General features: G+C 30.5%; 74 protein-coding genes and 1 pseudogene (1 of these 75 cut by a window edge). 64 read left to right on the top strand and 11 right to left on the bottom strand.

Going from position 1 to position 57,023, the window contains the following annotated elements; all coding sequences use genetic code 11:
• Positions 1 to 8: 8 nt before the first annotated feature.
• From B8978_RS01480 to scpB, 4 genes are all read left to right on the top strand, one after another.
• Positions 9 to 1,310, top strand: a complete 1,302-nt coding sequence (locus B8978_RS01480) for a pyrimidine-nucleoside phosphorylase (RefSeq protein ID WP_084113507.1) — start codon at positions 9 to 11, stop codon at positions 1,308 to 1,310.
• Between the two features lie 175 nt (positions 1,311 to 1,485).
• Entirely contained in the window at positions 1,486 to 2,682 is a 1,197-nt protein-coding gene (locus B8978_RS01475; RefSeq protein ID WP_084113506.1) for a D-alanyl-D-alanine carboxypeptidase family protein, read from the top strand.
• A 99-nt stretch (positions 2,683 to 2,781) separates the two neighbouring features.
• Positions 2,782 to 3,537 carry a segregation/condensation protein A gene (locus B8978_RS01470; protein WP_084113505.1) on the top strand — a complete coding sequence of 252 codons (756 nt, stop codon included), beginning with the start codon at positions 2,782 to 2,784 and terminating at the stop codon, positions 3,535 to 3,537.
• Positions 3,524 to 4,117 (top strand): SMC-Scp complex subunit ScpB, encoded by a 594-nt coding sequence (gene scpB / locus B8978_RS01465; protein ID WP_084114399.1) that lies wholly within the window; start codon positions 3,524 to 3,526, stop codon positions 4,115 to 4,117. The genes B8978_RS01470 and scpB overlap by 14 nt, the downstream gene beginning before the upstream one ends.
• A gap of 46 nt (positions 4,118 to 4,163) precedes the next feature.
• On the opposite strand, the gene ytfJ is transcribed toward scpB, so the two are convergent.
• Positions 4,164 to 4,586 carry a GerW family sporulation protein gene (gene ytfJ, locus B8978_RS01460; protein ID WP_176212578.1) on the bottom strand — a complete coding sequence of 141 codons (423 nt, stop codon included), beginning with the start codon at positions 4,584 to 4,586 and terminating at the stop codon, positions 4,164 to 4,166.
• Positions 4,567 to 5,145 carry a DUF2953 domain-containing protein gene (locus B8978_RS01455; protein WP_084113503.1) on the bottom strand — a complete coding sequence of 193 codons (579 nt, stop codon included), beginning with the start codon at positions 5,143 to 5,145 and terminating at the stop codon, positions 4,567 to 4,569. Before B8978_RS01455 ends, ytfJ begins: the two co-directional genes overlap by 20 nt.
• A gap of 164 nt (positions 5,146 to 5,309) precedes the next feature.
• On the opposite strand from B8978_RS01455, the gene B8978_RS01450 reads away from it, so the two are divergent.
• Entirely contained in the window at positions 5,310 to 6,398 is a 1,089-nt protein-coding gene (locus tag B8978_RS01450) for a D-alanyl-D-alanine carboxypeptidase family protein (protein WP_176212614.1), read from the top strand.
• An 82-nt stretch (positions 6,399 to 6,480) separates the two neighbouring features.
• On the opposite strand, the gene B8978_RS01445 is transcribed toward B8978_RS01450, so the two are convergent.
• A complete protein-coding gene (locus B8978_RS01445) occupies positions 6,481 to 7,653 on the bottom strand; it encodes an MFS transporter (protein WP_084113501.1) in 1,173 nt (390 codons plus the stop codon).
• 163 nt (positions 7,654 to 7,816) lie between these two features.
• Positions 7,817 to 8,071 (bottom strand): YkuS family protein, encoded by a 255-nt coding sequence (locus tag B8978_RS01440; RefSeq protein ID WP_084113500.1) that lies wholly within the window; start codon positions 8,069 to 8,071, stop codon positions 7,817 to 7,819.
• Between the two features lie 143 nt (positions 8,072 to 8,214).
• Between B8978_RS01440 and B8978_RS01435 the strand changes: the two genes are divergently transcribed.
• From B8978_RS01435 to gad, 3 genes are all read left to right on the top strand, one after another.
• On the top strand, positions 8,215 to 8,400 hold the full coding sequence (locus tag B8978_RS01435) for a hypothetical protein (RefSeq protein WP_084113499.1): 186 nt from the start codon (positions 8,215 to 8,217) through the stop codon (positions 8,398 to 8,400).
• Entirely contained in the window at positions 8,378 to 8,545 is a 168-nt protein-coding gene (locus B8978_RS19650) for a hypothetical protein (RefSeq protein ID WP_176212577.1), read from the top strand. Before B8978_RS01435 ends, B8978_RS19650 begins: the two co-directional genes overlap by 23 nt.
• Positions 8,546 to 8,673: 128 nt before the next feature.
• Entirely contained in the window at positions 8,674 to 10,059 is a 1,386-nt protein-coding gene (gene gad, locus B8978_RS01430; protein ID WP_084113498.1) for a glutamate decarboxylase, read from the top strand.
• Positions 10,060 to 10,129: 70 nt separating this feature from the next.
• On the opposite strand, the gene B8978_RS01425 is transcribed toward gad, so the two are convergent.
• Complete coding sequence (locus B8978_RS01425) at positions 10,130 to 10,462, bottom strand: winged helix-turn-helix transcriptional regulator (RefSeq protein ID WP_084113497.1); 333 nt, start codon at positions 10,460 to 10,462, stop codon at positions 10,130 to 10,132.
• Between the two features lie 145 nt (positions 10,463 to 10,607).
• Between B8978_RS01425 and namA the strand changes: the two genes are divergently transcribed.
• The 3 genes from namA to B8978_RS19645 all read left to right on the top strand — a co-directional run bounded on the left by namA (position 10,608) and on the right by B8978_RS19645 (position 12,979).
• The gene (gene namA / locus B8978_RS01420; protein ID WP_084113496.1) at positions 10,608 to 11,624 is read left to right on the top strand and encodes an NADPH dehydrogenase NamA; all 1,017 of its coding nucleotides are present in this window, start codon (positions 10,608 to 10,610) and stop codon (positions 11,622 to 11,624) included.
• 169 nt (positions 11,625 to 11,793) lie between these two features.
• Positions 11,794 to 12,603 carry an alpha/beta fold hydrolase gene (locus B8978_RS01415; protein ID WP_084113495.1) on the top strand — a complete coding sequence of 270 codons (810 nt, stop codon included), beginning with the start codon at positions 11,794 to 11,796 and terminating at the stop codon, positions 12,601 to 12,603.
• A gap of 217 nt (positions 12,604 to 12,820) precedes the next feature.
• Entirely contained in the window at positions 12,821 to 12,979 is a 159-nt protein-coding gene (locus tag B8978_RS19645; RefSeq protein ID WP_176212576.1) for a hypothetical protein, read from the top strand.
• Between the two features lie 28 nt (positions 12,980 to 13,007).
• On the opposite strand, the gene B8978_RS01410 is transcribed toward B8978_RS19645, so the two are convergent.
• Positions 13,008 to 13,172, bottom strand: coding sequence for an aspartyl-phosphate phosphatase Spo0E family protein (locus tag B8978_RS01410; RefSeq protein WP_084113494.1), 165 nt, complete (start codon positions 13,170 to 13,172; stop codon positions 13,008 to 13,010).
• 209 nt (positions 13,173 to 13,381) lie between these two features.
• Between B8978_RS01410 and B8978_RS01405 the strand changes: the two genes are divergently transcribed.
• Positions 13,382 to 13,561 (top strand): hypothetical protein, encoded by a 180-nt coding sequence (locus tag B8978_RS01405; protein ID WP_084113493.1) that lies wholly within the window; start codon positions 13,382 to 13,384, stop codon positions 13,559 to 13,561.
• Positions 13,562 to 13,660: 99 nt separating this feature from the next.
• Here B8978_RS01405 and B8978_RS01400 read toward each other — a convergent pair.
• From B8978_RS01400 to B8978_RS01385, 4 genes and pseudogenes are all read right to left on the bottom strand, one after another.
• Positions 13,661 to 13,957, bottom strand: a pseudogene (locus B8978_RS01400) (FAD-dependent oxidoreductase); the annotation flags it as partial.
• Positions 13,911 to 15,599, bottom strand: coding sequence for a recombinase family protein (locus B8978_RS01395; RefSeq protein ID WP_084113491.1), 1,689 nt, complete (start codon positions 15,597 to 15,599; stop codon positions 13,911 to 13,913). The gene B8978_RS01395 and the pseudogene B8978_RS01400, both read right to left, overlap by 47 nt.
• Positions 15,600 to 15,669: 70 nt before the next feature.
• Positions 15,670 to 16,116 (bottom strand): XRE family transcriptional regulator, encoded by a 447-nt coding sequence (locus tag B8978_RS01390; RefSeq protein ID WP_242950453.1) that lies wholly within the window; start codon positions 16,114 to 16,116, stop codon positions 15,670 to 15,672.
• Positions 16,117 to 16,140: 24 nt separating this feature from the next.
• Positions 16,141 to 16,563, bottom strand: a complete 423-nt coding sequence (locus B8978_RS01385) for a helix-turn-helix domain-containing protein (protein WP_084113490.1) — start codon at positions 16,561 to 16,563, stop codon at positions 16,141 to 16,143.
• A gap of 236 nt (positions 16,564 to 16,799) precedes the next feature.
• Between B8978_RS01385 and B8978_RS01380 the strand changes: the two genes are divergently transcribed.
• The 27 genes from B8978_RS01380 to B8978_RS01270 all read left to right on the top strand — a co-directional run bounded on the left by B8978_RS01380 (position 16,800) and on the right by B8978_RS01270 (position 36,549).
• A complete protein-coding gene (locus B8978_RS01380; protein WP_176212575.1) occupies positions 16,800 to 17,012 on the top strand; it encodes a helix-turn-helix transcriptional regulator in 213 nt (70 codons plus the stop codon).
• Positions 17,013 to 17,106: 94 nt separating this feature from the next.
• Entirely contained in the window at positions 17,107 to 17,271 is a 165-nt protein-coding gene (locus B8978_RS19640; protein ID WP_176212574.1) for a hypothetical protein, read from the top strand.
• Positions 17,272 to 17,293: 22 nt separating this feature from the next.
• Positions 17,294 to 17,470, top strand: a complete 177-nt coding sequence (locus tag B8978_RS19635; RefSeq protein WP_176212573.1) for a hypothetical protein — start codon at positions 17,294 to 17,296, stop codon at positions 17,468 to 17,470.
• Positions 17,433 to 17,588 (top strand): aspartyl-phosphate phosphatase Spo0E family protein, encoded by a 156-nt coding sequence (locus tag B8978_RS01375; RefSeq protein WP_084113488.1) that lies wholly within the window; start codon positions 17,433 to 17,435, stop codon positions 17,586 to 17,588. The genes B8978_RS19635 and B8978_RS01375 overlap by 38 nt, the downstream gene beginning before the upstream one ends.
• Positions 17,576 to 17,845, top strand: a complete 270-nt coding sequence (locus tag B8978_RS01370; RefSeq protein WP_084113487.1) for a hypothetical protein — start codon at positions 17,576 to 17,578, stop codon at positions 17,843 to 17,845. The genes B8978_RS01375 and B8978_RS01370 overlap by 13 nt, the downstream gene beginning before the upstream one ends.
• A gap of 91 nt (positions 17,846 to 17,936) precedes the next feature.
• Positions 17,937 to 19,910, top strand: a complete 1,974-nt coding sequence (locus tag B8978_RS01365; protein WP_084113486.1) for an AAA family ATPase — start codon at positions 17,937 to 17,939, stop codon at positions 19,908 to 19,910.
• Complete coding sequence (locus tag B8978_RS01360) at positions 19,900 to 20,835, top strand: recombinase RecT (protein ID WP_084113485.1); 936 nt, start codon at positions 19,900 to 19,902, stop codon at positions 20,833 to 20,835. Before B8978_RS01365 ends, B8978_RS01360 begins: the two co-directional genes overlap by 11 nt.
• Entirely contained in the window at positions 20,835 to 21,575 is a 741-nt protein-coding gene (locus B8978_RS01355; RefSeq protein WP_084113484.1) for an MBL fold metallo-hydrolase, read from the top strand. The genes B8978_RS01360 and B8978_RS01355 overlap by 1 nt, the downstream gene beginning before the upstream one ends.
• A gap of 14 nt (positions 21,576 to 21,589) precedes the next feature.
• Positions 21,590 to 22,429: a hypothetical protein gene (locus tag B8978_RS01350; RefSeq protein WP_084113483.1), complete on the top strand. Its 840-nt coding sequence runs from the start codon at positions 21,590 to 21,592 to the stop codon at positions 22,427 to 22,429.
• Between the two features lie 4 nt (positions 22,430 to 22,433).
• On the top strand, positions 22,434 to 22,577 hold the full coding sequence (locus tag B8978_RS19630) for a hypothetical protein (RefSeq protein ID WP_176212554.1): 144 nt from the start codon (positions 22,434 to 22,436) through the stop codon (positions 22,575 to 22,577).
• A 200-nt stretch (positions 22,578 to 22,777) separates the two neighbouring features.
• Positions 22,778 to 23,200, top strand: a complete 423-nt coding sequence (locus tag B8978_RS01345) for a DUF1064 domain-containing protein (protein ID WP_084113482.1) — start codon at positions 22,778 to 22,780, stop codon at positions 23,198 to 23,200.
• Positions 23,184 to 23,597 carry a hypothetical protein gene (locus B8978_RS01340; RefSeq protein ID WP_084113481.1) on the top strand — a complete coding sequence of 138 codons (414 nt, stop codon included), beginning with the start codon at positions 23,184 to 23,186 and terminating at the stop codon, positions 23,595 to 23,597. Before B8978_RS01345 ends, B8978_RS01340 begins: the two co-directional genes overlap by 17 nt.
• A gap of 105 nt (positions 23,598 to 23,702) precedes the next feature.
• Positions 23,703 to 24,914: a DNA cytosine methyltransferase gene (locus B8978_RS01335; RefSeq protein ID WP_423236702.1), complete on the top strand. Its 1,212-nt coding sequence runs from the start codon at positions 23,703 to 23,705 to the stop codon at positions 24,912 to 24,914.
• A 183-nt stretch (positions 24,915 to 25,097) separates the two neighbouring features.
• The gene (locus tag B8978_RS01330) at positions 25,098 to 26,903 is read left to right on the top strand and encodes an NACHT domain-containing protein (RefSeq protein ID WP_084113479.1); all 1,806 of its coding nucleotides are present in this window, start codon (positions 25,098 to 25,100) and stop codon (positions 26,901 to 26,903) included.
• Positions 26,904 to 27,043: 140 nt separating this feature from the next.
• Positions 27,044 to 27,388 (top strand): hypothetical protein, encoded by a 345-nt coding sequence (locus B8978_RS01325; protein ID WP_084113478.1) that lies wholly within the window; start codon positions 27,044 to 27,046, stop codon positions 27,386 to 27,388.
• Between the two features lie 19 nt (positions 27,389 to 27,407).
• Complete coding sequence (locus tag B8978_RS01320) at positions 27,408 to 27,944, top strand: hypothetical protein (protein WP_242950452.1); 537 nt, start codon at positions 27,408 to 27,410, stop codon at positions 27,942 to 27,944.
• Between the two features lie 182 nt (positions 27,945 to 28,126).
• Positions 28,127 to 29,305, top strand: a complete 1,179-nt coding sequence (locus B8978_RS01315) for a protein NO VEIN domain-containing protein (RefSeq protein ID WP_084113477.1) — start codon at positions 28,127 to 28,129, stop codon at positions 29,303 to 29,305.
• A gap of 11 nt (positions 29,306 to 29,316) precedes the next feature.
• Positions 29,317 to 29,670, top strand: coding sequence for a nucleotide pyrophosphohydrolase (locus B8978_RS01310; RefSeq protein WP_084113476.1), 354 nt, complete (start codon positions 29,317 to 29,319; stop codon positions 29,668 to 29,670).
• Between the two features lie 223 nt (positions 29,671 to 29,893).
• A complete protein-coding gene (locus B8978_RS01305; RefSeq protein WP_084113475.1) occupies positions 29,894 to 30,112 on the top strand; it encodes a hypothetical protein in 219 nt (72 codons plus the stop codon).
• 5 nt (positions 30,113 to 30,117) lie between these two features.
• Positions 30,118 to 30,261: a hypothetical protein gene (locus B8978_RS19625; protein WP_176212572.1), complete on the top strand. Its 144-nt coding sequence runs from the start codon at positions 30,118 to 30,120 to the stop codon at positions 30,259 to 30,261.
• A 589-nt stretch (positions 30,262 to 30,850) separates the two neighbouring features.
• Entirely contained in the window at positions 30,851 to 31,081 is a 231-nt protein-coding gene (locus B8978_RS01300; RefSeq protein WP_084113474.1) for a hypothetical protein, read from the top strand.
• Positions 31,082 to 31,150: 69 nt separating this feature from the next.
• On the top strand, positions 31,151 to 31,948 hold the full coding sequence (gene terS / locus B8978_RS01295; protein WP_084113473.1) for a phage terminase small subunit: 798 nt from the start codon (positions 31,151 to 31,153) through the stop codon (positions 31,946 to 31,948).
• Positions 31,929 to 33,206, top strand: coding sequence for a PBSX family phage terminase large subunit (locus B8978_RS01290; RefSeq protein WP_084113472.1), 1,278 nt, complete (start codon positions 31,929 to 31,931; stop codon positions 33,204 to 33,206). Before terS ends, B8978_RS01290 begins: the two co-directional genes overlap by 20 nt.
• A 163-nt stretch (positions 33,207 to 33,369) precedes the next feature.
• A complete protein-coding gene (locus tag B8978_RS01285) occupies positions 33,370 to 34,821 on the top strand; it encodes a phage portal protein (protein ID WP_084113471.1) in 1,452 nt (483 codons plus the stop codon).
• On the top strand, positions 34,721 to 35,980 hold the full coding sequence (locus B8978_RS01280) for a minor capsid protein (RefSeq protein WP_176212571.1): 1,260 nt from the start codon (positions 34,721 to 34,723) through the stop codon (positions 35,978 to 35,980). The genes B8978_RS01285 and B8978_RS01280 overlap by 101 nt, the downstream gene beginning before the upstream one ends.
• A complete protein-coding gene (locus B8978_RS01275; RefSeq protein WP_084113469.1) occupies positions 35,961 to 36,215 on the top strand; it encodes a hypothetical protein in 255 nt (84 codons plus the stop codon). The genes B8978_RS01280 and B8978_RS01275 overlap by 20 nt, the downstream gene beginning before the upstream one ends.
• 85 nt (positions 36,216 to 36,300) lie before the next feature.
• Positions 36,301 to 36,549: a hypothetical protein gene (locus B8978_RS01270; protein ID WP_084113468.1), complete on the top strand. Its 249-nt coding sequence runs from the start codon at positions 36,301 to 36,303 to the stop codon at positions 36,547 to 36,549.
• Between the two features lie 70 nt (positions 36,550 to 36,619).
• On the opposite strand, the gene B8978_RS19620 is transcribed toward B8978_RS01270, so the two are convergent.
• Positions 36,620 to 36,787, bottom strand: a complete 168-nt coding sequence (locus B8978_RS19620; RefSeq protein ID WP_176212570.1) for a hypothetical protein — start codon at positions 36,785 to 36,787, stop codon at positions 36,620 to 36,622.
• Between the two features lie 60 nt (positions 36,788 to 36,847).
• On the opposite strand from B8978_RS19620, the gene B8978_RS01265 reads away from it, so the two are divergent.
• The 25 genes from B8978_RS01265 to B8978_RS01155 form a co-directional block, all read left to right on the top strand.
• Complete coding sequence (locus tag B8978_RS01265) at positions 36,848 to 37,171, top strand: hypothetical protein (RefSeq protein WP_084113467.1); 324 nt, start codon at positions 36,848 to 36,850, stop codon at positions 37,169 to 37,171.
• 82 nt (positions 37,172 to 37,253) lie between these two features.
• The gene (locus B8978_RS01260; protein WP_084113466.1) at positions 37,254 to 37,991 is read left to right on the top strand and encodes a DUF4355 domain-containing protein; all 738 of its coding nucleotides are present in this window, start codon (positions 37,254 to 37,256) and stop codon (positions 37,989 to 37,991) included.
• 12 nt (positions 37,992 to 38,003) lie between these two features.
• Complete coding sequence (locus B8978_RS01255; protein WP_084113465.1) at positions 38,004 to 39,110, top strand: SU10 major capsid protein; 1,107 nt, start codon at positions 38,004 to 38,006, stop codon at positions 39,108 to 39,110.
• A 49-nt stretch (positions 39,111 to 39,159) separates the two neighbouring features.
• Positions 39,160 to 39,339, top strand: coding sequence for a hypothetical protein (locus B8978_RS01250; RefSeq protein WP_084113464.1), 180 nt, complete (start codon positions 39,160 to 39,162; stop codon positions 39,337 to 39,339).
• Between the two features lie 11 nt (positions 39,340 to 39,350).
• Entirely contained in the window at positions 39,351 to 39,515 is a 165-nt protein-coding gene (locus B8978_RS19615) for a hypothetical protein (RefSeq protein ID WP_176212569.1), read from the top strand.
• Entirely contained in the window at positions 39,508 to 39,795 is a 288-nt protein-coding gene (locus B8978_RS01245) for a phage head-tail connector protein (protein ID WP_176212568.1), read from the top strand. The genes B8978_RS19615 and B8978_RS01245 overlap by 8 nt, the downstream gene beginning before the upstream one ends.
• Positions 39,792 to 40,112, top strand: a complete 321-nt coding sequence (locus B8978_RS01240) for a phage head completion protein (protein ID WP_084113462.1) — start codon at positions 39,792 to 39,794, stop codon at positions 40,110 to 40,112. The genes B8978_RS01245 and B8978_RS01240 overlap by 4 nt, the downstream gene beginning before the upstream one ends.
• Positions 40,113 to 40,562: an HK97-gp10 family putative phage morphogenesis protein gene (locus B8978_RS01235; RefSeq protein ID WP_084113461.1), complete on the top strand. Its 450-nt coding sequence runs from the start codon at positions 40,113 to 40,115 to the stop codon at positions 40,560 to 40,562. It begins immediately after the preceding gene.
• Between the two features lie 14 nt (positions 40,563 to 40,576).
• A complete protein-coding gene (locus B8978_RS19610) occupies positions 40,577 to 40,738 on the top strand; it encodes a hypothetical protein (RefSeq protein WP_207651863.1) in 162 nt (53 codons plus the stop codon).
• Complete coding sequence (locus B8978_RS01230) at positions 40,716 to 41,132, top strand: hypothetical protein (protein WP_084113460.1); 417 nt, start codon at positions 40,716 to 40,718, stop codon at positions 41,130 to 41,132. Before B8978_RS19610 ends, B8978_RS01230 begins: the two co-directional genes overlap by 23 nt.
• Positions 41,122 to 41,667, top strand: coding sequence for a hypothetical protein (locus B8978_RS01225; protein ID WP_084113459.1), 546 nt, complete (start codon positions 41,122 to 41,124; stop codon positions 41,665 to 41,667). Before B8978_RS01230 ends, B8978_RS01225 begins: the two co-directional genes overlap by 11 nt.
• Before the next feature lie 11 nt (positions 41,668 to 41,678).
• Positions 41,679 to 42,077, top strand: coding sequence for a hypothetical protein (locus B8978_RS01220; RefSeq protein ID WP_084113458.1), 399 nt, complete (start codon positions 41,679 to 41,681; stop codon positions 42,075 to 42,077).
• A gap of 5 nt (positions 42,078 to 42,082) precedes the next feature.
• A complete protein-coding gene (locus tag B8978_RS01215; RefSeq protein ID WP_084113457.1) occupies positions 42,083 to 42,304 on the top strand; it encodes a hypothetical protein in 222 nt (73 codons plus the stop codon).
• A 37-nt stretch (positions 42,305 to 42,341) separates the two neighbouring features.
• Positions 42,342 to 42,902 carry a DUF4236 domain-containing protein gene (locus B8978_RS01210; protein WP_084113456.1) on the top strand — a complete coding sequence of 187 codons (561 nt, stop codon included), beginning with the start codon at positions 42,342 to 42,344 and terminating at the stop codon, positions 42,900 to 42,902.
• A gap of 57 nt (positions 42,903 to 42,959) precedes the next feature.
• Entirely contained in the window at positions 42,960 to 46,070 is a 3,111-nt protein-coding gene (locus B8978_RS01205) for a phage tail protein (RefSeq protein WP_084113455.1), read from the top strand.
• Positions 46,070 to 46,792 carry a hypothetical protein gene (locus B8978_RS01200; protein ID WP_084113454.1) on the top strand — a complete coding sequence of 241 codons (723 nt, stop codon included), beginning with the start codon at positions 46,070 to 46,072 and terminating at the stop codon, positions 46,790 to 46,792. The genes B8978_RS01205 and B8978_RS01200 overlap by 1 nt, the downstream gene beginning before the upstream one ends.
• Positions 46,793 to 46,933: 141 nt before the next feature.
• Entirely contained in the window at positions 46,934 to 47,473 is a 540-nt protein-coding gene (locus B8978_RS01195) for a flavodoxin family protein (RefSeq protein ID WP_176212566.1), read from the top strand.
• Between the two features lie 158 nt (positions 47,474 to 47,631).
• Positions 47,632 to 48,102 (top strand): hypothetical protein, encoded by a 471-nt coding sequence (locus tag B8978_RS01190; RefSeq protein WP_084113453.1) that lies wholly within the window; start codon positions 47,632 to 47,634, stop codon positions 48,100 to 48,102.
• 13 nt (positions 48,103 to 48,115) lie between these two features.
• Positions 48,116 to 49,054: a phage baseplate protein gene (locus B8978_RS01185; protein WP_084113452.1), complete on the top strand. Its 939-nt coding sequence runs from the start codon at positions 48,116 to 48,118 to the stop codon at positions 49,052 to 49,054.
• 11 nt (positions 49,055 to 49,065) lie between these two features.
• On the top strand, positions 49,066 to 54,594 hold the full coding sequence (locus B8978_RS01180) for a phage tail spike protein (RefSeq protein ID WP_084113451.1): 5,529 nt from the start codon (positions 49,066 to 49,068) through the stop codon (positions 54,592 to 54,594).
• Positions 54,595 to 54,678: 84 nt separating this feature from the next.
• Positions 54,679 to 54,945: a hypothetical protein gene (locus B8978_RS01175; protein ID WP_084113450.1), complete on the top strand. Its 267-nt coding sequence runs from the start codon at positions 54,679 to 54,681 to the stop codon at positions 54,943 to 54,945.
• Between the two features lie 24 nt (positions 54,946 to 54,969).
• Positions 54,970 to 55,419: a putative ABC transporter permease gene (locus tag B8978_RS01170; protein ID WP_084113449.1), complete on the top strand. Its 450-nt coding sequence runs from the start codon at positions 54,970 to 54,972 to the stop codon at positions 55,417 to 55,419.
• Between the two features lie 151 nt (positions 55,420 to 55,570).
• Positions 55,571 to 56,629, top strand: a complete 1,059-nt coding sequence (locus tag B8978_RS01165; RefSeq protein WP_084113448.1) for an Ig-like domain-containing protein — start codon at positions 55,571 to 55,573, stop codon at positions 56,627 to 56,629.
• Positions 56,630 to 56,717: 88 nt separating this feature from the next.
• Complete coding sequence (locus B8978_RS01160) at positions 56,718 to 56,942, top strand: BhlA/UviB family holin-like peptide (RefSeq protein ID WP_084113447.1); 225 nt, start codon at positions 56,718 to 56,720, stop codon at positions 56,940 to 56,942.
• An 11-nt stretch (positions 56,943 to 56,953) separates the two neighbouring features.
• On the top strand, positions 56,954 to 57,023 hold the 5' portion of the coding sequence (locus tag B8978_RS01155; RefSeq protein WP_084113446.1) for a peptidoglycan-binding protein. The gene runs 887 nt beyond the window's last position; 70 of the gene's 957 nt are visible here — the first part of the coding sequence; the start codon lies at positions 56,954 to 56,956; the stop codon falls past the right edge of the window.

The following is a 57,023-nucleotide window of genomic DNA, read 5'->3' as shown; positions in this document are numbered from 1 at the left end:
AAGAAAAATTGAGAATAGTAGACTTAATTGAAAAAAAGAAATTAGGCAATGTGTTAACAAAAGAAGAGATAGATTTTATAGTTAACGGATACACAAATGGTACTATACCTGATTATCAAATATCTGCATTTTTTATGGCAGTATATTTTAAAGGTATGAATAAACAGGAAATTGCAGATTTGACACTTGCATATGTTAATTCAGGTGATAAAGTTGATCTATCTAAGATTGATGGAATAAAGGTAGACAAACATTCCTCAGGTGGTGTTGGAGATAAAATTTCTTTAATTGTAATACCACTTGTTGCATCCCTTGGAATCCCTGTAGCTAAGATGTCAGGTAGAGGTCTTGGGCATACTGGTGGAACAATAGATAAGTTAGAATCTATTCCTGGCTTTAGAACAGAGCTTGATGAAGATACATTTATTAATAATGTAAATAAATATAAAATGGCTATAGTAGGTCAGAGTGCAAATCTTACTCCAGCAGATAAAAAGACCTATGCATTAAGAGATGTTACGGCAACAGTTGACAGTATACCTCTAATAGCCAGTTCTATTATGAGTAAAAAAATTGCATCCGGAGCAGATGCAATAGTTTTAGATGTAAAAGTAGGTTCAGGTGCATTCATGAAATCTTTAGATATGGCAAAAGAACTTGCAAAGACAATGGTTGACATAGGAAAATCTCTTAATAGAAACACCATTGCGGTTATAACAAACATGGATCAACCTTTAGGCCATGAAGTTGGAAATGCTAGTGAAGTAAAAGAAGCAATAAAAGTTTTAAAAGGACAAGGTGCAGAAGATGAAACTACAGTAGCACTTACAATAGCTGCAAATATGGCAGTGCTTGGTGGTGCTTACAAAGATTTTACAGAGGCTTATAATAAATTAGAAAATATAATCTATAATGGTAAAGCAATAGATAAACTAAAAGAATTTATTAAAATCCAAGGTGGAGACGAAAGAATAGTGGACAATTTGGATTTGCTGCCAACAGCTAAGTTTAATATAGAAATAAAAGCAGATAAAACTGGTTTTATTAGCAGTGTTAAAGCTGATGATATAGGAATTGTTGCAATGCAGCTCGGTGCAGGTAGAAAAACTAAAACAGATAAAATTGACTTTGCTGCTGGAGTAACTATAGTTAAAAAAATAGGGGATAAGGTTAATAAAAACGACACTATCTGTATATTGCATACTAATATAGAAGATACTCAAAACACTGAAATTTTAGCTAAAGCTGCTTTTGATATAAGTGAAAATAAGCCAGAAAAAATAAAATATGTATATGAGACTATAGAATAGAATATAAAGTATAATATAAAAAAAGTGCTAATATTAGCACTTTTTTAGTTTAAATTTATATAATTACTAAATATTAATAGTGGATAATAGCAATATTTTTATGTATTTAAGTGATAATCTTTTATAAGCTGGGTAAAAATAAACTTATAAAATATATGAAAAGGGTGATTCACATATGATTCATAAAAGTAAATTGTTAATTAGTATGATTTGTTTAGTTTTAATATTTAGTATTGGCGCCAGTGATTTAACAAAAGCTGCTGAGTTAGCAGAAGATAATATAAAAAACCAAAATACAGGGATTAATGTAGATGCCAAATCTGCACTTTTAATTGAGCCAACTACCGGGAATGTCATTTATGAAAAAAATTCACATGAAAAATTTGCACCAGCTTCAGTTACCAAAATAATGACAATGCTTCTTGCTATGGAAAATATAGATAGTGGGAAAATAAAATTGAGTGATAAGGTTACTATAAGTGAAAATGCAAAAAAAATGGGTGGAAGTTCTATGATACTAGAAGTTGGAGAAATAAGAACCGTTGAAGAACTTTTAAAGGGAATAGCAATAGCATCTGGTAACGATGCAGCAGTAGCAATGAGCGAATATGTAGGTGGGAGTCAAGAAAATTTTGTAAATAAAATGAATGAGAAAGCAAAACAACTTGGCATGAAGGATACTCATTTTGTAAATTGCACTGGTTTAAGTGAAAAAGATCATTATACTACAGCTTATGACATATCAATAATGTCACGAGAATTGTTAAAACATCCACAAATATTAAAGTATTCAAGCACCTATATGGAAACTATAAGTGAGGGAAGAAAAACACCTATAGGATTAGTCAATCATAACAAACTTGTAAGGTTTTATAAAGGCTGCGATGGTCTAAAAACAGGTTTTACAGATGAAGCTAAATATTGTATTTCGGCAACAGCAGTTAAAGATGGGGTAAGAATGCTTGCCGTAATAATGGGTGCACCTACCTTTAAGGTAAGGAATAGAGATGCATCTATGCTTATGACTTATGGCTTTTCAAAGTTTGAAAATAAAAAGATAGTTAGTAAGGATGCTCCTATAGAAAAAATAAATTTAAATAGAAAAGGTGATAAGTTTTTCTTAGCAAAGGCCTCCGAGGATTTAAATTTAGTTATTCCTAAGGGAAATAACATTAAGGTTGACAATAAATGTGTTTATTATAAAAACAAAAAAGGTTTTAAAAAAGGAGATATCATAGGTTTTTGTGAATTTTATATGGATGGAAAAGTTTGTGGTAAAATCAATTTATATTGTGATAGAGACCTAAAAAAAGATGGTATTTTTGAATTCTTTAAATATAATTTAGGTCGCGCATTTGACAACTCAATTTAAGCTATTACTAAATAATAAAAGATATATTAATTAAGTCTATGTATATGTTAAAATGTATATAGACTTATATTAATTATTAAATATTTTAGGAGAAATTTTATGTCAATAAATATTAAAATAGATAATTTTGAAGGACCCTTTGATTTGTTATTACATTTGATAAAAAAGAATAAAATGGACATATACGATATAAAAATATATGATATTACATCACAGTATTTAAAACATATAAATGCTATGAAGGAATTTGATTTAGAGGTTGCTTCAGAATTTATTGTAACTGCAGCAAACTTATTAGAAATCAAGTCTAGACTACTACTTCCTAAAAATAAAAGTGAAAACGAAGAGGAAGAAAAAGATCCAAGACTAGAACTTGTGTCAAAATTACTTGAATATAAAAAATATAAGAAAGTAGCGGATATTTTAAAATCAAAAGAAAGAGAGGCAGGAATTGTATATACAAAGAAACCTGAAATAATAGATGACTCTAATGAAAATAAAGAATCTACAATGGATTTAATAAAAGGCGTAACTATGTTACAACTATATAATTTATATGATAAGCTTATGAATGATTATTTAAATAAAATCAACACAGAAAATGTTATATCTAAAGAAATACCTATAGATAAATTTAAAGTTGAGGATAAAATGGACGACCTATTAAGCTATCTTAAAGTTAGGAATAGAATGTATTTTTCTAACATTAAAGATAAATGTAAAAGCAAAATAGAAGTGGTTGTAACATTTTTAGCACTTTTGGAATTAATAAAATTAAAGGATGTTAAAGTAATTCAACAATCAAATTTTAGAGAAATTTTTATTGAAAGGAATTTTAAAGATGAAGAAAATTAACATAAATCAACTGGAGATAGGAGAACTCTCAAATAAATCAAAATATTTTTCTATTATCGAATCTTTACTTTTTGTAAGCGGTGAGCCCCTAAAACTTAAAAATATAGCAGCAATACTTGAGTGTGAAATTCAATATACAGCTGAAATTTTAAATGAGATGCAATTAAAATATGTGGATGAGGAAAGAGGAATTAAACTCATTGCTATAAATGACGAATATCAACTAGTTACAAAGTCTCAAAATGGAGATTATGTGCAAAAATTATTGAAAACAAATACAAGACAATCATTATCACAAGCAGCTCTTGAATCTTTAGCTATAGTTGCATATAAGCAACCAATAACAAGAGCCCAAATAGATGAAATAAGGGGAGTAAAATCAGATAGAGCAATTCTAACACTTCAAGAAAAAAATTTGATAAAGGAAAGTGGAAGGCTAGAGGCTCCAGGAAGACCAATATTGTACGGCACAACAGAAGAATTTTTGAGATGTTTTGATTTAAGTAATTTAGAACAGCTGCCGGAATTAGAAAGTCTTCTAAATGAAGCCGAGGAAGAAGCATCTATAGATTCAAATTAGTTTTTTGAATACATATAAAGAAAAATCAGATGAGGAATTAACGGCGCTACACCGTCAACTCTTCATCTGATTTTTCTTTTTTAGTTTCGTTATGTTTTCCTAAAGAATCCTTAATCATTTCAACTATCTGAGGTATTGTGTCTAGTATCTTGTCATAACCACCATTAGAATCTACAGATAGTAATCTTACAGAATCATGTTTTAGCACCAAAAATGCTACAGGTTTAACTGAAACTCCAGCCCCAGAACCTCCTCCAAAGGGAAATTTATCTATATTTTTTTCTGTTTCACTTTCTTTAGAAAATTCACTTCCTCCAGAAGCAAAACCAAAGGAAACCTTTGAAATTGGAAGTATAAGTGTGCCATCTTTTGATTCTATAGGCTCTCCAATAATAGTATTTACATCAATCATATCTCTAAGATTTTCCATTGTACTTGTCATAAGAGTTTCAATTGGATGATTTTCCATAATTATTCCTCCTAATTAGATGAAATTTTGAATTTTTTGTTTGTGTGTCTTTAAGCAAATGAAAGAGTATTATTATAACTATATATATAGTATTTGCTATAGATATCTTTAATATACTATTCACATCTAAATCTATAGTGACATCATTAAAATCAGGTGTTAAAGAGAATTCATAGTTTTTAACAACAAATAGTTTATGTAGATATGAATAAAGCATAGGAGGAAATTCATTTAAAACACCAAAAACAATAGCAGTTTCCAGGGCGTCTTCAAAACCTATATTTAATTTATAATTTAAATATAACTTAGGTTTTAAGTGACTGTGAGTAAGATTATCTAATGTGTGCCTGAAAAATACAAAATAGTGTTTGAATTTACCTATGTAATCTGTGCTTTTTACACTATGCTGTACCTTTTTTGTAACCCTCCTCTTAAGAGCTACTTTTTTTCCATATAAGAAAAAATGGAGTTTATTTTCCGAATAATTAACCTTTAAATGTAATGGTATAGGTATAAAAACGATTAAAAAGACAATTCCTAAAATAACATAGAAATTCATATAAAAGTCCTCCAGTAATATGAACTATTTCTTATTATAACCATAAATGAAAATTTAAATCTTTTAGTTAACATAATTAAAATTATGTTAACTAAAGCTAATGTAAACTGGTGGATATAAAATTTTTTATTGGAAATAATAATTTAGAAGTATTTAAAGAGAAGGTGAATCCATTGAACTTAAACAAATGCATAATTAGATTAATAACTGTGCTTTTAATAATTAATATCACAACCTTTAATGTATATGGAGAAAATTTAAATGTTAATGCTGTAACAGCTATAGCCATGGACAGTGAAAGTAAAACAATATTATTTGAAAAAAATTCGCAAATGATAGTCCCAATGGCAAGCACAACAAAGATTATGACAGCACTAGTAGCATTAAAATATGGCAAGCTAGACAAAAAGGTTACAATATCTAAAAATGCAGCATCTATAAGGGGATCTAAAGTTGGATATAAAACTGGAGAAGTAATAGCTATGAAAGAATTATTATATGGATTAATGTTTAGATCAGGAAATGATGCGGCTATTGCCATTGCAGAAGATTTAGGTAAGGATATAAAAGGATTTTCAAAGCTTATGAATGAATATGCTTTAGAAATAGGAGCAGTTAATTCACATTTTGAAACACCACATGGTCTAGATAGTGAAAATCATTATTCTACGGCTTATGATTTAGCATTAATTACATCAAAGGCAAAGGAAAATAAATTGTTTAATGAAATAGTCAGTTCAAAAGATATTAAAGCAGAAACACTAGGCTTTACAAGAGATTATCATAACATTAATAAAATATTATATCAAATTCCGGGAGCAAATGGTGTAAAAACAGGCTCCACAGGAAAGGCGGGTAAATGTCTAGTTACTTCTGTAAACATGAATGGTCACGATGTTATATTTGTAGTATTAAATTGTACTCCAAGATGGAAAGAGACAACAAAAATGTATAAGTACGTTTCAGATAAATTTTCATATAAAAAATTATATTCAAAGAATCAAGTTATTAATGAAGTAAAATTACCTATGGGAAAATTACAATTAACCGTAAGTAAAGATATAGTTTTGCCACTAGAGAATAATAAAAATTATGAAGTAAAAATGAGAATACCTAAAAATGGCGAAGTAAACATTAAAAAGGGTGATATAATGGGTGAAATTCAAGTATTTAATGAGAACAAAGAAGTATATGTTGCACCACTTGAAGCAAAAAATAGTATTGGTATTAAAAGGTGGTTTAACAAAGAATAAATAAAAAAATTGCCTTAAAATATGAGCATTTTAAGGCAATTTTTATTGTTCTAATTTTAGTAACAGCTTAACTCAAAATAAGCTAGCATACTGACTTATTATTTTTTGAAATCATCTTAGGTCTAAAAAATATATAATGAGCAGAAACAATTACTATATATAGATAGAATATTATTTGTATAATAAAAACATAAGTAACTTGAATTTCACCTGCAAAACCTATTACATAGGTTAAGAAAGTTGCACCGAGGTTATTAAAAATTGTTATTACAGCAGATGTTGGTGGAACGTATTTTTTTTCAACATTCTGTATAAGGTAACCTTGAAGTGCAGGGTATATTAAAGAAATTGTTATTCCAATAATTCCAATACCAATCAAAGCTTGAAGTTTATTTCTACCTGATAATATTATGAATATACCGATGATAGATATTATAGGGGAAATAGCAAGAAATTTTAATTGACCTACTTTTTCCAAGAATTTATCACCTACAGCTCGTCCAATAGTAAATAAAATCCAAAAACCTAAAAGAATATTTGGCACTTCTGTTTTATTTAATCCATAAAATTTCTCAAGAAAAGTGCCTGTCCAGTTTGTTGTTGAAATTTCAGCTCCTACATAGAAGAATATAGCAATTGATAATAATAAAACCATAGGATTTTTTAATACTGCAAAGGAACTTGTATCTTTAGATTCACTTTGAACAGCATTAATTCCATTGATTCTCGTAGCAAGAATTATAAATAAAATTATAAGTATAATATGAATTACATAAGTATAATTAAAATTTATATTTTGCTTTAGAATAAATCTATCTATTGGTAGAATTAAAATTCCACCTAATCCAAAACATGCGTTAGCAAGGCTGAATTTTTGATATTGAGTTGGAAGCATTGACAATAAAGTACTTAACATTAATGATCCCATACCAACTGCTAACCCAGATATAAAATATCCAACTAAAAGAATATAAAAGGATTTTGACAAAACAATTATTATACTAGCTAAAAGTGCGAATGAAAATCCAAGATATAACCCCTTTTTTAATCCTAATGGAGCCATAAGTTTAGCACCTACTATGCTCATAATAAATGAAGCTAAATAAATTATTGATGGAAGCATAGCTATAATGCTGTTTGATACATGATAAGTATTTTTTATGGTTGTAATAAAAGGTGATAGCGTATTTGAAAATAAAGACAAAAAAAAGAAACCAATAAAAATGATTATCATGTTTTTAAAATTCTTATTCATGTTGTCCTCCTTGTTAAAAAATTGTCATATGTATTAATAAGTAATACACATCAAGTATAAATTATAACACATAATCTATATTATACAATAGTGAAAATAAATATATATGAGAGTGAGTATATAGTATACAAACAATTAAAATAAGATGTACTTTTAGTACACCCTATTTGCTCCTTATTATTTGCTCTTCAACATCTTCGGGGGTTAACCCATCTGCAGATATAAACGGTATTTTAGTATTTGTGTTATTAATGCCTAAAAAATCCTTTTCTTCACCAGTTGAAACAATAAAATCAACACTGTTTATAAAAACTTTATCATTAGATTGGCTAGAGTCAAATTCTTTAACATTATACCCTCTGTCACGTAAAAAGCTTTCAACATTTTGTAGTCCTTTTTCAACTCCAATACATCTCATAAAAATCACCTCAAAATTATTATGCTCAAAATAATTTTTTGTATGTAGAGTTTACACATAATATATATTTGATACATAAGTATAAAAAAAGACAATGTGGCAATAATTATAATAAAGATTTTTACATTTAATGGAGTGATTATATGAAATACATTATTATTTTTATTTGTCTATGTTTTGCTGTAATTATTTTTTCGCTATGTGTATCAGCAGGAAATGCAGACGAAAAAATAGATATAATGATAAGGCAAAATAAATTAAATAAAATAAAAGAAATAAATTCGAAAGATGGAAAGAGTTGTGAAGATGAAAATAGGAAGTATAGTTAAATTACAAGATAATAATGATTGGAATGGATTTTATGGTGTTGTAAAATATATGCAGGATGATGTAGCTTATATTTTTTGTATCCAAAATCCATGTTATTTATATAGGGCAGGAAAAGAAAATAACATTGTAGTAATAGATAATTAATAAAGGTTACTATATTTAACATCAGACATACTGATGTTTTTTTGTTATAAAAAATTATAAATAGAAGTGTAGAAATATATGTATTATAATCAATATATAGCTAATGCAAAGAGAGGTGGTTTTTTATTATGACATTACATCATTATAAAAAAAAGAAAGCTGAAGAAGGATTTAAAGATGTTTACACTAATTCAATATCAAAAACTCAACTTCCTAAAAGTGATTTACCAGAAAAAGTTTCAAATCCTCAAGTGATTAAACAACTTATATGTGATGAACTTTTCATGGACGGAAATGCGCGTCAAAACCTAGCAACATTTTGCACTACATATATTGAAGATGAAGTTCGAGAACTTATGGATTTATCAATTGATAAAAATATGATAGATAAAGATGAGTATCCTCAAACAGCTGAAATTGAACAACGTTGTGTTAGTATTCTTGCAAGTTTATGGCATTCACCTGAAAAAGAAGATACTATTGGATGCTCAACAACTGGCTCAAGCGAGGCAGCCATGCTTGGAGGATTAGCTCTTAAATGGCAATGGAGGAAAAGACGATTAGCTGAAGGTAAAGAATGTAGTAAACCTAACATAGTATGTGGTCCAGTACAAATATGTTGGCATAAATTTGCACGTTATTTTGACGTTGAAATTAGAGAAATACCTTTAATTGGAGACAATCTATGTATGCAACCGGAACAACTCAAAGATTATTGTGATGAGAACACAATTGGAGTAGTTGCAACTTTAGGAAGTACATTTACAGGTATATATGAACCAGTACAAGATATAGCTAAAGCCCTAGATGACATTGAAAAAGAAAAAGGGTGGGATATACCTATTCATGTAGATGGTGCTAGTGGAGCTTTTATCGCACCATTTATACAGCTGGATATAAAATGGGATTTTTCTATTACCAGGGTAAAATCAATTAATGCTTCAGGACATAAATTTGGAATGGCTCCACTAGGCGTTGGCTGGGTAATTTGGAGAACTATAGAAGACTTACCTAAGGAATTAATATTTAATGTTGATTATTTAGGTGGTGAATTGCCAACCTTTGCTTTGAATTTTTCACGACCAGCTGGACAAATTATTTCTCAATATTATAAATTTTTGAGCTTAGGACGTGAAGGTTATACTGCAATACAGAAGGATTGCGCAAGTACTGCTCAATATCTAGGAGAACAACTTCGAAAAATAGATTGTTTTGAAATATTATATGATGGGCATGGAGGTATTCCGGCAGTTTGTTATTCACTAAAGAACGAAAATACAGCTGGATTTTCACTGTATGATCTTTCTGATCGTCTAAGAATGCATGGATGGCAAATTGCATCGTATCCTCTTCCAAGTAATCGTGAAAATATAACAGTACAACGTATTTTAATTCGTCATGGTGTTAGCCGTGACATGGTATTTTTACTTCTCAGAGATTTAAATAAAGAACTAGAACATCTAAAAAACAATCCAGTGATAAATTCTTCAGAGAAAATTAGCTTTCATCATTGATTCAAATGAACAAGCACTTGCTAATTAAAAACAGCAGGTGCTTGTTATTTACATAAATAGACAGTAGTGTTTAAAGAATTGTAAGGCCCCATTTTTTTAACTCTATAAATATCGATTCCAAACTTTTGCCTTTTTCCGTCAATGTATATTCAACCCGTGGTGGTATCTCTGGGTAAACTTTCCTATTAACTATACCATATTTCTCTAACTCTTTAAGTCTAACTGATAGAGTTTTAGGGCTTATATTCTCTAAGGAACGTAAAAAATCTCCGAATCTTAATGTTTCATCCATCAATAAATCTCTTATTATTAAAAATGTCCATTTACTGCCTATAATATTTATTGCAGCTTCTATAGGACATTTATCAGAAGGATTTCCACGTTCAAGTTTAATTTCTGACATAAATATAACTCCTCTCACCTGTTTATTAATCACATTACTTACTTTTTTGAAATTATATGATAAAAACATCACTACTTTTCAAAGTATAGTATATAAAATATAATAAAAATATGCAAGAGAATTTAAATAAAAGGAGATTGAATTTATGAATATTTTTAAAGAGTATAATTTAAAAAATACTAATTTAAGGAACAGGATTGTTATGCCACCAATGTGTATGTATTCATCTGATGATAAAGGACTGGCTAATGAATTCCATTACAATCACTATGTTACAAGAGCTATCGGTGGAGTGGGTCTCATAATATTGGAGTCTACTGGAGTAGTTAGTAATGGTAGAACAACAGATAATGATTTAGGAATTTGGGATGATTCACAAATAGAAGGACTAAACAATATTGTTAATGGAGTTAAAAAATATGGTGCTAAAGTTGCTATTCAATTGAATCATGCTGGAAGAAAATATACAGGAGCCGCTGGTGAAGTTGTGGCTCCAAGTGCCATAAGATTCGATGAGGAGAGTGTATTACCTAAAGAGTTAAGCAAAAATCAAATTAAAGAAATTATATTAAGCTTTAAAGAAGCAGCTAAAAGAGCCAATAAAGCTGGATTCGATGCTATAGAAATACATGCAGCTCATGGATATTTGATACATCAATTTTTGTCACCACTATCAAACGTAAGAACTGATGAGTATGGAGGAAATATAAAAAATAGAACTAGGTTTCTTAAAGAGATACTACAAGCTGTAAGTGAAGTTTGGCCGAAGGAAAAGCCAATTTTACTTAGAGTATCAGCTTATGATTATAAAGAAGGTGGAATAGACTTAGATAACATGGTAAACATCATAAACCATGTCAAAGAAAATTTAGATATGGTACATGTAAGTACAGGTGGCTTGGTACCTGCAAAAATAGATATCTACCATGGATATCAAGTTAAGTTCTCGGATACAATAAAAAACAAATGCCATGTTCCTACAATTGCTGTTGGTTTGATAACAGATGCTAATATGGCTGAAGAAATAATATCAAACGATAGAGCAGATTTAGTCGCATTTGGTAGAGAACTTTTGAGAAATCCATATTTAATATTAAATGAGGCTAAAGTTAGAAATTTAGATATAAATTATCCGGAACAATACAAGGCTGCCTTTAATTAGAAATAAATCTAAACATATTGGTTTATGATTTTAAAAACTAATAAAACAATAAAAGCAGGGGGAGTATAATTTTTTATTATGCCCCTCTGTTTTTACATATCTATGAATAGAACTAATATTTAGAAATATACTGTATAAGTATAACTATTTAAATATTGGAGGTATATTTGTGGGGTATTATGTTAAAGTTCAACCAAATGTAAAAGTTTATGTAGAGGATCTTAATCCTGAAGGAGATAATACTATTGTATTTTTACACGGTTGGCCTGGAAGTCATAATTTATTTGAATATCAATTTAATGAACTACCTAAAAAAGGATATAGATGCATTGGCATTGATCAAAGAGGATTTGGACAATCAGATAGACCATTTTCAGGTTATGATTACAATACATTATCTGATGATGTTTATTGTGTAATTAAAGCATTAAATTTAAAAACATTCACATTATTAGGTCACTCAACAGGAGGAGCTATTGCAGTTAAATACATGGCTAGGCATAAAGAAGAGGGCGTATCTAAATTAGTTCTATGTTCAGCCGCAGCACCAAGCCTCATAAAACGTCCTAACTTTCCTTATGGTGTAAACAAAGAAATTGTAACAAATATTATTAAGGAAACATATGTGGATCGCCCTAAAATGTTAAGTGATTTTGGAGAGATATTTTTCTTCCAGTATATTACCGAATCATTTGCAGACTGGTTTTTACAGTTAGGCCTACAAGCTGCAGGATGGGCCACAGCTGCAGTTGCAAACACTTGGATACGTGAAGAATTATTTTCTGATTTAGCAAAAATAAATGTTACAACGTTAATTCTTCATGGTATTCATGATAAAGTTGTGCCATTTAAATTAGGTGAGATACAAAATAAAAGTATTAAAAATTCAAAACTTATACCTTTTAAGTACAGCGGACATGCAGTTTTTTATGATGAGAAGGATAGATTTAATGAAGAATTAGTTAAATTTATACAATGATAAAATTCAATTAAAATAATATTTACAAATAATGGAATAAATGATATATTTATATAGTGATTTGAAATTTAAATGAATTATTTTATTAACAAAATTATAAAAAACTATTTAATAAGGTTATGAAACAAATAGAAAAATCAACAATTCTATTTTAAATATTGTTACATTATGATATTATAAATATATGTTTAGGTTTATTATTAGGGGGATGCTTGTTTTGGAAAATGATGTTAAAAAATATGAAAACGATATAAAAAATCTTTGTAATGATATGATATATTTATTAGATAAACTAAAATTTAAAGGTATGATAGATAATGATGAATATGAAAAAAATATATATGAAAAGAAAAAATTTTTAGATAAAAATTCATGAATAAGGAAAAAAATACGTGAAGATAAAATCAACTACAATAATCTGTTTTATCTTCACACAAATAATATTTTTCAATAAGTTTGTCCAATTCTTCGCTTAATCTAACTATCTTATCTTTTGTAAGGTTTGTATCATCTAATGTCATAGTATTCAGCTCATCTCGTAGAACTTCTATTGAATTTTTTATATTCATAAGTATCAAATCCTTTATTTTATATAAATTTAAGTAATACAATTTTAATATATTATGTAAAAAAAAGCAACAAAATATTATAATTACTTATTAAGTATATGATTAAATTATGTCAATTCCAACTCTATTGAATATAATATTAATGTTACAGAAATAAAAACTATAATTTATAAGGTGTTACTTAAATTTGTAATATTGAGGTGCCACATATGAAAAAAAATGGAGTTCACACTATAATTGTATTGGTTATTGTTATTATAATATTTTTAATGATTTTATCTAAAAATAATGGTAAACCTATAATTATTAAAATAGATAAAAACCATTTAGTAGAAATTGATGAAAAAGATATAAATGTTACAGATACCACAATTACAGATTTAGTTTAGTTGAATCTAATATAAATAGCTGTTTTAGAACATGTGTAGAAATTAAATAACCGCACACTAGTTTAAGATTAGTGTACGGTTATCTGATTTTAAACCTTTTTACAACAATTTTTCACTAAAAATATTAGTAAGATTCAACTTTTCAATTTTACGCTTGATTTCAATTTCATCAGTTGTATAAAGATTTAATTCTTTCATTCTTTCAAAATATATTGATCCTGCAAAGGTAAATCGTTTCCTTCTTCCTTCTTGGGAAATCATCATATAATTTGCAAATTCAATAATATCTCCTATAACTGTATTTCTTGGTAAAATTAAAGGAGGCATACCTAAAGCACTTCTAACTGCATTATGGCCAGCAAGAGATCCTGTAGCAATAGCTTCTGCTTGACTTACTAAAGTGCAACAATTTATTAATGTCTATCGGATTAAATTTTACTTTTTTTTTACGCATTCCCCATAGAGTAATATCTATATTGCCAGTATCACCATCCCATGTAACTTCATCCAATATGCTGTTTAAAACTAGCTTCTTTTCCTCAACATCAAGTGAATCAATAATAGAAACTTTTTTTAGCAATTCAAGCATAAGATCTATGTTCATATCACTTTGTATAAAATCATTTTTGGTATCTTTTATTTCATTTTCAGATAATTTCAATGCTTTGATTTCTTTATCTAAAGTATTTATTTGAGGAATTATATATTCACTAATACTGGGATTTAGCGAAAGTTGATCAACTAAATTTTCAATCTGAGATTTTTTATTCTTTATATTTTTTTGTGTGTTTTCAAGTGCAAATGACGCAGTATCAGATATATCAAGATTTTCTTTAAAAGCTTTAAGTTCCTTTAAAATTAAGCCTTTGTCAGAAGAAATTTCTTCTATTTTTTTAATTAATACTTTTTCAAGTTCATCCGCACGTACGTTAGAATTATCACATCTTTTATTTCCACTGGCTTCTTTTAAAGAGCATTTATAATAAAATATTTTTTTACCATCCTTATCGGTTCTACCATGTATAACTTTCATTGAACTACCACATTTATGACATTTTAATATTCCGGTTAATAGAACATTGTTTGTTTTGCCCATTCTAGGGGCTTTTTCTTTATTTACGGCTAGTGTGTTTTGAACTTTTAACCATGTATAAGATTCAATTACACCTAGGTGTTTTGAAATGGCTGCAATCCATTCATCAGTATCTCTAAATGACTTAGTACCTTTTTTCTTATTGTATGTCAAAATGCCATGCTTTTTATCCGCATTTCCAGCAACAGTTATTCCTTGATCTTTAAAAAAAGATAAAACTTTATCATCTGCCTTTACATATGCTGGGTTTGTTAATACATCTTGAACAGTACGTTTATTCCAAATTGTATTACCTGTTTTACTTTTAATCATATTTTGTGTTAGATATTTTGTAACTTGACTTAAAGATTTAAATTCTAAATATTTGTCATAAATAAGATTAACTATTTTTAATTCTTCATTTTCAGGAGACAATTTAAACATTTTCTTTTCGTTCATTTCAGAATCAAAATATGATATAGCTTCGCTTTTAAAGCCTAGTGGTGTTTGACCACCAAGCCATCTACCAGTTTTTGCAAGTTCAAGCATATTATCTCGAACTCGTTCCGCAATAGTTTCACGCTCAAGTTGTGCGAATACTGAAGCTATGTACATCATAGCCCTGCCCATTGGAGTTGTTGTGTCAAATTGCTCTCTAATACTTATGAAACCTAATCCTAAATCTTGCAATTCATTAATTAGACTAGAAAAGTCAGCTATATTTCTGCTTATACGATCTAATCTATAACATATTATTGTATCAAATTTTCTTTCTCTTGCATCACTCAAAAGTTTTTGAAAGTTTGGTCTATCTATATTTTTACCAGAAAAGCCTTCATCTTCGTATACAATAAATTCTGTTATGCCTAAATTCAATGCATAATTTTTACACAGCTCAATTTGATTTTCTATAGATTCACCTTTACCAGTGAATTTACTTTTTCTACTATAAATTGCAGCTTTCAAATTTATTACTCCCTTTAAAAATTATTCTTATTTTAATATTCTTAGAAATAAATCGTAAATTTAATATTTGTCAATTTTTAAACTTATATTCAATTAACTTTTTTGGAACTTGATAATAAGACGACAACTGCTGTAAGTTCATATATTTACACTCAAAACTTATTTCATTTGGTAATAATAATATCGCTGCAAATCTATCAGCCTCAGCTTCATATCTATCTTTTATTTGCAACTTGTTTTCAATAAAAAATCCAATTGACAAGTCAGTGTGCAAAATAGCATGTCCTAATTCATGAGCACATATATATTTAGATTCAGAATCATTTAATCCATTATGTATGTGAATTAGCTCATAATTATTATAGGTTCTTTGAAAAAATCCTTTTATTTCATTTCCAAGATTAGATTTTATTACTTTTATATTCAAATAATCACAAAGTTCAAATGGGTTATTTGTTCCGTATGTATCAACTAATCTCAGTATTGTATCATGAATGTATTTATTTGTATCAATCACAAATTAACCCCCAATCCTTGAGAATTACTTATCTTTAAGTTTCTCCTTCTCTTGCTGTTGTTCAGCGTAGGCTAACCCCATTTTTATTGCATTTGCTAAAGCAATTTTACTTTCATCTGAAAGTAATTTGCCATTTAACATTAAACCCGGTTGTGAAAGAATGATTTCCATAGCTTCTTTAATATCTGTAATTTTAGAAACTGCATTCTTTTCTTTGTTAAAATCAGGGTTATTGATTTTATTGTTGGGATTACTTTCTTCTAAAAATTCACTAGCAGGAACTCCAAGTGCTGACGCTAGGGTTTTTAATTTTTCTATACTTGGAGTACGGCGATCATTTTCAATATCAGATATGAAAGATAGAGAAATTCCACTTTTTTCAGATAATTCTTTCAACGTAAGTTTTTGTTCAGTCCTAAAAGCACGTAGTTTTTTTGATATTTTCATTTAAATTGACCTCCTGTTTAAATATATAACCATTATATTTTTTTACGCTCTTGGTGTAAATCCTCACATTAAGTCTAAATCTTTAAAAAACAGAGAAATACGCCGATAGAGTAAGAATATGTAGCTTAATCTTAGTTTTTAGGCTTGTAGCGTAAAATATAAAGAAATCTTCACTTGCTATTACGCTTTGTGCGTATTACAATTTACTCATGAGGCGTAGAAAAAGGAGTGATAATATGGATGATATTATAAAAGAGAAATTTAAAGACGCTCTTATTATAGCTAGAAAGAGTAAGGATATGTCACAGACTGATTTAGCAAAATTTATAAATAAGAGTACATCTTTAGTTTGTGACATAGAAAAAGGTAGAAAGAAACCAAGCATGCCAGTTATGGTTGAAATAGCTAAAGTATTAGAAATATCGTTGGATAGTACATTTTTAAAATAAAATTACGCTATAAGCGTTAGAAACAAAGCTAATCAATAATTAGTAATAGGACAATCAATTTAAAACATAAAAACTATTAGAGGGAGGCGGTGATATGCACAGTAAAATTAGATCAGTTACTATGGAAATCCCAAAAGATATGTTTGAATTACAAGAAAGATATTCGAAGGCAATTGTAAAAATACTTGTAAAAAGGTTATCACCGAAGCAACTTAATGAATTCATAGATAAAGCTATCAATATGAGCAAGCAATTGTAATTATTAGAAGGGAGGAGTAAGAGTGAGTAACTTAAAGACAATTAAAGTTAAAAAGCAGCTTAGGTATGATTTTGACCATGAACATATATATGAGACAAAAACAGGTAACACAGTATCAGAAATGAGTTTTGAAGAAGTATTAAATAAAATTTTGAAGGAGAATGAAGACATTGGAAAAATTGAGGGAGGAGCTTTATAACTGCATTGAAAAGTTTGGATTAAATGACCCAAGAACCATAGCGAAATCACAAGAACTGGACAAGCCTATTGTAAAAATACAAAAAATTATTTGGAGGAATAAATCATGTGTAAAATAGTTAAAAAATTAAATAAAAAACTTATCGCTGCATTAGAAGAGAATGTTGAACTGAGAAAAAAGAATTTAGGTCTTGAGGAGGTTTGTGAAAGTTTTGCATTAACTAAAATGAAATTAATTATGAAAATTAAGCAGCTTGAAAAAAATCAAATTACGAATTCAGTTAAAGGTAAACATACATTTGTAAATTTCTCAGGTACGTCAAGTGAACTTTCAAGGTATTTAAAAAAGTTGATGCAAGAAACTGAAGGTAAATAAAAAAAGAACTCTCGCCAAAGAGTTCAAAAATAAAAAATCTCAAATACATTCTATTACAGAATGTAGAAAAAATCAAATGGGGGGATAGAAATTGAGTAAAACAATATTTTTAAAACAATTATCACTTAAGAACTTCAAAGGTATTAAGGATTTGACAATAGATTTTTCAAAGATAACAGATATCTATGGAGAAAATGGAACAGGTAAAACAACCATATTTGATGCTTTCACATGGTTGTTATTCGATAAAGATAGTCAAGATCGTAGTAAATTTGATGTGCATCCATTAGATGGTAACAATAATGTAATTCACATGCTTGAGACAGAAGTGTCCGCTGTGGTTGAAATAGATAGCATAAAAACAGTATTGAAAAAAGTTTTAAGTGAAAAATGGGTTAAAAAACGTGGAGAAGTTGAAGCAGAGCTTAAAGGAACAGAATCATCTTATTATGTGGATGAAGTCCCATTTAAGCAAGGGGAATACAAAAGCAAAATCAAGGAAATTACTGGTGATGAAGATATTTTTAAACTATTAACAAATCCACTATATTTTAGCCTAGGACTTAAATGGCAAGACAGAAGAAAAATAATTTTTGACTTAAATGGTGATGTAAGTATTGAAGATGTTATTAACTATAACGATAAGCTCGCAGAGTTAAGCAAGCTGCTTAAACCAAATGAAGATATGGACAGCTTAAGTAAAAGAGTTAAGGCACAGAAAGCAAAATTAAAAAAGGATAAGGAATCAATACCTGCTAGAGTAGACGAACTTAATAGAACTATGAGAAATGATATTGATTTTAATATTCAGGAATCCAATAAAAAGACAATTCTTTTAAACATAAATGCATTGGATGAAAAAATTCTTGATAGCAGTAAAGTTAATGAAGAAGTGCTAAATAAAAAGAAGCAGGTTTATGATTTGAAAGCTAAACTCAATGATATGGAATATGATTTGAAGTCTAAGGCACAAGAACCATTAAATAATTTGAATCAGCAGCTAAGAGATATTGAAAGAAATATATATGATGCTCAAAGTAAAGTGGACAGAACTATGGATAAGATAAAAGCTAAAGATAAAAATATTCCAATAATTGAAAATTCAATAGCTACTTTAAAAAAGCAATGGTATGAGGTAAATGATGAAGTATTAGAGTTTGATGAAAATGAATTTATATGCCCCACTTGTAAAAGACCATTTGAAGCTGATGATATAGAAATCAAGAAGCAAGAAATGACAGATAACTTTAATCAATCTAAAGCAGAAAGAAAAAAGCAAATCAATGAAAAAGGTAAAGCTAAGAGTAATGAGTTAGAAGAGCTTAAAACTGAAATAACACAACTTAAACAGAGATTTGAAACATATGATAAGGAGCTTACTGAACTTGTGTCACATAAATCCGAGGTTAATAAGCAAATATTAGAATTTAAGCCTAGTGTGGACTTTAATAACAATAAGGAATATCAAGAACTTATGCAGCAGATTAGTGACTTAGAATCAGAAATAGATACTCCTTCAACTGTAGATAATCAAGTACAAGAACTTAAGCACCAAAAAGCTAATTTTGAAATTGAATTAGGTGGTATTAATAATTTAATTGCATATAAAGAACAAAATATAAAGCTTAAAGAAAGAATAGATGAACTTCAAGCAGAAGAAAAAAGGTTGGCACAATTAATTGCAGACCTTGAAAAGCAAGAATATCTTACAGAAGAATTTATTAAGACTAAGGTTGAGCTCTTGGAATCAAGCATTAACAACAAATTTAAATATGTGAAGTTTAAGCTGTTTGATATACAGAAAAATGGTGGATTGAATGAATCATGTGAGGCTCTAATTGATGGAGTACCTTTCAGTAATGCGAATACAGCTTCACAGTATAATGCTGGAATTGATATTATAAATGCTTTATCAGAGTTTTATGGAGTACAAGCACCTATATTCATAGATAATAGAGAATCAGTTAATCAGATCATAGAAAGCAATTCACAAATAGTAAATTTAATAGTGTCTAAGGATAAAAAATTAAGAATTGAAAGTGAGGGAATATGGAATGACAAATAGTATTCAAAGTACCGATAATAAAGCATTAACAACTCAAGAAAAAAATGTGACGGAGGAAGTTTTAAGTAGAGTAAATGATTTAAGTAAAAAAGGTGAATTAATTGTACCACATGGATATAGTGCTGCCAATGCCCTTAAAAGTGCGTGGCTCTTGCTTCAAGAAACGGTGGATAGAAATCAAAAAGGTGCATTGCAAGTATGTTCAAAATCTACTATAGCAAATTCACTTTTAGACATGGTTATACAAGGTTTAAGTCCAGCAAAAAAGCAATGTTACTTTGTAGTTTACGGTAACAAACTACAACTCATGAGAAGTTACATGGGTACTGTTGCAGTTACTAAAAGACTTAAGGGAATAAAAGATGTAAAAGCTTATTGCATATATGAAGGCGACGAGTTTGAACAGGAATATGATCTAAATACAGCTACTTTAAAGATAACTAAGTTTAATCCTAAGTTTGAAAATATAGATATAACAAAAATAAAAGGAGCCTTTGCAGTAATACTAGGTGAAAACGGTCCAATATATACTGAAGTAATGAATATTAATCAAATAAAGAAAGCTTGGGGACAAGGTGTGGCATATAAAAGTGGTAAGTCAACAGCACATAATAACTTTGCTGAAGAAATGGCTAAGAAATCAGTGATTAATAGAGCTTGTAAAATGTTTGCTAATACCTCAGATGATAGTGATATTTTAATTGAAGCTTTCAACAATTCAGATGAAAAGCAATATGACGAGGATAAATTAATTAATAATGTTGAAGCCGAGGTTGAGGAAGAAATCAAAGAAAAAGGCAATTCTAAGAAGATTGATATTGAAGCTCCAAAGGAAAATGTAATTGATGTTGAAGAAGTTCAAAAGGTAGAAGAAAATTCAGAAGCAGTTATGCAGCAAACTAAGATGGAAGGACCAGCATTCTAATGAAATTGAAAGTATTGGGGAGTGGTAGTAGTGGAAACTGCTACGTACTCCAAAATGAAAAGGAAACTTTAATTATAGAATGTGGATTGCCTTATAAAACTATCTTAAAAGGCTTAAATTTCAATTTGATTAGTGTGGTTGGGTGTTTAGTCACTCATGAACATAAAGACCATTCTAAGGCTATAAGTGAGGTATTAAACAACGGAATTGATGTCTATACAAGTCAAGGGACTATGAAGGAATATTTGCAACAAGAGTATGCATTAAATATGAATTATAGATTTAAACTTATAAAGTCAAGAGAACAGTTCAATATAGGAAATTTTATAGTTCTTCCTTTTAAAGTACAGCATGACGTAGCAGAACCACTTGGATTTTTAATACATCATAAAGAATTTGGTAAGTTATTATTCATAACTGATAGTTACTATTGCCAGTATGAATTCAATGGACTAATTCACATAATGATTGAATGCAACTATTCAAGTGAAATACTTGAAAACAACTTTAAAAAAGGAGTAACACATAACAGCTTAAGAGATAGACTTTTAAAGTCACATTTCAGCTTAGAACATGTAAAAGAATTTTTAAAGGAAACAGATTTAAGGCAAGTAAAAGAAATTACATTATTGCATCTTAGTGACAGTAATAGTAATGATTTGGAATTTAAGGAAGAGATTGAAAAATTAACAGGCATACCGACATACATTGCAGATAAAGGTTTGGAACTGGAATTATAAAGGAGCAAATAGGCATGGGAGAAGGCAAAGGTTGGATAAGCTTATATAGAAAAATTCAAGATAGTTGGTTATGGCAGGAGAAACCATTTGATAAAGCTCATGCATGGATAGACCTTCTCCTGTCAGCCAATCATCAAGACAAAAAAATATTGTTTGATAGCAATTTAATTGCAGTTGAAAGAGGGCAATTTATAACATCAATAAGGAAGTTATGTGACAAATGGGGGTGGAGTAATTCAAAAGTAAAAAGGTTTTTAGAATTACTGTCAGACGATAAAATGATTATCTATAAAAGCGACGCTAAAAAAACCACTATAAATATAGTAAATTACGAACTTTACCAAGATATGAACATCACTAAAAACGTCACAGAAACATCACTGAAACGTCATTCAAGCACCACTGAAGCGTCACAGAAACATACAAACAATAATGATAATAATGAGAACAATGATAATAATGATAATAAGTATAGTCAAAACTCAAATGAGTTCCGACTCTCTCAATATCTTTTTAACCATATTAAAGATAATAATCCTAGTGCTAAAGAACCTAATTTTGAAACATGGTTCAAGCACTTTGATTATATATTAAGAATTGATAAGAGGGATATTGAAGAAGTTAAACAGGTTATTAAATGGTGTCAACATGATAGCTTTTGGTATAAAAATATTTTAAGCCCTAATAAGTTACGCGAGAAATATGACACGTTAGTATTGCAGATGAATGATCCTAAGAAAAATATTAGTAGCAAGAATAAAGGGAAGATTACTAATTTTGCAGATTATCCAGGTCAAAGACATTATGACTATGACGACTTAGAAAAGAAGCTCTTAGGATGGGACAAGGAGTGAATTTATGAAAATAAAAGAGTTAACTGAGATAGAGCGTCTTGAACTTTCATTAAAATATAGCGTTTCAGAAAAACACAAGGAATCATTGATTAAAAGGATTAATAAACTAAAAAGTGGTCAATTAAATATGTTTGCAGAAAAGGAGTAAGAATGGATTTAAACTTTTGGATAGATGAAGTTATAAGACTTGTAAAGGACGGTATGAGTATTAGAAAAGCGTGTTTGCAAGTTAAAAGGTGGATGGAAGAGGTGAATCCATAAGAATATATAAAAAAATAATTATAAATTTTGATACTACTATAAATTCTAATTATCATATGATATTCAAATGAAAGAAGGCTAATAGAAATGAGTAAATATAAGTCACAAAAGATAACAATTGATGGGATTACATTTGCCAGTAAGGATGAAGCTAAATACTATCAGTTTCTTAAGCAAAGAAAAGCTAAAGGTGAAATATTAAATTTTGAGTTGCAACCTAAATTCATTATAATACCAAGCTTTAAATACAAAGGAAAAACTGAAAGAGCTGCAACATATACATTAGATTTTAAAGTTTATAACCTAGATGGAACTATAGAGTATATAGATGTAAAAGGATACGAGACACAGCAAGGCTCATTAAAATTCAAACAACTAAAATATATACATCAAGATTTAACGTTTAAATGGATAGCAAGAAGTTTAAAATATAGTGCTACTGGTTGGATGGATTATAAAGAATTACAAAAAAAGAGAAGGGAGAATAAAAAAAATGGACAAGATTGCTGAGAGAATAGATTTATCAAGTAAGGTATTGGAGATTGATATTTATAGTCCTATATTTCAAGAAATGCTGGATAACCTTAATACGGAGATAGAAAGGACCATAAAGAAGGTTTATGACAAGGATTTTGTAGGTGGAGAAATATCATTGAAATTAAATATTGAGATTCCAAAAGCATTTAAAGAGTTTCCTAAGAAAGATGAATTTGGGGAAATGACTGTAAAAACATATGCATATAGGAGACCAAGATTTGTTCATAAGGTAACAACTACTTTAAAAAAGCAGTTTAAACAGGAAGGCGAGTATGAGGCAGAAAGAGAAATCAAAGTTGATGACGACGGAAGATTTATTGCAGTACCAGTAGAAGATCCTCAGGTGAGTATGTTTGATGAGAATGAATAAATAGGTATGTGGGTTAAATGCTCAATGCAAAGATTATGTGCACAGGAGAGGTCATGCTATGTTGCTTACGTAATATGAATATGAAGTAGCAAAGAAGGTGAAATTTTGAGTAAAACATTTTTAGATTTTTTCGCTGGAATAGGTGGATTTAGACGAGGTATGGAAATGGCCGGACATAAGTGCTTAGGGCATTGCGAATGGGATAAGTATGCTAATAGAAGTTATAAAGTTATACATGAACTAAAGGAGGATGAATGGTTTGGAGAAGATATCAGAAAAGTACGAGCAGATGAATTGCCTAAATCAGATGTTTGGTGCTTCGGATTTCCATGTCAAGACATTAGCGTTGCCGGAAAGCAACTCGGATTCAATGGAAAGCGTTCGAGTTTGTTTTTCACAGTTACAAAACTTATTGCAGACCTCGAAGAAGAAGATAGACCCTCAACATTATTCATTGAGAACGTTAAAAACTTACTTAGTGTTAATGGGGGGATTGACTTCCTTAAACTTCTCATTGAATTGGATGAAATCGGGTACGATGCAGAGTGGCAAGTTCTCAACACTAAATATTTCGGATTACCACAAAACAGAGAAAGAGTGTTCATTATTGGACATATTAGAGGAAGAAGTAGACGAGAAGTATTTCCTATCGGAGGAATCAACAATAAAACTAATCTCAAACAATTAATACCTGGAAGTGATGCACAAAGGGTTTATGATAGCAATGGTATAGCAATGACATTAAAGGCTGAAGGTGGCGGTCAAGGTGCTAAAACAGGTTTAAATGCTGTTAATGTAAGCAGAAAATCAAATGCTAAATATACAGATGTTGCTAATTGTTTAATGGCTCGTGATTACAAAGGTATAGGAAATCAAGAAATGACCGCAGTAGCAGTATTAGCTCCAAATAGAATAGAGAAACGCCAAAACGGAAGAAGAATTAAAGAGCCAGGAGAATCAATGTTTACATTAACTGCACAAGATAGGCATGGGGTACTTATTAAAGAAGCTACGAAGCAAGGATATGCAGAAGCACACGAGGGAGATTCTATAAACTTAGAGCAACCCAATAGCAGTACTAGACGTGGAAGGGTTGGTAAAGAGGCGGCAAATACCTTAACAACATCATGCAACCAAGGAACTCTTATAGGCAGAAGAATAAGAAAATTAACTCCAAAAGAATGTTTTAGATTACAAGGTTGGAATGATGAAGATTTTGAAAAAGCAGCAAGTGTTTGTTCAGATAGCCAACTATACAAACAAGCAGGTAATGGGGTAACAGTAAATGTAATATACGAGATTGCGAAACGATTATGATTGGTTAAAACTGTACTTTGAAAATTGAATAATGCGGTGCTTGTAAATATAAATTCTTCAATATAGGACCTTAACATGATATAATTTACATTAATTAAGTTATGGTATAATTAGCATAATTTTTACAAATTACTTAAAATTATAATTGATAGTGTAAAAAAATATATAATAATGGGGGAAAATATGTTGAATGGAATAGATACAAACAAGATTAAAGCAGATGTAATTACAGATTTAGCTAAGTCTGTAGCTAATTTAGTATTAAAGAAAATGAAAGATTATTTTATAGATGTTCAGAATAGAGAAGAAATTGATCTTGGACATGCATTTGAAGAATATTTGAATTATTCTAAAGAAATACAATGCAAAATTAAAACATTACTATATAGGCACACACCTAAAAAAATATATTCATTTTATGAGTGTATAGGGCTAAAATGTGATGGAAAGATAATAGATACCTGTGATGTGAATAATATATTAAATGTTGGACATAAAATAATAGTAACCGGAACTGGTGGTATTGGTAAAAGCGTTATGATGAAACATTTATTTTTGAATTGTATGGAGAAAGTAAAACTAATACCTATACTTATAGAGTTAAGAGGATTAAATGATATTAATGAAAAAGATATTGATTTGGTGGAATATATGTATCAAGTTATGAATAGATATAAATTTAAATTAGATAAAAAATACTTTGAGTATAGTTTGGAAACGGGGTGTTACTTAATTTTGTTAGATGGTTTTGATGAAGTGAAAAATGGTTTGTCAGAGAAAGTAACAAAATGTATATTAGATTTATGTGATAAATATCCTGATAATTATTATGTTACAACTTCACGCCCTTTAGATGAGTTTGTAGGTTGGAATGGATTTACAGAATTACAATCTATGACTCTAAGTAAAAAACAAGCATTGTCGCTTATAAAAAAATTAGAATATGATGAAAATATAAAAAATAAATTTTATATTGAATTAGATAAAAAATTATATAAAAAGTATCAAACGTTTGTATCAAACCCATTGTTGCTTACTATTATGTTATTGACTTTTGAAAATAGAATATCTGTTCCTGATAAATTAAACGATTTTTATGAACAAGCATTTACGACTTTATTTCATACACATGACGCTTCAAAGGGAGGATATAAGAGAGATATTTCGTGCAGGTTGGGATATGAAGATTTCAAAGCAGTATTTTCTTATTTTTGCTTTAAATCATTTTTTAATAGTGAGTATGAATTTTCGGAAGATAAAATTATTTATTATATATCAACGGCAAAAAGCAAAAAAATAATAACTGCAAATTTTGATTCTTCAAGTTACTTGAAGGACTTAACAAATTCTGTATGTATGTTAATACATGAAGGATTGGATTATCGATTTTCACATAGATCTTTTCAAGAATATTTTGCAGCATTATACACAGTCCAATTAGATGATGATCAACAAAAAAGATTTTTATCTGCATGGTTAAAAGAGAATACGTTTAGGATAACAACAAATTATTTAGATATGTTATATGAACTACAACAATCTAGATTTATCAAAAATGTGTTATATCCTGGACTAATTGAATTAAGAAACTTTTATGAAGAAAATGATAAATCTAATGAAATTGTAATTCCTATGATATATTCATCTATAGGAGTTGGGAATGAAGGACGCAAACTTATAGGATGTGCAGCTATAAAAAATTCATATTATGCCGAAATAATTAATAGAACTTGTAAAATTGCTCAATCTGATAAGTGTAGCAGAAATGAAGAAGACTTTATTGTTAAACTATTACAGGATAAATATAGAAATACAAATACAGATATCAGTTTTGAAAAATTAATAAATGATGGATTATTTTCAGAATTAGAAAAGAATTCATGTTGGATAATTGAAAGATTTAAAACTGCAATGGAATTCGTATCAAATTATGATACGCTATCTATAGGAAGAAAAAAGAAATTCTCATCTATGCTAGATGAATTATAAAAGAAGGTTATTGCAATCAAGTTTTTCTGTTCCTAACTCATCATTATATTAATATAATAGCAAAAAAGCAAAACACCGTATTATTCAAAAACGAATTTTGCGGTGTTTTTGCGTTTAAAAATAAATTTAAGGAGGATCATATGACACCAGGAGAAATAATGGAAAAAATAAATATAGCACAAATAGCACTTACTAAAGGAAATACAGAAATTAAGACTTTAGGTATCAAGAAAGCCGAAGCAGAGAGGAATTATAAAGTTGCTTTAAATAAAAAGATATTGATATTAAAAGCTGAAAAATATCCAGCAACATTAACTTTAGAATTAGCAAAAGGTGATGAAAAGGTTGCGGACCTTAGAATGAATAGAGATATAGCAGAATCAAGTTATTATACTGCGGTGGATAGTATGAACAATATAAGACTTGAAATTGAAACAATGAGAAGTATACTGACTTGGTTAAGAGTTGAATATAAGAATAGTTAAATTAACAAGAGGTGATAGAATGATAGATAAAGAGACATTCAGAAACACTGAAAAAAAGCTTTATAATTACTTTGAAAAAGACAAGATAGTAAATAGTCTTAAACATAAGATAGAATTGTTAAATAAACATGTAAATCAAATAGATGAGAAGCTAAGAAGTACAGATATATCTATTCCAGAAGGAAGTAAAAGCATAGCATACGAGGAAAGAGTTCAGACAAGCTCTACAGGTGAAAGTTATGCTGAAAGAACTGCATTAAAAATAACAGATAGATTAATAAAAGAGCAGTCAAGGAAGATTGATGAAATATGTGAACTAGAGGAAAAAATAAGAACTATTGAAGCTGATAATATAATTATGGGTGATAATATAGGTGGACTTCGTAAAGAGGATTTTAAATTCCTTGAAACTAAGTATAAAAAAGAACTCCCAGATTGGCGTGTTGGTGTTGAATTACATTTAACTAGATCTAATGTAACAAGGAAAAAGCAAAAATTAATTGAGAATGTCGCCAACTGGGAGGAGTGGGAGAATTTAAGAAAGTATAATATATAGGTAATTTTTTTAGTTAATAGTGTAGAATGTAATAGTGGATTGAATTAGTGGAAAGATAAAAAACACTCTACTAATTTGCTGAATATGCTTATAATAAAGGGATAGATAAAAAAAGAGCATTGAAAACTACCATTTGACTTTCGAAATTAAATAATTATAATTAGCTTAAGGGAGTTGATAAGATGGTTAGTGAAAATTTAAACATATTTATAAAATACAATGAGGAGAACAAAGATTTCCCTAATGTTCACACTATGGCTGAACATATAAAAGTAACGTTAGAAAAAGGTGAATTTTGTTGGGGACATTTTACAAAAACAAAATTTAGTAGAAACAAAACTGGTTTATGGAAAATGAGAACATCAATTTTAGATGAACAATTTGAAAAAAAAATCATTACATTTGTTTTCTTTTATAGTAGAAATTCAAAAGAATTATACGTAGGGAAATTAGAAGGATATTATGATAGAGAATATCCCGATATAAATCCTGATATAAAGGAACTTATACCTAAATATTATCATTCTAGAATTGGAAAAATTAAAAAGGGTATTGAAGGCCAGATGAGAAGTTATGCGTTTGTAAGAGTTTCTAATTTAAAAAAAATAGATTTTAACGATACGCAATATATATATAATTATAAGGGGACAGTTGATACTATAGGTGAGGAAAAGGTATTAGAATGTAAAGGTATGGCATCTTTATTGTATGTTAATTTGGATGAAAATTTTTATAACGATATAAAAAAGAAAGTAATGAATGTGAATAATTTACAAAACGATTTGAATAATTTAGAAAGTAGTGAAGATAAGGACAACCAATTTAATATTGGTTCATTGAATACAGGAGAGCTAATCCCTGAAAGTATGAAAATAAAAAGAAATGCTGCTAAAGGTAACAATTTAGATAAGAAGTCTACAAAAAGAAATTATGATGAGGAAAATAAGAAAAACGGTAAGCTTGGAGAAGCTGGAGAATTATTAGTTATAAATGCAGAAAAAAAACGATTGTTGAAAAAAGGAAGAAAAGATTTAATTAAGGATATAGTACATGTATCAAAGGACATAGGTGATAAAGCTGGGTATGATATATTATCATTTGATGTTGATGATAAAGGCAATAAAATAGAAAAATATATTGAAGTAAAGACTACTGAGTATGGAATAAACACACCATTTATGATTGAAGAAAGTGAAGTTAATTTTTCAAGGATAAATAGTGATAAATATTATCTATATAGAGTATACAACTATAATAAGAAAACAGGAGATGCTGATTCTTACATTGTTAAGGGAAACATAGACAAAAAATTGGAACTGAGTAATAAAACTTATATAGCTTATTTTAAAAATGAGAATTAGAGGTGATAATTATGGAAAAATCTCTAAAAGAAATAACAAATGAGATAGTTGAATTTAGTAATATTAGAGATTGGGATAAATTTCATAATCCAAAAGATTTGGCTATTTCTTTAAGTCTTGAAGCAAGTGAATTATTAGAATGTTTTCAATGGAAAAATAGTGAAGAAGTAGGGGAAATGATTAATAGTTCTGAAATAGTAAAAATAGAAGATGAAATAGCAGATGTAGGAAATTATTTATTGCTTTTATGCGATAAATTAAATTTAAATTTGTTTGAAGCTATTGATAAAAAGTTGCTTAAAAATAACAAAAAATACCCAATTGATAAATGTAAAGGAAAATCGACTAAGTATAACAAATTATAAATTATTAAGTTTTTTATAGTGTAATGCATATATTTAGTTATATAAAAAATCATGCACCAAAATTGCACCAAAATTGCACGTTTTATTATAGAAAAAAGAGTTATAATTGTATTGTAGAATAATATATGTAGGGATTTCAACCACTACAGTAAAGGTTAAAAAGAACATTCAGAGATGGATGTTCTTTTTTATGCAAAATTATAAATAAATTTGAGGTGAGGATATGCTGAAAATGTATACAGGCTATAAATGTAGAACATGTAAATCAGAATTTGTATTGATGACTGAGGATGTGAACATGATGCCTAAAGACAGATATATAGCATGCCCTTGCTGCAATAGTAAAAAAGTTTCAAAGGAGAAGATTGGTGATGATCTTAGGGAATGTATGAAGGAAAGAAGTTATAAAAGAATTAAAGGAGCTATTAAGCAGATGAGGTGATACTTTTGGAAGTGATAAAGGAAATAGTTATTTTAGTATTAATAGTTCTTGTAACGTGTCTTATATATGATTGGATTACTTTACCTTGGAAAGTTAATAGGAATAATGAGCTACTTGAAGAGATATTGAAGAAACTTAATAATAAATGATTCGAAAAGATATTTATGAGATATATAAGAATTGTTTAAAACAGCAAATAATTTATTTTATTAATATCTATGGGGATTTTAAAGGGCTAAATGGACATAAAATAGCAGATTTTTATAGATAATCACATACTTTTAACAATATATGTTTTCAAGTATAATTATTTGAATTAGGTATAAATGGCTTAACTACAGGGATTATAAGCAAAAATGATTTGGACACAACTCTAAGAATTGCATCCAAATCATTTAATTTATTATCAAGGAGGCCAGGATATTTATCTTATTTGTTAAGACAAATATCGAGGAGTCTTAATACTTCTAATACCTTAAAATTAAAGCAACATAATAAGAAATAAGGATTAAAAGTAAAAGGATAGTGGTGACTCTAACCACAAGTTTCTTTGTGATCATTTTTTGGCCTCCCAATTATTCTTTTTTTAAAGTTCATGTAGTAAACTACAAGTATTATTGTATCTTAATAAACTGGTAATTTCAATAATAAAATATTAGTTATATTTTTAAATAATTCGACAAAAGAAGGAAATTGCATTTTAAATATAGAAGTATATGTCGAAGGGTGAGTGATAATATGGAGTGGAATGAATTAACTTACGATGAGGAAGTTAAATACCTGGATAAAAAGGTATTAGAAATAAAAGAAAACTATAAAAAGATGTATGAATTTGCTAAGAATGGAGATAAAGTAACTGAAAAACAATTAGAGTTAATGAAAGATAATGCTTTTATTATACTGGGTGAAATTGAACGAGATATAGATGGTTTAATAGCTGAATTGAAAAAATCTTCAAAACATGAATGAACTCTTAACAGGGTTCTTTTTTATGCATACGAAACAAAACGAATAACCAATTAGGGCAGGTGAGGTGATGTGCCAAGACAAAGGAGTCCCAATAGAGATAAGGCATTTGAGATTTATAAGGGGCATAATGGAAATATTAATAATAGGGAAATTGCAAAGATTTTAGATATCCCAGAGAAAACAGTGGGAGGATGGAAGTGCAAGGATAAATGGCAGTATAAATTGAATGGAGTACTCCAAAAGAAAAATGAAAATAATACGGAGTACTCCAAACGTAAAAAAGGTGGTCAACCTAATAATAAAAATTCAAAAGGTCATGATGGCAGCGTGCCAAAAGGCAATAAGAACGCTGAAACTCATGGCTTTTTTTCTAAGTATCTTCCTGAGGACACCTTTGATATTATCCAAGAGATAGAACAAAAAAATCCTTTAGATATACTTTGGGAAAACATTAATATTCAGTATGCTGCAATTATAAGAGCTCAAAGGATTATGCATGTTAAGGACAAAGAAGAAATGATTAAGGAACTTAAGAAGCAAACTCGTGGTGATACCTCAGACACAGATGAATATGAGTTCCAATTTGCATGGGATAGACAAGCCACATTTTTACAGGCACAATCAAGGGCAATGAAAACATTAGAGAGTATGATTAAGCAATATGACGAGTCACTAAATAGTAACCTTGCTACTGAAGAGCAAAAACTTAGAATTGAGAAACTTAAAGTTGATATTGATAAGTCAAGAGGTGGAGATAATGAAAATGGACAAGAGGGAATTAATGAATTTATTAAAGCAACTACAATGAGTGAAGAAGAAGTAAAAAGATTGTTTGAGGATGATGTAAATGAAAAAGAAGAAAATTAAAGGATTTAGATTTAAACCATTCTCATTAAAACAGAAAAAGCTATTATTCTTCTGGGAAAAAGGTTCACCTTTTGATGACAAAGATATTGTTATTGCAGATGGAGCTATAAGGTCAGGAAAAACAATTGCGTGCATATGTAGTTTTATAAGATGGTCATTAAAATACTTTAATGGAGAAAACTTTATATTATCAGGTAAGACAATAGGATCACTTAAAAAGAATGTTATAGGACCTATGCAGCAGATACTTATGGCATGGAAATTAGAATATACCTATAATCGTTCAGAGAATTACATTGTAATTGGAGACAATACTTATTACATGTATGATGCAAATACTGAGGCTTCACAAGATAAATTACAAGGTTTAACTGCAGCTGGAGCATTAGCAGATGAGGTTGCTTTATTTCCACAAAGTTTTGTAGATCAAATGATTGGTAGATGCTCAGTAGAAGGTGCAAAAATATTTATGAATTGTAATCCAGGTTCGCCTTATCATTTTGTTAAAACTGAACTTATAGATAAGGCCAAAGAAAAGAATATATTGTACATGCATTTTGATATGGATGATAATCTAAGTCTTTCAAGGAAGGTTAAGGAAAGATTTAGACGTATGTTTTCAGGAGTATTTTTTAAGCGATATATACTTGGTTTATGGGTTCAAGCAGAGGGCTTAATTTATGATATGTTTGATGAAATTAAGCATAAGGTAAAAACAGAGATAAGAGCATATAAAGAATTTTATATCAGTTGCGATTACGGTACACAAAACGCAACTGTTTTTCTTTTGTGGGGAAAATGGTTAGATAGATGGTACATGATTAAAGAATACTATTACTCAGGAAGAGATAAAGGAAAGCAAAAAACTGATAATGAGTATTATGATGATTTAGTTGAATTCGTTGGAGATACAAAGATAAAAGCAGTAATAATAGATCCTAGTGCTGCAAGTTTTATAGCTTTAATAAAACAAAAGGGTAAGTTTGCAGTAAGAAAGGCAAAGAATGATGTGCTTGAAGGTATAAGGAATGTGGCCAGTGTTTTAAATGATACATTAGTTCAATTTAATGATAGTTGTACAAATACATTTAAAGAGTTTTTCTCTTATATTTGGGATGAAAAAGCTACCCAGCGTGGAGAAGATAAGCCAGTAAAAGTTATGGATCATGCTATGGATGCAATAAGATATTTTGTTAATACAATTTTATTCAGTAACAATAAACTCAAAACTATGAATAAAAGCTTACTTGGTTTGTAGTGTATATATGCACTTAATATACAATTATATTGAATAAATATACTGCATAAAAAAAGAGAAAATATGCTAAAAGCTTATAAATGGCTCAACAACACCGTTTATAGAAGTTATTAAATTGGTTAATATATTTGTATTGACCAATTTTTATATGGAGGTGAAATAAGTGGATATAGTAAGATTTAATATACAGACCTATGATTCAGATACAATAAGAGCACTAATTAATTATCATAAAGAAAACTTATTGCCCAGGTATAATAAATTGCAAGGCTACTATGATTATAAGCATGATATATTAAATAGAAAAAATGAGGATGATAGCAAACCAAATAATAAATTAGTAGACGATTATCCTGGATATATTGTAAATCTAGCAACTGGTTACTTTATGGGAAACCCTGTGACTTATTATTCTGATTCTGATACCAGTGACGAATATATGCAGAAACTTAAAGATATATTTGATTACAATGATGAAGCAGATGAAAATATAGAAATTGCTAAAACATGTAGTATAAAGGGTGAAGCATTTGAAATGATCTATACTGATGCAGATGGTAAAACCAGGTTTATAAGAGTTCCTAACGAACAAATTTTGCTAGTATATGATGAAAATATAGACCCAACACCAATATGTGCAGTTAGATATTATTCAGTTTCAGAACCAACGGCATATGGACAAGATGAAGTACTTCCAATAGTTAAAGTTGAAGTTTATACGAAAGACCAAATATTATATTATGATGATTACTTGGGGGAATTAACACTTACAGACCAGAAGGACAACTTATTTGGTGATGTACCCATTATACATTTTAAAAACAATTATGAATTAACTGGAGACTTTGAAGGTGTGATATCACTAATAGATGCTTACGATAATATGCAAAGTGATAGCATGAATGATTTTGATTATTTCTCTGATGCATATTTAATGCTTAAGGGCATGTCAGGAACCGATACCGAGGATGTAGCAACAATGAAGAAAAACAGGGTAATACTTGTTGATGATGACGGAGATGCACGTTGGCTTGTTAAAGATATTAATGATACAGCAGTAGAGAATTTTAAAAAGAGACTAAACTCTGACATACATAAATTTAGCAAAACACCAGATTTAGATGATGAGAAGTTTAGTGGAAATCTAAGTGGTATTGCTATTAAATTTAAATTGTTTTGTCTTGAACAATTAGCTGTAATGAAAGAAAGAAAATTTAAAAAGGCATTGCAAAGAAGAAATGAATTAATAACTAATATGCTGAATTTAAAAGGCAATAATTATAACTATACTGAGGTTGATATGACCTTTGTTAGAAATATTCCAGCAAATTTAGTTGATATAGCCACAATGATAAATGATTTAAGAGGAGTAGTAAGCAATCAAACACTTATAGCACAACTACCATTTGTGACTGATGTTCAAGAGGAAATGGATAAAGTAAAACAAGAGCAGGAAGAAAATCCAAGCGTTAATTTAGACAATGTACCTTCAAGAGTAGATGGAGGTGGGAAAGATGGACAACAGCCAGTATTGGATGAACAGGCTTCAACAGATAGCCCACAGCATTTACAACAATCAGGAACAGAAGAATCAAAGGCTACTCCAGGAGTATAAAAGTGTTTATCAGAATATTCAAGGGCAAATAGACGCATTATATAGGAAATACGCTGAGAATGGTATTCTAAGTAATACAGAGATGTATAAATTTAATAGAATGAATAATTTACAAAAGAATATAAAGCAGCAGGTTACAGCTTTAGGAGAGAACGAAGAGACATTCTTAGGGAAAAGTTTATATGAAAATTTTAAAGATGTACACCAACAAACTACGCAATATATTAATAAAACTACTGGATTAAATATTGATTGGTCATATGTAGATGATAAGTTTATCGATAGTGCAATAAAGCAGAACTGGCAAGGTGGGAATTTTAGTTCAAGGGTTTGGAATAATAAAGACAAGCTAATTAAGAACTTAAATAAAACTATAGTAAATGGAATAGCTTCAGGTCAATCAATAAATACTATGGCAGCACAACTAAAAAGTGCAATGGGCACTGGTGCATATGATGCCTTAAGGCTTATAAGAACTGAAACTATGCATACACTTAATAATGCACAGATGGAAAGCTTTAAAAATGCTGGATATGGGAAAGTTATATGGCTTGCAGCAGAAGATGAAAGAACATGTGAAGTATGTGGAGAACTAAACGACCAATCTTTTGATATAGATAAGGCACCAGATTGTCCGGCACATGCAAATTGTAGATGTACATTATCAGCTGATCCAGAATCATTAAATGATAGTAGCGATAGTAGTAATTCTAGTTCAAAATCTTCAGGTGAAGATGACAGTACAAACATTCCAGATGATGAAAATAATTCTGAAAATCAGGATACAAATGATGAAAACAGTGGTAAAATAAAAGGAGATTATGAAGATTATAAAAATCAGTTAATAGGACTTAATACTTCGGATGGAATAACTATTTCAGATTTATCTTTACATGGATATGATAGAATAATTGGTGATGATAATAGAAAAGGTGTTGGTATTAATAGTGTAAAAGATGCTTTAACTAATCCATTGGATATAAAGTCTATAAAAATTGATGATCTAGGTAGGAAGAGTAAAAGATATATTGGTGAAAAAGCAGAAGTTGCAATCAATCCTGATAAAGGTAATATAGTATCTGTTAATCCTACATCAACTAAAAAAGCTGAAAGATTATTAAAAAAGAGAGATGAGAATAATGAAAATCAAATTAAATAAGGAGCAGTACGAGTATTTAGCTAATAATGTATTAGCAAATGATAAAACATTATTAGGTGAAGAAAATATAGAAAATCAAGATGAAAACTATATTATCAATGTTGACCTAGATAAAGCTGATGCAATAAGAGATAAATGCTTAGATAATCAAGATATAAGTGGATTTGATAAAAATTATAACATTACAAAAAAAGGTAAAATATTAGAAGAGTTAGTTGATCTATTTTATAATTAGGAAGCCTTAAACTGAAAAAATAGTATAAGGCTTTTATTATGCACAAAATTTCAGCTTATTGCTATAAAGGAGATAGAAGTAAATTATGAATTTGGGCAAGTATCAAGGTAAAAAACTAAAGATTAAATTGTCAGATAATAGAGAGTTTGAAGCACTAGGAATTGACTATATGTATGGAGATGACTTTGAAGAAGAATATAATAGCTTATCATTAAGAATAACAGATGTTATTGTTAATGGACAGGATAATAAACATAATTTACAACCTTATCTAGGCGGGAAAATGCTATATGCAATTTATGAAAATCAGGATATACAAATTACAGAAATTTAAAAGCACTTACTAAGTAAATATAGTAGGTGCTTTTATTATGCCTAAAAATAGGTGCTGGCTATTTTATAATTTATTTTTCTTTGGTAACACCTTTAAATGGAGTACCATCAGATTTTACATTTACAAAACGACCTGTATTTGTATCACGTTTTACATAAGTATTATTATTTGGATTATAAGTTTGAGTTCTGCCTTTTACTGAACCTTCACGATAATTTTTCCCAGTATTTTTACCCATAATATCACCTGCTTAAATTTGCCAGCACCTAATAAAATTATACCAGGAGGAGGATAAAAAGTGAATATACCGTCAAAAGTTAGAATTGGTAGCGTAGATTATATGATAAGTAGGACTGATGAAATAATTATAGTCAATCATCAAGAATGTTTTGGAGATATAGACTTTAATAAAAAGATTATTAGAATTGCACAGAATATTCAAGATATTCAGGGAGAAGAGATAACTTTATTGCATGAGATGCTACATGGACTTGTATATGAAAGAAATTTTGAATATGAAAGGTGTGACGATGAAACTATAACTGAAGAAATTTCAAGAGGATTGCATCAATTAATTAGAGATAATCCTCAGGTTTTTAATATTGTAAAATCGAAGTCTTAGAAATAAGGCTTTTTATTTTATAAAAAAATTGAACTTATAGGGCAATGAACTATAAGGGCGATACAAGGAGGAAACAAATATTATGAAAGATTTTTACTGGATGCATAAACCAATGATGGCAGCAGACTCAGGACTAGAAGGTGGTGCTGGTAGTGGAGATGGACAAGATCCTAAACCCAAAGACCAAGAAGGAACAGATCCTAAACCAGATCCACCAGCAGACCCTAAACCAAATGAACCTGTAAGCCAAGTAGAAGAATTGCCAAAGACTAAGGAAGAACTTGAAAAGTATCTTCAAAGGGAGTCTGATAAGAGGGTATCTGGTGCCTTAAAAACAGCTCAGGAAAAATGGGCAAAGGAATATGAACAAAAACTTGAAACTGAAAAGAAGGAAGCAGAAAGACTTGCAAAGATGACAGCTGCAGAAAAAGAAAAAGCTATATTTGAGAAACAAAAGGGTGACCTTGCTAAGAAAGAGCAGGAGATTGCTCTAAAAGAAATGAAATTTGAAGCAGTAAAAATCCTAAGTGACAAAAAGTTACCTGTTAGTTTTGTAGATATGCTGGCTACTAATGATGCAGATAAGACTAAAGAAAATATTGATAACTTTGAGAAGGCATTTAAAGCTGCCCTTAGTCAAGCAGTAGATGAAAGAATTAAAGCTTCCAGTACTGCACCTAAAACTGGAAGTACTGTAGATCTATCAAAAGAACTTGAAACCTTAAGAGCTAAAGCTAGTAGAACAGGAAAAATGGAAGATAGAGTTGCTTACGCAAAAATGAAACAAAAAATAGAACAGGCGAAAATAAATGAAAAATAGGAGTGATTAGACATGCCAAGAATTTATACAAGTGAACTTATAGGAGTAAGACAGGACGTAGTAGACGAAATATTACTTCTAAACCCATATCAAATACCAATTATTTCAGCACTTGGACTAGGTGGTTCAAATGATACAGATGTTGCTATATCTACTAAACATGAATGGTTTGAGGATCAATTATTTGATACTAAGGCAGTGGTAACAACAGCGGTAGCAGCTACAGATACACAAATTGTAGTAGCAAGTTTGGAACCTTTCAGATCTAACTTAGTTATAAAGCACAATGATGAACTCATGTTAGTAACTGCGGTAGATACAACTACTAATAAAATAACAGTTACTAGAGGTTTATCTTCAACAACACCAGGTGCTATTGCTGCAGGAGATATTTTAGAAGCAATGTTTGTCTATGGCGTAGAAGGTTCTGACGCAAGAGATGGAAGATACAAAGCTAGAGTACCAGTTTCAAATATTACACAAATATTTGATGATACCGTTGATATAACTGGTACAGCTGAGGCAGTTCAACAGTATGGAATGGATGACTTATATGAAAGTGAAAAGCAAAAGAAACAGCTTGAACTTGCATTGCAACTTGAGAAGGCTATTATATCAGGGCTTCCATTTAATGATGGAAATACAAGAATGATGAGGGGTATAAGGAACTTTATTCAAACAAATGTAGTTGATGCAGGTGGAGCAGATTTATCACTTGATATGATAAATGATTTAGCACAAAGTATTTATCAAGTAGGTGGATTTAAAGATGGTGGTAACTATACGGTTATGGTAGGAGCACATCAAAAGAGAGTTATATCCAATTTGCTAAGCGATAAACTGCTTCTTCAAAGGACTGATGATGTAAGAGGTAACACTGTAAAAACTATAGTAACTGACTTTGGAGAATTTGATATTACACTAGATATAAACCTTAATCCAGATGAATTAATTATAACTGATGTTAATAGAATGAGAATTCTTCCTTTAAGGGGTAGGGGTTTTGGACATACTTACTTAGGTAAAAAAGGAGACTCTACACAAGGGCAAGTTCTTGGAGAATATACTTTTGAGTTTAAGCAAGAGAAAGCTCATGGAAGATTAAAAGGATTGAAATAATTTATGGAGGTACTCATTTGGGTATCTCTTATTTTTAGGAGGAATTACAATGGCAAAATATGTTTGTAAAAAATATAAAGAATTAGGTTTCTATGTTAATGGAGAATTTAAAAAGTTCCAAAATGGAGTATATAATACTACAGATAAAAAGGAAATAGCTGCTCTTGATACATTGAGTGATGTTGAAGTTGCACAGGAAGATCCTAAATCAGAAACACAAGCTAAGTAAGGTGATAAATTATGGATTTTGAAATAGGTGAGAGAGTTGAAGTGGATACATGGGATGTAAATGGATATGGAACTATAACAGAAAATAAAACTGGTATTCATGTTCTAGTTGATGGCTTTAAAGATCCCATGTATTTTGGGGAACATGAAGTAAAGAAGGTGAATGGCAATGATTGATGATTTTAAGCTCTTATTAGGGAAAGATATTAGTGATGACTTAGCAGATTTATATATAAGTAAAGCTACAATAAAGTTTCAAAATTATTGTCATAGACTTGATATTCCAGATAATGCACAAAGCTCTATAGTTGATTATGCTATTGTACTCTATAATCGAAATGGTTCAGAAGGATTAACTGCTGAGAGCTATAGTGGTGTAAGCAATACTTATGAAACTGGTATACCACAAGTCATAAAAGATGAATGGACAACTTTTAGAAAGGTACAAACACTATGAGTATAAAAAGAGATATGAAAAATGTATCTCTTGAAAAGAAAAGCATAGTGCAAGGACTTTCAGGACAGCCAAAGGAAATCTGGGAAGAAGATAAAACAATAGACTTAGCAATATATCCAGTGAGTGGCTCTGTAATGCTCTCTAACAATGTTCAATTTAATCAAAGTACAAATACAGGTCTGACTACAGAAAAGGCCATAATAGAAACTAAGACTAAAGATGGCAATAGAATAAATGACAATGGAACTATTTATAATATAAATTTTGTTAATGTAGCAGGCAGATATACGCAATTACTGTTGCAGAAGGTGATTTAAATGTCAGATGAATTTGATTTAAGTCAGGGAATACAAGGAGCTATAAATGCATTAAATGAAGCACAAAAGAAAATTGAAAAATCTATGCTTAATAAAATGGAGAAGGCCTTGGGAGTTATACAGAAGGATGCAAAGAAAAATGCACCAGTAGATAACGGACCATTACGAGCAGGAATAGACCATAAGAAGGAAGTTGTGGGTGATGAAATTATTGGAACTATAGGTGTTGGTGGTCCGGCTAATGAATATGCTGTATATGTTCATCAAGGCACTGGAATATATGCAGTTAATGGAGATGGAAGGCAGAAAGTTCCTTGGATATATAAAGATCCATTAACAGGTAAGTTTTATAGCACTAAGGGAATAAAGCCTAATCCATTTTTACAAAAGGCCATTGATGATAATAAAGGTAAACTTGATAATATATTTGGGGAGCAAGACTTAAAGTAGGTGATTAGATGGTTATGTATATGATAGGGCAAATATTAGGTCAAATAGTAGGAGCATTTATAGGTGTTAAATTATACTCTTATTTTGATGAACATAAACCTATAGAAAATACCGAAGCATTATTCAGTTACGAAAATTGGTTGGTGAGTTCAAATGATATATGCCATATTAGATAGATTAAAAAATAACACAACAAAAGCTGGGCAAAGCATACCTAATTTATTGGGGGCTACAGTTAATGACAGTAAGATATATCCTTTAAATGCTAATATAAATTCAATACCATGTATATCATATACTGATGTTCCAGTTAGTGATGATGGTTTATTAAAAGTCAATAGGCTTGAAGTAAGAGCAATAGATAATGATTACGATCACTTGCAGGAGGTAGTAAAAACTGTAAGTGATATTTTAATTATTCAGGAAAATAAACCAGGCTATATTTTTCAAGATGTAAATATAATGAGCTGCAGCCAAAATGGTGGTGGAGCTATTGAAGATATTCAAAACAACATTTATGAAAAATTTATTTATTTACAAATAGAATGGAGGTACTTAAATGAACAATGATAACGAAGAGATAGTTTTAGGATCTGGTGACTTTTATGCTACAGAGTATTCAAATACAATTCCAGATGATGCAACGATAGAAGTTGATGCTAATAATTTTGGACATACTAAAGGTGGTGCATCTATAGAATATAAGCCAACGGTGTATGAAGCTACAGACGATAGCAATAAAGTATTAAAAAGAATTATAACAAAGGAAGAATGTACTTTAAAATGTGGAACCATGTCAATAAATTTCACCAACATAGCAAAGATGGCACCATCTACATTAAGTGATGATAATACGAAGCATGAAAAAGTGCTTAAGATAGGTGGAAAAACTACACTTGATAACTATTTACTTAGATTTGTGCATACGAAAGATGATGATACAAAACTTAGAGTAACAATGATAGGAAATGCAACAAGTGGATTTACATTTCAATTTAATCCAGACAAAGAAACAACACTTGAACCAACATTTTCAGCATTATCTCAAGATGATGGTACTTTAATAGAGTTTAGAGATGGATATGTAGCTGCTGCAACAAACTAGGGGGAATATAAATGAGTAAAATATTAGATTTAAGTATATACGAAGAAGACACTCTTGATATAAAGACACCTAAGGGGAATACAATACGTGTAAAAAAACCAACTGAAGAAATATCGATAAAATTAATATCATATCAAAGTAAAGCACAAAAAATAACTGAATCAGATTTAGCAGATGAGACAAATATTATAAATCTTATGAATATGCTTAAGGATTTAACTAAATCTATACTAAGTAACAATAAAGATCAGATTGAAATTAATGATGAGTATTTAAAAGAAAATGATATAAATTATTCTATGGAGCTTGCCATAATGGGTGCTTATACAGAATTTATGAGTGAAGTAGTATCAGACCCAAACTCCAAATCCCCACAAACCCGTACAATCAAGAAAAAAGTGGGGAAATAGATTTTATGTCAGGCATCAGAGAGGTAATTAAATACTCTAATTTAGATTATTATAATGTGTTAAAGTTACCACTTGATACTTTCATGATGATGCGAAAAAATGCATTTATAGAACAATGTATGCGGACAGAAGAAGGTCAAAAGTACTTAAAAGATTGTAAGAGATTTGAACAGACAGAACCTGACTATGATGCTATTAAAAGATTCCAAGATAGACATAAAAAGTGAAAAAATGCTATAATATACCCTAAGAGGTGTTGTTATAATGGGGTGGAGATTTAGAAAATCTATTAAGATAGGGAAAAATACAAGAATTAATCTTGGTAAGCATGGATACAGCGTGAGTACAGGAGTAAAGGGTGCAAGAGTTACTGTAAATAATAAAGGTAAAGTAACAAGGACTGTAGGAATACCAGGAACAGGTATATATAATACAAAACAATATGACCTTAATAAAAATAAAAAATCAGCTAGTAATAAAATTAATAGTTCTTATAGAATTGGTATAAATGACATTCTTACGGTAGATGAAAGAAAGAGTATAAAAATTCCGTTTAAAATTAAACTAATGCTATTTCTATCTATTTCTACTATTGTTGCTGGCTTCGCATTTGTACCATTGTTTGTACTAGCTTTATTATTTGCAATTATAACACTTGGTATGATGTTATTTAGTAAGGATTATAGGTATTCACTTAAAATAGGAATGGCTGATACATCTTTAAAAAAGGGAAATATAGCAGATGCTATTAGGTGGACAAGAAGTGCAATGAAAACAAAACCTAATGATATAGTAGCGCAGAAAATATTAAATGAATTGATGTAAGAATCACGATTATAAGTGGTTCTTTTTTTATGCACTTTTTTAGAAGGGAGGTGCAATATGGCAGCAACGTTAGACCTTGGTGCATTAAGCTACACAATGAAAATTAAAAAAGATGGTAGTTGGAGTAGTGGATTTAGTGATGCTGAAGGCGACTTAAAAAATTATCAAGAAAAAGTGAAACAAGCAGATGAAATAAATAAGACTTTTGAAAGCTCAATGAAAGGTTTTGCAAGTTCTTTATCAGCTACAGGTACTAGTTTTGAAAACATAGATGCAAAACTTAAATTATGGTTTATGGATAATAAAGAAAGTGCTAGTGCTATTGATATAAATAATAAAGCAATTGATAGTAATAAAGCTAAAATGGCGGAGCTAGATGAACAATTGACTAAAGGAAATACTATTTTAAAAGAAACAAGTACTGTTTTTGGTGAAAGCTCAGAGCAATATAAGAAAGTTGAAAATAGTATTGTTGGATTAGAAATATCCTATAAAGAACTTGAAGAAGAAAATAGAAGGCTTGCAACGTCTAATAAGGAAATGGAAGGGTCAGCTAATCCAAGTTTCCTCGACAGGCTTAAATCTAGTGTCGCAGGTGTTGGAACAGGAACAGAAGAAGCAGCTGAAAAAGGTAAAAAATCAGGTGGAATACTCTCAAGTGCATTTAGTAGTGTAAAAAATGTAGTAATGAATACAGCAATTCCTATTATGGCAGGTATGGGACTACAATCTCTTATAGATAAAGCTACAGCAAGTCAGCAAGCTTTAGGACAGATGAATACTGTTCTAAACAGTACTCATGGAGCTGCTGGAATGACAAGGGATGCATTGCTTAATTTAGCTTCTAGTCAAGCACAGGTGACTACGTATTCTAAAGGTGCAAATGTAGCAACGGAAAATTTACTACTAACTTTTACAAACATAGGATCTAAAACATTTCCACAAGCATTAACAGCAGTAAATGATATGTCCACAGCGCTGGGACAAGACACAAAGGATAGTGCAATACAACTTGGTAAGGCTTTAAATGATCCAGTTAAAGGTATCACAGCATTATCTCGTGTAGGCGTGAGTTTTACTGATCAGCAGAAAAATCAAATAGCAGCAATGGAGAAAGCAGGCAATGTAGCAGGAGCACAAGGAGTTATTCTTCAGGAATTACAAAAGGAATTTGGTGGCAGTGCAGAAGCAGCAGGGAAAACATTTGGAGGACAACTTAGCATATTAAAGAATCAGCTGTTTAGTGTTGGTACTTCAATTATGAGCCAGCTAATGCCTCCTTTAACATCATTCATGGGAATGATAAATTCACACATGCCACAAATACAAAGTATTGTTAGTAGTGTTATAAATGGAATATCTACAACATTTAAGACCTTAGGACCTATAGTTTTAGGAATAGGACAGGATATTTTAAAAATTGCCACAAATATATTCCCTCAACTTAGTGGATCAAGTGGAAATTTAGGTAAAACTCTTTTAGATCTTGCCAAAGGAGGATTAACAACCGTAAAAGAAATTTTTGATTGGTTAGCACAACATGGAGAAGTTACGAAGGCCGCTATAATCGGCATAGGTAGTGCTATTGCAACGCTAAAAATAGCAAAAACAATACAAAGTACTGTTGATGGAGTTTCAAAATTAAAAAAGACCTTAACTTCATTGCAAGGTGGCGGAAATATAATAAAAGCTATATTTGGAGCAGGACCTGAGGCATTAGCATTTGCAGCTATTATTGTTGTAGTAGCTGGTGCGGCATACTTAATAATTAAAAATTGGGGATCAATAAGTAATTTCTTTAAAAACCTATGGAAAGATGTAACCAGCGTGACAAGCTCCGCATGGAATGGAATCAAGAGTTTCTTCTCAGGACTTTGGACTTGGATAAGTAACTTCTTTAAACAATGGGGAACTGTTATATTAGCAGTTATTGCACCATTTATTGGAGTACCATTGCTTATAATACAACATTGGTCACAAATAAAAGGTCAGTTATCTAACATTTGGAATGGATTAAAAGCTGTTGCAAGTAGTGCCTTTAATGGTATTAAATCGGCTATTATGACAGTAATAACACCGATTGTTAATAGTGTTATAAACTTATTTAATAAATTAAAGCCAGGACTAACCACCATCTTTAATGGTGTAAAAACTGTTATCAGTAGTATATGGCTCGGTATTAAAACAGTAATATTAGGACCTGTTCTATTAATACTGGACTTGGTAACTGGTAATTTTAGCAAATTAGCTAGTGATGCTCAGGGAATATTTAATAATTTAAAAGGGGCACTTAATGGTATATGGGGTGGCATAAAACAGGTATTTATAGGCACAGTTCAAGTCATAGGAACATTATTACAAACCTTGTGGTCTGGGATAGTAAATACAGCTCAATCTTTGTGGAATAACTTCACAAGCTTTATGAGTAACTTATGGACTAATATAAAAAATACAGCTATTAATGCATGGACTTCTTTAAAAAGTTCCGTAATTAACCTTGTGACTTCTATTGTACAAGGTGCTATAAATCTATGGAATTCATTAATAAGTTGGTTTGAAAATCTTCCTGGCCGTCTATATAATTTAGGTGTTTCAATGTTTAGTAGCATGAGGAATGGAGTATCTAGTGCAATAAGTACCATTGGTAGTGTTATAACTAATGGATTTAATTCAGCCATAAGTTTTTTAGAAGGTTTACCTGGCAAAGCTCTTACTTGGGGTAAAGATTTTATAGATGGACTTATAAAAGGAATAACTGGTAGTGTAGGAGCAATAGGTAATGCAGTAAGTGGAATTGGTGATACTATACGAAGCTTTTTACATTTTAGTGTTCCTGATGAAGGACCATTAACAGACTATGAAAGCTGGATGCCTGATTTTATGAAAGGTTTATCTCAGGGAATAGAGAAAAACAAACATTTAGTTACTAATGCAGTAAAGAACTTAGCTGGAGACGTAAAAGTTGGAATGAATCTTGCACCGGCTATAGCAGGCGTATCGAATAATATTGGAGAAAGTAATGAAACTACTAAAATTGATGGATCAAATGGATTAGCAATACATTTTAATGGTTCAGTAACTTTAAATGGGTACAAGGATGTTAAAAAATTTGCAAGAGACATATATAATGTTCAGCAAGATTACATTAACGGAAAAGGAGGTAACTAATGACTGCAAACTCTTACATCATATTTAATAATATTAATAGTCTTGATATAAAAGATATTATAATAACAGAGCTACCTCTTTTTGATACTCCTGCTAGACGTGTAACAAAGACACAAGTACCTGGACGAAGCGGAGACTTAAGAATCCTAGAGAATGATGAGTTTGGTCAAGATGTGTATGACAGTATAGAAAAAAACGTTAAAATGACATACCTTGGCACTAATTACGATCTAATAAAAAGATGGCTTAGAGGTACAAATAAGTTGTTTTTAAGTAATCAACCGGACAGATACTTCAAAGCTTCTGTAGATAATATAATACCTTTTGAAAAGATTATAAAAGCAATTAACAATTTTACAGTTACTTTTTCATGCTTCCCATATGCATACTTAAAAACTGGAGATATCCCAATCAGTTATACTCCAACAGAAACCACCTGGGAAACAATAATTATGAATGAATATGATTTATCACTGCCGCATCTTAAGATTTTTGGACAAGGTGATATTGGAGTAATGATAAATGGAGTTGAGACGGATTTTTATTCTGTAGATCATTATATTGAATGTGACAGTGAATTGCAGCAATGTTATAAAGAAAATCAAAACTTAGGCATGAATATGTCTGGAGAATTTCCTGTGTTATATCCTGGTGAAAATGTAATTGAGTTCACTGGAAATATTAATCAAGTAATTTTAACTCCAAGATGGAGAACTTCATAATAAAATTCAAAATAATAGTAAATTAGCCATTAATAATATGGTATAATTTTTATAAAATTTAAATCGCTATGGTATAATTATGCGAAGTAATAGTGTTTATTTAACTAAAAAGTTAAATAGTAATTTGTAGAGGTGAATAGTGTGAAAGTATTAGTAATGAATTGTAGTCCAGTGAGAAATGGAGCAACTGCTGAAATAGTAAATATAGTCTTTGATTGTTTGAAAGTAAGATATGATGTAAGAAGTATATGTATTGACGATTTTGATATTCGTTTTTGTAAAGGATGTAGAACCTGTCATAATACTTCAAAATGTATTCAGCATGATGATATTGATAAGATAATTGAACAATATGAATGGGCAGATATTATTATATCAGTATCACCTTCTTATTGGGCAGATATTCCAGGACAATTTAAGGTTTTCATTGATAGGTGTACACCATGGTGTAACACACATGAACCACATGCAACTATAAGTAGTGGAAAGAAAGGATATTCAATAGCATTAAGAACAGGCCCAAATATGAAGGAATGTAATCGCATTATTGAAAGTATAGAGCATTTTTATGGACATATGGAAATTGAATGCTGTGATAGATTGGGTTTATGTTCAGTGGAATATAAAGAAGCAGTGGAACAAAGAAAAAATGAAATTATAGAATTTTGTAATAAAATATAGATAAATTTCAATTTATCTTTTAGTTAGTTCGCAATCTTCTTATTATACGAAACAATTATAAAAATTATATCTAAGTAAAACAATTGAACAATATATAAAGTTAAGAGCCAAATCAAAGGCTCTTTTTTAATGCAAAAAATAAAAGTGGAGGAATTGAAATGAATAAAGAAGATGTAATAAAACTATACAATGCTATAGAAAATGAAAAGACTAAAGGTAGTGTAAAATTTAGATATGCACTACTTAAAAATCAAAATCTTATAAAACATGAGATAGAAGCATTTACGGAAATAGAAACTGGCATGGAAAAAATAATCGAACCTTTGAATAAAGAAAGAGGAGAACTGATTAAAGAGATAGGCTCACTAAATGAAGCAACAAACGAATATACTATCAAACCCGAAGAAACAGAAAAAATTAATGAATTTACTGAGAAATTTAATGCAATACAAGAAAAATATAAGACTTCAATAACTGAGTACAATAGGAGCTATGCTGAATATAAAGAAATGTTAAAAGAAGATTTAGAAGCTCCTTTGAAACTATATGAAGTTAAGATTGAAAATTGTCCTGAAGATTTAGGCACTGAAAGCCTTGAAACGTTTATGAAATGTGAAATTATAAAATAGGGAGGTTAGTTATATGTTTGATGGATTTTATCCTTTGAATTTAGAAGTAAATAAAGCATTAGTAGATCTTCCTGATGCTAAAACAAGTGACCATAAATCAAGAGGACTAGATATAACAAGGACTTTAAATGGAGTGGTACAAAATACTGCAGGTCAAGTAATAATGTTAAATGCAAAAACTCCGGATGGAAGAAGTGTTTGTGCATTAGCAGATGTACAAGATACAAATGTAGGACATTATTTATTAACTTATCCAACGGCTATGATGACCGTTGCTGGAGAAGTTCAAGTTGAATTAACAATAGTTGATACCACAGGAACAATAAGTACAAATACAGGAACTGTAAATATAGTTCAAGCTGTTGCAAACTATGGTGATGTAGAAGATGATTCTAACTTTCCTGCATTATTGCAAGCTATGCAACAGTTACAAACCATGCAAGCACAAATAACAACAATGCAAGCTTCAATTAGTGCTTTAGAGCATTTTGAAACTGGTGCAATTATAATGTCTGCTACACCTTTAAATTCCACTTATTGGCTACCTTTAGATGGAAGAGCAACAACGGGATATAGTGGTTTAGCTGCAATATATGGTGCAAATTTGCCTAATGCAAGTGGAAGATTTCCAGTTCAAATTGATACAACTCAAACAGAATTTAATACACTTGGTAAAACAGGTGGAGAGAAAACACATGTACTATCTACAGCTGAAATGCCTAGTCATAATCACCCTAATAGGTTCTATAGAAGTTGTGATGAAAACAATGGGCACTATTCCGCATATCCCCAGGGGTGGCCTGGGTATGGTGGTTTTGCGGATAGAGTTATGGTATGGATAAATCAAGGAGAAACTGGTAACCAAAACTTTATTGACAATGCAGGTGGTGGACAAGCACATAATACATTACCACCATACATTGTACTTGGAAAATGGTATGTGCATATTTAGGTGGTGATTAAATGATAGTATTATATGATAAATTTAAGACTAGTGATTTTGATAGAAATGATTTAGTTCTTAGAAATGCAACTAAATGTGAAGTCACATGGGAGAAAAATGGGCAGTTTCAAATTGATTTAGTGTATCTAATTATACCTGGAGATACCGCATGGCAAAGCATAGTTAAAGGTGCTATTGTAAAATGTCCAGTACCTCATATGCAAGATCAACTGTTTAGACTTAATACTCCTACGAAGAAAATGGACGAAAATGGCACATACTTTTATGTTGAAGCTACAGGCTACCACATAACTTATGATTTAGCAGCAAACTTTCTGGAAGATGTTAGACCTACAGGAAAAACAGGGATTGAAGCAGGAGAGTATATACTTGAAAATACACAATATTCACATCCCTTTAATTGGACAAGTGATATTGATACAGTAGGCACAGCTTATTATGTAAGGCAGAACCCTATAGATGCTCTGATAGGCGACAAGGATAATGCCTATAAAAATGTATGGGGCGGAGAACTTGTAAGAGATAATTTTACTATAGGTATGTTTAATCAAGCTGGAGAAAATAGAGGAGTAACTATAAGGTACTCTAAAAATCTAACTGGTTTTGAACAATCCGCAGATGACAGCAATATGATTACTAGAGCAATGCCTTATATTACGGATGACAGTAATTCAACAGATGATTCAACAACAAGTACTGATAGCAGTATAACTCCAGTAATAGCTTTACCTGAAAGGTTTATAGATAGTCCTAAAATCAATGATTATGCAAACATATATGTAAAGGATGTTGAAGTTACACTAACAGATGCCCAAAAAACTTTAAATACTGACCAAAAGTATCAAGTCATGAGGGACTATGTAAATAATCTATATGCTAATTCAAATGTAGATGTGCCAGTGTATAGTTATTCTGTTAATTTTCTTGAACTATGCAAAACAGAAGAATATAAGGACTATGCAGTGCTTGAAGAAGTACATCCCTATGATTTTGTAGTAATTAAAGCATTGGATATAGATGTAATTGCTGAACTGGTAGGCTATACTTATGATTCCATAACTAAATTATATGAAGAAGTTACTCTCGGAAATGTAAGAAATGATATTATACGAAGTAATCAAAAATCACTCTTCCAAATATCTCAGCAAAACCAAAATAATATAAAGATACTACAAGCACAAATGGGGGATATACCTGGAACTATTTTAAATGTTGCAACTTCAACCACAAGTGGTGGAAATAACCTATTTGATCATGCAGTTGCTGAGGATAAATATTTAAGCGAATGGATAACTGCAGGTGCTACTGTAGTGGAAGATGATAGTTTACATGATGCTGACAAGGTGTGGAAATTACCACCTAATACAAGCTTAAGTAAATCTGATGTTTTGGTTAATCCAAATAATTATAAAAATCAACAGCTCATGTTTAGCTTACAGGCTAAATATAATGGGTTAACAATTACAGATAATGGTCAATACAATGTACCTAACCAGACTAATGCCTTACTTGGTGCACTGGACGCTGTTATAAAAAGATGTTTAGTTGATACAACAGGAACAACCTGGACTTTCAACAATAGCAATACAGGACTTATCTCAGAGAGAATTGGAGTAACTGCTGGAACTGCAATAACAATAAACAATACACAGGGTTACCCATATACTATACATGCCTGGGATAATAAAAATAACCAACTAGCAGATTTCACTACTGGACCTATACCAACTAATGTGTTTCAGATATCTGTAGAAATTTTACAATCTATATCACCATTATCTCTTACTGGGTTCAGTATATTTGAAACTAACTCATATACTGCACAAGCTGTCAGCTTTTTGTATGCAAATAAGACTGATTGTGATTGGCAAGTGCAAGAGCAAAATTTTCAACTTATGACTGAGCACCCAAGTGACATAATTGAACAGATAAACTTTAGAGCTAGTAATGGGGATGCAAATGGAACAGCTTATATAGCTGCATTTATGATAAATACTGGTGCTGTAAGAAGTGATTTTAGTCAAAGTAGTAATGATACTGTTGAGACGTTGAGGGCACATCAAATTGTAGCTGACTATATTCAAGCAAAGAAAGCTGATATTGATGACTTACATGCTACTAATGCAACTGTACAGAATTTAAGCGCTACCTATGCAACTATAACAAACTTAAATGCCACTAATGAAACTGTTCAAAACCTAACTGCTAATGTTGGTAAATTTGCAGATTTAACAACAGGCACACTAAAAGCAGGAATAATCACAGCGGATAGTGCAATAATTGCAAATGGAGCGATTGGTAATGCACAAATTGCCAATGCTGCTATTCAAACTGCTAATATAGCTTTAGGGGCTATAACTACTGCGCTAATTGGGACAGGGGCAGTTGGAACAGAGCAAGTAGCAAACGAAAGCATTACGGATGGAAAAATAGTAACTCTTACAGCAAATAAGCTAACAGCAGGAACAATAGATGCAAGCTACATTACAGTTACTAATTTAGATTGTGCTAATTTAACTGTAGGAACAATTAATGGTCAACAGATAGCTCCAGGGGCAATCACAGCCACACAATTAGCTAATGGTGCAGTTGGTACATCTCAGCTAACTACCACCATCAATAATACAATAAACAATGCTGTATCTAACGCAAGTACAGCTTTAACTAATGCACAAACTGCTCTAACCACTGCAAATGGAAAGAATAAAACATTTTATGGATCAACCACTCCAACAGGTATGATATCAGGAGATTTATGGATGAAGCCTGTTACTGGTGGAATAAGCCCCGAACAATATAATGGTTCAGCTTGGGTAAGCGTTACAGATGTAGCAACTACAAATGCTGCAAGTGCTGCAAGTACAGCTCAAACTGCTGCAACAAATGCTGCTACAGCTGCAAGTAATGCTCAAAGTAGTGTTAATAACCTACAAATTGGGGGAACTAACTTAGTACCTAATGGTCATGCAGATTTTGGCACAACTCATTGGAGTGCAGATGGAACAGCAGAAGATCCTATAAGAGGAAATGTATTTTCTAAAAATAACTCAGCTACTACTGAAAATTATTTAATGAGTGTACCATTTAAAGTATTACCAAATACTATGTACACTGTTCAAGCTGTTATTGGGATAGATGCAAATGCCACAAATATAAATTTTTATGTATTAGGAAGTAAAGTATATCATTCTGATGGCACATATGATTATGTAAATGGTGATTTTGCACCAAACGCAGCACCTAATACTAGCTATACTAAATATACTGGCACATTTACAACAGCATCAGACCAAACTTATGCTTTTATAAGAATAGACCATAATGGCTCTAAAACAAGTGGAATACTCTCAACTCTATGGGCTACTGCAATACAACTGGAACAAGGCAATAAAGCTACTGATTGGACACCATCATTAGCAGATACACAAGATGCTGGGTATTTAACGACAGGCACACTTTCAGCTGATAGAATTGCAGCAAATACTATTACAGGAAATAAAATAGCAGGAAATACCATACTTGCTTCAAATTTGGTAGCAGGAACCCTTACATCCACAAGTGGTGTGTTTGGGACTATAGATGCTAGTATTCTAAACACAGGAACTTTAAATGCAAACAGAATAGCAGGTGGAAGTATAGATGCAACTAAACTTGTAACAGGATGTATTACAAGTGCTAGTGGGGTTGTTGGTGCTTTAGACGCTGGAACAATAACAACTGGTACGTTAAATGCCAATAGAATAGCAAGTAGTAGCATTACTGTGGATAAATTATTTATTGGTGATGGTGCAAATCTAGCAGCAGTTAATGAAATGACTGGAGCAATTGCAAGTGCCAATCAATATTCAAGTAATATCATTAGTGGGGGATACATCACTAGGTCGGATAATTCGACTGGCTACTTAATGATAACTAATAAAACTGCTCTAGCGTTTTCACCAAATGACCAACTGTACTTTGAGTTTCTAGCTGTTAGTGATGTAAGTGTAAACTGTAATTTTACTGTGTGGGTTTATGATACCAGTGGTGCATACCTTATGGAAACAGATTCTGCCTATTTTAATATTGGTACAACAGAAAGTAAGGTAACAGGGTATATAACTACACCAAATTATAACCCATCTACTGCTGGTCAGTTTGTTGCAGGAATTAACAATATTGCAGGTAAAAATATAAAAATACGGAAAGTATTTCTAAGACATGTTACTCCAGGTGTTCTTATACAAGATGGGGCAATAACAGCAAGTAAAATAACAGCAAGTACAATCACTGGAGATAGAATAGCAGGTTCAACTATTACAGCAGGTAATATACTAGCTAATACTATAACAGCAAATCAAATAGCAGGACAAACTATAACGGCAACACAGCTTGCAAGTAGAACAATAACGGCAGATAAAATTGTTGCTAACGCAATAACTGCCAATGAAATAGCCGCACAAACTATAACTGGTAATAAAATATCAGCAAACACCATAGTAGCGGGTAATATACAAGCGAATACCATTACATCTACACAAATAGCATCAAATACTATTACAGCAGGTAATTTACTATCAGGTACTATTACTGCAACAAGTGCATGTATTGGAAGTCTAAATGCCACTTGGTTAACTACAGGTACTTTAAATGCAAGTCTGGTAAATGTTACTAACATAAATGCAAGTAATATAACAACTGGGCAATTATCTGCTAATCATATTAGTGGTGGAACATTAACATTAGGTGGTTCTGGGAACGGTAATGGGTTGTCTCTTGTAAAAAATGCATCAAATCAAGAAGTGGTAAGGCTTGATGCAAATGGATTAACAATTACGTTACAACAGGTTAGTGGTGGATTATTAGCAAATGCTTTTAATATTAAAGCCTATGATGGCACATCACTAATGAATATAGATGGAGATGGACAACTCATATATCATGGAGTTATTGAAGTAACTAGTGGTACTGATAACCTAACATTTGATAGCAGAAACTTGTATTTCGATAATGATACTTTGAACATGGGTATAGGCACAGGTGATGGATCTGACTGGAATACCTACAATGCCTATATACAATGCTGGGATGGACTAGCCTTTGGAAGTCAAGCTCCATATGATGGAACAACTGCCTTTAAACCAAAAATATTGTTTAATTGTAGGTCTGGAAATATTGATACTTGGGGACATTTACAAGTTGCAGGTACAAAAAATAGAGTAGTAAAGACTAGTTCTCATGGAACTAGGGCATTGTCTGCCTATGAAACAGCAGAGTGTTACTTTGGAGATATAGGAAGAAATAAACTTGTAGATGGACAATGCATTATTAACATAGACCCTATATTTATGGAAACATCAAATACAAATAGCCAATATGAAATTAAGACTTGGGCCTATGGAAATGGTATGGTATGGGTAGAAACAAGTGATATGTATCCAGCATATTTTATAGTGCATGGAACTACAGACATAGAATTTGGCTATGAAATAATAGCCAAACAACTAGGATATGAGAGTGACAGGTTAGAAATAGTTAATAACATGTAAAATATAGCAATTACAAAATCAAGCATCCTAAAAACAGGGTGCTTTTTTAATATAAAAAAATTCATATAAAGGAAGGATGTAAAAATGATGATTAATGAAACTACAAATTTATCAGCAAGTATAACTTTAAAGGATGCTACAGGTGCAGATGTAACCGTAGCCTATGTATCAACGTCGCTAGATGGGGGAACTCAAAACTTTAATATAGCACTAAGCGTACAAAATAAAACTCTACTAGATACAGTAGGAGCTACAAACATAGCGGGAGAAACAGCAGCTCAACAGTATACAGAATTTGAGACAGCAGTAAAAAGCAGAGCTAAAGAACTTGGCTATGTTATTTTTGCATAAACTAGAAATTTAGGAGTTGATACTATGAAAAAGCAGATATATAAAGATTTAATACTAATATTTATCATGGGCGCTCTTTATATGGTTCTTGAAGGTTTATGGCGTGGCTGGGCACATATCAGTATGTTAGTAGTTGGAGGTTTAAGTGCTTTCCTTATTGGAAGATTAAACGAACATCCAGCCTTCTATGATAAAAAGATGTGGCAGGAATGTCTTATAGGTACCGTAATAATCCTTGTATTAGAATTTACAAGTGGAATGATATTAAATGTTTGGCTGCATTTAGATATATGGGATTATTCAAATACTTGGGGAAATTTATATGGCCAAGTATGTATTCCTTATGCTGTTCTGTGGTTTTTACTAGTTCCACTTAATGTATATGTGGATGATTATTTAAGATATAAATTATTTGGAGAAAATAAACCTGTAGGAATACTGCAAAATTATAAGGATTTAATTACACTGAAATGAAGAACTAAGTTTAATTAATTAATATTCAACATATACCTTATAAAGTAATATATGTCGATATTTAAGGCAATTTATGTTATGAAAAATATTGTAATAATATGTAGAATGGTGCTACCCTTTATATGAGATTAATTATACAAGGGGGATCAATATGAAAAAGTTAAGAACAAATTGGAAGAAAATATTTGGATTAATATGTTGTGTATTTTTGTTAACTGGAATTTTGGTTAGTACAAATGGGATTAAGGAAGTTAAGGCAGCTACATTGGGTCAATCATTGACTGCTCCAGAGTCAGGATGGCAGAGGATTGATAATACAGACAACAAGATAGTTTATAAAGGAACATGGATTAATAATAATGCCTCTGGAGAGTATGATAACACAGATTCAGCTACGTTAACTACAGATGATTCATTAACTTTTAAATTCAGTGGAAGTAAAATTAGGCTAATTGCACTTATGGCTAATAATAGAAATAACGATATAAGCATTAGCATTGATGGAACTGAATATTCTTTTTCAGAATATAGTGGAAATGCTCCTGTAAGTCCTTCGTTCCAATCATTGGTATTTGAAAAATTAGATTTAACAACAGGAATACACACCGTTTTAATAACCAATACATCATCAAGTGGAGGCAATGGGCAAAAAGCAATTGATTTGGATGCCATAGATATAGATTCAACGGGCGAGTTAATTGATTCATCAGCAACACTAGCAACAGGAATATCATTAGATAAAACATCATTAGATATGAAAACAGGAGATACGAGTAATTTAACAGCAACAGTAGCACCAGATAATGCAACAAATAAAACTGTAAAATGGACTTCAAGTGATCCAAGTATAGTAACAGTAGATGATAATGGTAAAGTTACAGCAGTAAAAGAAGGTTCTGCGACAATTACAGCAACTACACAAGATGGAAGTAATAAAACTGCAACTTGTACTGTAAATGTTAAAAATCCCGCTGATGGAAATGCATTGTTAACGGTAACCATGACAGATGGACAACAAAGATCATATGATATAACTATGAGCCAAGTTAATGACTTTATAACATGGTATAACAACAGAGCAGGTGGACAAGGTGGCTTTACTTATTCATTTAATAAAACTCCAAGTTCAGCAGCATATACAAAGAGAACTGAGTATTTAATATATGACAAAATATCAAATTATGATGTTGATGAATACAAAGCAAATTAAATAAAAGTATTGTATAAAAATAATATATAGGCAGAAGGATTTAGATTAATTTCTAAGTCCTTTTTTAATACAACTTAGGAGGTGCACTGTGGAAAATGAAGTCTTAAAAATGGCAATGCAACAAGGAATGTGGGCGGTACTGTTTGTAGTACTGCTTTTTTACGTTCTTAAGGAACAGGAAAAGAGAGATAAAAAAGCGGAGGAAAGGGAGGGAAAATACCAGGAGATTATTAATAAACTTACTGACAAATTCAGTATTTTAGAAGATGTTAAAAAAGATATTGAAGAAGTAAAAATAAAAATATTTAAATAGGAGGCTTACAAATGAAAGGTATAGATATTTATAGTGAAACAAATATAACAGATTGGAACGCAGTTAAGGCAAGCGGTGTTG

The sequence above is a fragment of the Clostridium acidisoli DSM 12555 genome, from assembly GCF_900176305.1.
Taxonomy (GTDB): Bacteria; Bacillota; Clostridia; order Clostridiales; family Clostridiaceae; genus Clostridium_I; species Clostridium_I acidisoli.
The sequence above is the reverse complement of the archived record's forward strand: the minus strand, read 5'-3'. Positions and strand labels throughout refer to the sequence as shown.

What these genes read in the sequence shown, in the direction of transcription:
- gad (WP_084113498.1), top strand. Translation starts at nt 8,674, where the DNA reads ATGACATTACATCATTATAAAAAAAAGAAAGCTGAAGAAGGATTTAAA.
- B8978_RS01180 (WP_084113451.1), top strand. Translation starts at nt 49,066, where the DNA reads ATGATAGTATTATATGATAAATTTAAGACTAGTGATTTTGATAGAAAT.
- B8978_RS01305 (WP_084113475.1), top strand. Translation starts at nt 29,894, where the DNA reads ATGCTGAAAATGTATACAGGCTATAAATGTAGAACATGTAAATCAGAA.
- B8978_RS01370 (WP_084113487.1), top strand. Translation starts at nt 17,576, where the DNA reads ATGTGTAAAATAGTTAAAAAATTAAATAAAAAACTTATCGCTGCATTA.
- B8978_RS01235 (WP_084113461.1), top strand. Translation starts at nt 40,113, where the DNA reads ATGTCAGATGAATTTGATTTAAGTCAGGGAATACAAGGAGCTATAAAT.
- B8978_RS01330 (WP_084113479.1), top strand. Translation starts at nt 25,098, where the DNA reads ATGTTGAATGGAATAGATACAAACAAGATTAAAGCAGATGTAATTACA.
- B8978_RS01260 (WP_084113466.1), top strand. Translation starts at nt 37,254, where the DNA reads ATGAAAGATTTTTACTGGATGCATAAACCAATGATGGCAGCAGACTCA.
- B8978_RS01325 (WP_084113478.1), top strand. Translation starts at nt 27,044, where the DNA reads ATGACACCAGGAGAAATAATGGAAAAAATAAATATAGCACAAATAGCA.
- B8978_RS01345 (WP_084113482.1), top strand. Translation starts at nt 22,778, where the DNA reads ATGAGTAAATATAAGTCACAAAAGATAACAATTGATGGGATTACATTT.
- B8978_RS01190 (WP_084113453.1), top strand. Translation starts at nt 47,632, where the DNA reads ATGAATAAAGAAGATGTAATAAAACTATACAATGCTATAGAAAATGAA.
- B8978_RS01230 (WP_084113460.1), top strand. Translation starts at nt 40,716, where the DNA reads ATGATATATGCCATATTAGATAGATTAAAAAATAACACAACAAAAGCT.
- B8978_RS01175 (WP_084113450.1), top strand. Translation starts at nt 54,679, where the DNA reads ATGATGATTAATGAAACTACAAATTTATCAGCAAGTATAACTTTAAAG.
- B8978_RS01245 (WP_176212568.1), top strand. Translation starts at nt 39,508, where the DNA reads ATGATTGATGATTTTAAGCTCTTATTAGGGAAAGATATTAGTGATGAC.
- B8978_RS01320 (WP_242950452.1), top strand. Translation starts at nt 27,408, where the DNA reads ATGATAGATAAAGAGACATTCAGAAACACTGAAAAAAAGCTTTATAAT.
- B8978_RS01350 (WP_084113483.1), top strand. Translation starts at nt 21,590, where the DNA reads ATGGGAGAAGGCAAAGGTTGGATAAGCTTATATAGAAAAATTCAAGAT.
- B8978_RS01215 (WP_084113457.1), top strand. Translation starts at nt 42,083, where the DNA reads ATGTCAGGCATCAGAGAGGTAATTAAATACTCTAATTTAGATTATTAT.
- B8978_RS01300 (WP_084113474.1), top strand. Translation starts at nt 30,851, where the DNA reads ATGGAGTGGAATGAATTAACTTACGATGAGGAAGTTAAATACCTGGAT.
- B8978_RS01275 (WP_084113469.1), top strand. Translation starts at nt 35,961, where the DNA reads ATGAAAATCAAATTAAATAAGGAGCAGTACGAGTATTTAGCTAATAAT.
- B8978_RS01225 (WP_084113459.1), top strand. Translation starts at nt 41,122, where the DNA reads ATGAACAATGATAACGAAGAGATAGTTTTAGGATCTGGTGACTTTTAT.
- B8978_RS19620 (WP_176212570.1), bottom strand. Translation starts at nt 36,787, where the DNA reads ATGGGTAAAAATACTGGGAAAAATTATCGTGAAGGTTCAGTAAAAGGC.
- B8978_RS19630 (WP_176212554.1), top strand. Translation starts at nt 22,434, where the DNA reads ATGAAAATAAAAGAGTTAACTGAGATAGAGCGTCTTGAACTTTCATTA.
- B8978_RS01355 (WP_084113484.1), top strand. Translation starts at nt 20,835, where the DNA reads ATGAAATTGAAAGTATTGGGGAGTGGTAGTAGTGGAAACTGCTACGTA.
- namA (WP_084113496.1), top strand. Translation starts at nt 10,608, where the DNA reads ATGAATATTTTTAAAGAGTATAATTTAAAAAATACTAATTTAAGGAAC.
- B8978_RS01220 (WP_084113458.1), top strand. Translation starts at nt 41,679, where the DNA reads ATGAGTAAAATATTAGATTTAAGTATATACGAAGAAGACACTCTTGAT.
- B8978_RS01205 (WP_084113455.1), top strand. Translation starts at nt 42,960, where the DNA reads ATGGCAGCAACGTTAGACCTTGGTGCATTAAGCTACACAATGAAAATT.
- B8978_RS01435 (WP_084113499.1), top strand. Translation starts at nt 8,215, where the DNA reads ATGAAATACATTATTATTTTTATTTGTCTATGTTTTGCTGTAATTATT.
- B8978_RS19615 (WP_176212569.1), top strand. Translation starts at nt 39,351, where the DNA reads ATGGATTTTGAAATAGGTGAGAGAGTTGAAGTGGATACATGGGATGTA.
- B8978_RS01200 (WP_084113454.1), top strand. Translation starts at nt 46,070, where the DNA reads ATGACTGCAAACTCTTACATCATATTTAATAATATTAATAGTCTTGAT.
- B8978_RS01255 (WP_084113465.1), top strand. Translation starts at nt 38,004, where the DNA reads ATGCCAAGAATTTATACAAGTGAACTTATAGGAGTAAGACAGGACGTA.
- B8978_RS01425 (WP_084113497.1), bottom strand. Translation starts at nt 10,462, where the DNA reads ATGTCAGAAATTAAACTTGAACGTGGAAATCCTTCTGATAAATGTCCT.
- B8978_RS01250 (WP_084113464.1), top strand. Translation starts at nt 39,160, where the DNA reads ATGGCAAAATATGTTTGTAAAAAATATAAAGAATTAGGTTTCTATGTT.
- B8978_RS01405 (WP_084113493.1), top strand. Translation starts at nt 13,382, where the DNA reads ATGAAAAAAAATGGAGTTCACACTATAATTGTATTGGTTATTGTTATT.
- scpB (WP_084114399.1), top strand. Translation starts at nt 3,524, where the DNA reads ATGAAGAAAATTAACATAAATCAACTGGAGATAGGAGAACTCTCAAAT.
- B8978_RS01270 (WP_084113468.1), top strand. Translation starts at nt 36,301, where the DNA reads ATGAATTTGGGCAAGTATCAAGGTAAAAAACTAAAGATTAAATTGTCA.
- B8978_RS19610 (WP_207651863.1), top strand. Translation starts at nt 40,577, where the DNA reads ATGTATATGATAGGGCAAATATTAGGTCAAATAGTAGGAGCATTTATA.
- B8978_RS01470 (WP_084113505.1), top strand. Translation starts at nt 2,782, where the DNA reads ATGTCAATAAATATTAAAATAGATAATTTTGAAGGACCCTTTGATTTG.
- B8978_RS01290 (WP_084113472.1), top strand. Translation starts at nt 31,929, where the DNA reads ATGAAAAAGAAGAAAATTAAAGGATTTAGATTTAAACCATTCTCATTA.
- B8978_RS01375 (WP_084113488.1), top strand. Translation starts at nt 17,433, where the DNA reads ATGAAGACATTGGAAAAATTGAGGGAGGAGCTTTATAACTGCATTGAA.
- B8978_RS01185 (WP_084113452.1), top strand. Translation starts at nt 48,116, where the DNA reads ATGTTTGATGGATTTTATCCTTTGAATTTAGAAGTAAATAAAGCATTA.
- ytfJ (WP_176212578.1), bottom strand. Translation starts at nt 4,586, where the DNA reads ATGGAAAATCATCCAATTGAAACTCTTATGACAAGTACAATGGAAAAT.
- B8978_RS01385 (WP_084113490.1), bottom strand. Translation starts at nt 16,563, where the DNA reads ATGAAAATATCAAAAAAACTACGTGCTTTTAGGACTGAACAAAAACTT.
- B8978_RS01475 (WP_084113506.1), top strand. Translation starts at nt 1,486, where the DNA reads ATGATTCATAAAAGTAAATTGTTAATTAGTATGATTTGTTTAGTTTTA.
- B8978_RS01340 (WP_084113481.1), top strand. Translation starts at nt 23,184, where the DNA reads ATGGACAAGATTGCTGAGAGAATAGATTTATCAAGTAAGGTATTGGAG.
- B8978_RS01315 (WP_084113477.1), top strand. Translation starts at nt 28,127, where the DNA reads ATGGTTAGTGAAAATTTAAACATATTTATAAAATACAATGAGGAGAAC.
- B8978_RS01445 (WP_084113501.1), bottom strand. Translation starts at nt 7,653, where the DNA reads ATGAATAAGAATTTTAAAAACATGATAATCATTTTTATTGGTTTCTTT.
- B8978_RS01455 (WP_084113503.1), bottom strand. Translation starts at nt 5,145, where the DNA reads ATGAATTTCTATGTTATTTTAGGAATTGTCTTTTTAATCGTTTTTATA.
- B8978_RS19640 (WP_176212574.1), top strand. Translation starts at nt 17,107, where the DNA reads ATGCACAGTAAAATTAGATCAGTTACTATGGAAATCCCAAAAGATATG.
- B8978_RS01280 (WP_176212571.1), top strand. Translation starts at nt 34,721, where the DNA reads ATGGACAACAGCCAGTATTGGATGAACAGGCTTCAACAGATAGCCCAC.
- B8978_RS01380 (WP_176212575.1), top strand. Translation starts at nt 16,800, where the DNA reads ATGGATGATATTATAAAAGAGAAATTTAAAGACGCTCTTATTATAGCT.
- B8978_RS01360 (WP_084113485.1), top strand. Translation starts at nt 19,900, where the DNA reads ATGACAAATAGTATTCAAAGTACCGATAATAAAGCATTAACAACTCAA.
- B8978_RS01240 (WP_084113462.1), top strand. Translation starts at nt 39,792, where the DNA reads ATGAGTATAAAAAGAGATATGAAAAATGTATCTCTTGAAAAGAAAAGC.
- B8978_RS01210 (WP_084113456.1), top strand. Translation starts at nt 42,342, where the DNA reads ATGGGGTGGAGATTTAGAAAATCTATTAAGATAGGGAAAAATACAAGA.
- B8978_RS01410 (WP_084113494.1), bottom strand. Translation starts at nt 13,172, where the DNA reads ATGAATATAAAAAATTCAATAGAAGTTCTACGAGATGAGCTGAATACT.
- B8978_RS01440 (WP_084113500.1), bottom strand. Translation starts at nt 8,071, where the DNA reads ATGAGATGTATTGGAGTTGAAAAAGGACTACAAAATGTTGAAAGCTTT.
- B8978_RS01170 (WP_084113449.1), top strand. Translation starts at nt 54,970, where the DNA reads ATGAAAAAGCAGATATATAAAGATTTAATACTAATATTTATCATGGGC.
- B8978_RS19650 (WP_176212577.1), top strand. Translation starts at nt 8,378, where the DNA reads ATGAAAATAGGAAGTATAGTTAAATTACAAGATAATAATGATTGGAAT.
- B8978_RS01165 (WP_084113448.1), top strand. Translation starts at nt 55,571, where the DNA reads ATGAAAAAGTTAAGAACAAATTGGAAGAAAATATTTGGATTAATATGT.
- B8978_RS01310 (WP_084113476.1), top strand. Translation starts at nt 29,317, where the DNA reads ATGGAAAAATCTCTAAAAGAAATAACAAATGAGATAGTTGAATTTAGT.